57 protein-coding genes, 1 tRNA gene and 1 pseudogene (2 of these 59 cut by a window edge) are annotated in these 57,671 nt (G+C 51.8%); 48 read left to right on the top strand and 11 right to left on the bottom strand.

All coding sequences use genetic code 11. The features are described 5' to 3' along the window. The 6 genes from gyrB to dnaA form a co-directional block, all read right to left on the bottom strand. Positions 1 to 1,480 carry the 5' portion of a DNA topoisomerase (ATP-hydrolyzing) subunit B gene (gene gyrB, locus ACFO9Q_RS16270; protein ID WP_379183927.1) on the bottom strand. 431 nt of this gene lie to the left of the window's left edge, so only the first 1,480 of its 1,911 coding nucleotides appear in the window; its start codon is at positions 1,478 to 1,480; the stop codon falls past the left edge of the window. 42 nt (positions 1,481 to 1,522) lie between these two features. Next, positions 1,523 to 1,774 (bottom strand): extracellular matrix regulator RemB, encoded by a 252-nt coding sequence (gene remB / locus ACFO9Q_RS16265; RefSeq protein WP_379183925.1) that lies wholly within the window; start codon positions 1,772 to 1,774, stop codon positions 1,523 to 1,525. A gap of 29 nt (positions 1,775 to 1,803) precedes the next feature. Further along, on the bottom strand, positions 1,804 to 2,913 hold the full coding sequence (gene recF, locus ACFO9Q_RS16260; protein WP_379183923.1) for a DNA replication/repair protein RecF: 1,110 nt from the start codon (positions 2,911 to 2,913) through the stop codon (positions 1,804 to 1,806). Between the two features lie 21 nt (positions 2,914 to 2,934). Further along, positions 2,935 to 3,150, bottom strand: coding sequence for a S4 domain-containing protein YaaA (gene yaaA / locus ACFO9Q_RS16255; protein ID WP_379183921.1), 216 nt, complete (start codon positions 3,148 to 3,150; stop codon positions 2,935 to 2,937). Positions 3,151 to 3,184: 34 nt separating this feature from the next. Next, positions 3,185 to 4,327 (bottom strand): DNA polymerase III subunit beta, encoded by a 1,143-nt coding sequence (dnaN, locus tag ACFO9Q_RS16250; RefSeq protein ID WP_379183919.1) that lies wholly within the window; start codon positions 4,325 to 4,327, stop codon positions 3,185 to 3,187. A 172-nt stretch (positions 4,328 to 4,499) separates the two neighbouring features. Then, positions 4,500 to 5,852, bottom strand: coding sequence for a chromosomal replication initiator protein DnaA (dnaA, locus tag ACFO9Q_RS16245; protein WP_379183916.1), 1,353 nt, complete (start codon positions 5,850 to 5,852; stop codon positions 4,500 to 4,502). 537 nt (positions 5,853 to 6,389) lie between these two features. On the opposite strand from dnaA, the gene rpmH reads away from it, so the two are divergent. The 12 genes from rpmH to ACFO9Q_RS16185 all read left to right on the top strand — a co-directional run bounded on the left by rpmH (position 6,390) and on the right by ACFO9Q_RS16185 (position 17,471). Beyond that, positions 6,390 to 6,524 (top strand): 50S ribosomal protein L34, encoded by a 135-nt coding sequence (gene rpmH, locus ACFO9Q_RS16240; protein WP_379183913.1) that lies wholly within the window; start codon positions 6,390 to 6,392, stop codon positions 6,522 to 6,524. A 159-nt stretch (positions 6,525 to 6,683) separates the two neighbouring features. Beyond that, on the top strand, positions 6,684 to 7,031 hold the full coding sequence (rnpA, locus tag ACFO9Q_RS16235; RefSeq protein WP_379183911.1) for a ribonuclease P protein component: 348 nt from the start codon (positions 6,684 to 6,686) through the stop codon (positions 7,029 to 7,031). Between the two features lie 81 nt (positions 7,032 to 7,112). After that, positions 7,113 to 7,892, top strand: a complete 780-nt coding sequence (locus ACFO9Q_RS16230) for a YidC/Oxa1 family membrane protein insertase (protein WP_379183908.1) — start codon at positions 7,113 to 7,115, stop codon at positions 7,890 to 7,892. Beyond that, complete coding sequence (gene jag / locus ACFO9Q_RS16225) at positions 7,889 to 8,521, top strand: RNA-binding cell elongation regulator Jag/EloR (protein ID WP_379183906.1); 633 nt, start codon at positions 7,889 to 7,891, stop codon at positions 8,519 to 8,521. Before ACFO9Q_RS16230 ends, jag begins: the two co-directional genes overlap by 4 nt. 154 nt (positions 8,522 to 8,675) lie before the next feature. After that, the gene (mnmE, locus tag ACFO9Q_RS16220; RefSeq protein WP_379183904.1) at positions 8,676 to 10,055 is read left to right on the top strand and encodes a tRNA uridine-5-carboxymethylaminomethyl(34) synthesis GTPase MnmE; all 1,380 of its coding nucleotides are present in this window, start codon (positions 8,676 to 8,678) and stop codon (positions 10,053 to 10,055) included. 39 nt (positions 10,056 to 10,094) lie between these two features. Beyond that, positions 10,095 to 11,984 (top strand): tRNA uridine-5-carboxymethylaminomethyl(34) synthesis enzyme MnmG, encoded by a 1,890-nt coding sequence (gene mnmG / locus ACFO9Q_RS16215; RefSeq protein ID WP_379183902.1) that lies wholly within the window; start codon positions 10,095 to 10,097, stop codon positions 11,982 to 11,984. 1 nt (position 11,985) lies between these two features. Then, the gene (gene rsmG, locus ACFO9Q_RS16210) at positions 11,986 to 12,708 is read left to right on the top strand and encodes a 16S rRNA (guanine(527)-N(7))-methyltransferase RsmG (RefSeq protein WP_379183900.1); all 723 of its coding nucleotides are present in this window, start codon (positions 11,986 to 11,988) and stop codon (positions 12,706 to 12,708) included. A 335-nt stretch (positions 12,709 to 13,043) separates the two neighbouring features. Beyond that, complete coding sequence (gene noc / locus ACFO9Q_RS16205) at positions 13,044 to 13,862, top strand: nucleoid occlusion protein (RefSeq protein WP_379183897.1); 819 nt, start codon at positions 13,044 to 13,046, stop codon at positions 13,860 to 13,862. A 179-nt stretch (positions 13,863 to 14,041) separates the two neighbouring features. Then, complete coding sequence (locus tag ACFO9Q_RS16200; protein ID WP_379183894.1) at positions 14,042 to 14,815, top strand: ParA family protein; 774 nt, start codon at positions 14,042 to 14,044, stop codon at positions 14,813 to 14,815. After that, positions 14,796 to 15,644: a ParB/RepB/Spo0J family partition protein gene (locus ACFO9Q_RS16195; protein WP_379183892.1), complete on the top strand. Its 849-nt coding sequence runs from the start codon at positions 14,796 to 14,798 to the stop codon at positions 15,642 to 15,644. The genes ACFO9Q_RS16200 and ACFO9Q_RS16195 overlap by 20 nt, the downstream gene beginning before the upstream one ends. A gap of 107 nt (positions 15,645 to 15,751) precedes the next feature. Further along, entirely contained in the window at positions 15,752 to 16,933 is a 1,182-nt protein-coding gene (locus ACFO9Q_RS16190; RefSeq protein ID WP_379183890.1) for an aminotransferase class V-fold PLP-dependent enzyme, read from the top strand. A gap of 55 nt (positions 16,934 to 16,988) precedes the next feature. Next, on the top strand, positions 16,989 to 17,471 hold the full coding sequence (locus ACFO9Q_RS16185) for a DUF4446 family protein (RefSeq protein ID WP_379183888.1): 483 nt from the start codon (positions 16,989 to 16,991) through the stop codon (positions 17,469 to 17,471). Between the two features lie 74 nt (positions 17,472 to 17,545). On the opposite strand, the gene yyaC is transcribed toward ACFO9Q_RS16185, so the two are convergent. Then, positions 17,546 to 18,157 (bottom strand): spore protease YyaC, encoded by a 612-nt coding sequence (yyaC, locus tag ACFO9Q_RS16180; protein WP_379183886.1) that lies wholly within the window; start codon positions 18,155 to 18,157, stop codon positions 17,546 to 17,548. 107 nt (positions 18,158 to 18,264) lie between these two features. Between yyaC and ACFO9Q_RS16175 the strand changes: the two genes are divergently transcribed. The 5 genes from ACFO9Q_RS16175 (at position 18,265) to ACFO9Q_RS16155 (ending at position 20,157) form a co-directional block, all read left to right on the top strand. Further along, positions 18,265 to 18,513, top strand: coding sequence for a DUF3343 domain-containing protein (locus ACFO9Q_RS16175; protein ID WP_379183884.1), 249 nt, complete (start codon positions 18,265 to 18,267; stop codon positions 18,511 to 18,513). Positions 18,514 to 18,515: 2 nt separating this feature from the next. Further along, positions 18,516 to 19,412 carry a mechanosensitive ion channel family protein gene (locus ACFO9Q_RS16170; RefSeq protein WP_379183882.1) on the top strand — a complete coding sequence of 299 codons (897 nt, stop codon included), beginning with the start codon at positions 18,516 to 18,518 and terminating at the stop codon, positions 19,410 to 19,412. Then, positions 19,402 to 19,623: a DUF951 domain-containing protein gene (locus ACFO9Q_RS16165; RefSeq protein WP_379183880.1), complete on the top strand. Its 222-nt coding sequence runs from the start codon at positions 19,402 to 19,404 to the stop codon at positions 19,621 to 19,623. Before ACFO9Q_RS16170 ends, ACFO9Q_RS16165 begins: the two co-directional genes overlap by 11 nt. A gap of 112 nt (positions 19,624 to 19,735) precedes the next feature. After that, positions 19,736 to 19,826: transfer RNA gene (locus tag ACFO9Q_RS16160), tRNA-Ser, on the top strand. A gap of 151 nt (positions 19,827 to 19,977) precedes the next feature. Further along, a complete protein-coding gene (locus ACFO9Q_RS16155) occupies positions 19,978 to 20,157 on the top strand; it encodes a hypothetical protein (RefSeq protein WP_379183878.1) in 180 nt (59 codons plus the stop codon). A gap of 455 nt (positions 20,158 to 20,612) precedes the next feature. Here the strand turns inward: ACFO9Q_RS16155 and ACFO9Q_RS16150 are convergent, their stop codons facing one another. Then, entirely contained in the window at positions 20,613 to 20,795 is a 183-nt protein-coding gene (locus ACFO9Q_RS16150) for a YjzC family protein (RefSeq protein WP_379183876.1), read from the bottom strand. A 209-nt stretch (positions 20,796 to 21,004) separates the two neighbouring features. On the opposite strand from ACFO9Q_RS16150, the gene ACFO9Q_RS16145 reads away from it, so the two are divergent. From ACFO9Q_RS16145 to ACFO9Q_RS16125, 5 genes are all read left to right on the top strand, one after another. After that, positions 21,005 to 24,058, top strand: coding sequence for an efflux RND transporter permease subunit (locus tag ACFO9Q_RS16145; RefSeq protein WP_379183874.1), 3,054 nt, complete (start codon positions 21,005 to 21,007; stop codon positions 24,056 to 24,058). Between the two features lie 322 nt (positions 24,059 to 24,380). Then, on the top strand, positions 24,381 to 24,665 hold the full coding sequence (gene rpsF, locus ACFO9Q_RS16140) for a 30S ribosomal protein S6 (protein WP_379183872.1): 285 nt from the start codon (positions 24,381 to 24,383) through the stop codon (positions 24,663 to 24,665). A gap of 46 nt (positions 24,666 to 24,711) precedes the next feature. Continuing rightward, entirely contained in the window at positions 24,712 to 25,278 is a 567-nt protein-coding gene (ssb, locus tag ACFO9Q_RS16135; RefSeq protein ID WP_379183870.1) for a single-stranded DNA-binding protein, read from the top strand. A 47-nt stretch (positions 25,279 to 25,325) separates the two neighbouring features. Beyond that, on the top strand, positions 25,326 to 25,610 hold the full coding sequence (gene rpsR / locus ACFO9Q_RS16130) for a 30S ribosomal protein S18 (protein WP_379183868.1): 285 nt from the start codon (positions 25,326 to 25,328) through the stop codon (positions 25,608 to 25,610). Between the two features lie 145 nt (positions 25,611 to 25,755). Beyond that, the gene (locus ACFO9Q_RS16125; protein ID WP_379183866.1) at positions 25,756 to 26,106 is read left to right on the top strand and encodes an MmcQ/YjbR family DNA-binding protein; all 351 of its coding nucleotides are present in this window, start codon (positions 25,756 to 25,758) and stop codon (positions 26,104 to 26,106) included. 1,108 nt (positions 26,107 to 27,214) lie between these two features. Here ACFO9Q_RS16125 and ACFO9Q_RS16120 read toward each other — a convergent pair. Both ACFO9Q_RS16120 and ACFO9Q_RS16115 read right to left on the bottom strand, forming a co-directional pair. Then, positions 27,215 to 28,201 (bottom strand): aldo/keto reductase, encoded by a 987-nt coding sequence (locus tag ACFO9Q_RS16120; protein WP_379183864.1) that lies wholly within the window; start codon positions 28,199 to 28,201, stop codon positions 27,215 to 27,217. 331 nt (positions 28,202 to 28,532) lie between these two features. Then, a complete protein-coding gene (locus ACFO9Q_RS16115; protein ID WP_379183862.1) occupies positions 28,533 to 28,883 on the bottom strand; it encodes a DUF4870 domain-containing protein in 351 nt (116 codons plus the stop codon). Between the two features lie 205 nt (positions 28,884 to 29,088). On the opposite strand from ACFO9Q_RS16115, the gene ACFO9Q_RS16110 reads away from it, so the two are divergent. The 14 genes from ACFO9Q_RS16110 to ACFO9Q_RS16045 all read left to right on the top strand — a co-directional run bounded on the left by ACFO9Q_RS16110 (position 29,089) and on the right by ACFO9Q_RS16045 (position 46,602). Next, positions 29,089 to 30,093 (top strand): LCP family protein, encoded by a 1,005-nt coding sequence (locus ACFO9Q_RS16110; protein WP_379183860.1) that lies wholly within the window; start codon positions 29,089 to 29,091, stop codon positions 30,091 to 30,093. A gap of 18 nt (positions 30,094 to 30,111) precedes the next feature. Beyond that, positions 30,112 to 30,549, top strand: a complete 438-nt coding sequence (locus ACFO9Q_RS16105; protein WP_379183858.1) for a CBS domain-containing protein — start codon at positions 30,112 to 30,114, stop codon at positions 30,547 to 30,549. Positions 30,550 to 30,669: 120 nt separating this feature from the next. Next, positions 30,670 to 31,569, top strand: coding sequence for a DUF2232 domain-containing protein (locus ACFO9Q_RS16100; RefSeq protein WP_379183855.1), 900 nt, complete (start codon positions 30,670 to 30,672; stop codon positions 31,567 to 31,569). An 18-nt stretch (positions 31,570 to 31,587) separates the two neighbouring features. Further along, the gene (locus tag ACFO9Q_RS16095; RefSeq protein ID WP_379183853.1) at positions 31,588 to 33,549 is read left to right on the top strand and encodes a DHH family phosphoesterase; all 1,962 of its coding nucleotides are present in this window, start codon (positions 31,588 to 31,590) and stop codon (positions 33,547 to 33,549) included. Continuing rightward, on the top strand, positions 33,546 to 33,989 hold the full coding sequence (gene rplI, locus ACFO9Q_RS16090) for a 50S ribosomal protein L9 (protein WP_379183851.1): 444 nt from the start codon (positions 33,546 to 33,548) through the stop codon (positions 33,987 to 33,989). Before ACFO9Q_RS16095 ends, rplI begins: the two co-directional genes overlap by 4 nt. A 94-nt stretch (positions 33,990 to 34,083) precedes the next feature. Next, complete coding sequence (gene dnaB, locus ACFO9Q_RS16085) at positions 34,084 to 35,445, top strand: replicative DNA helicase (protein WP_379183849.1); 1,362 nt, start codon at positions 34,084 to 34,086, stop codon at positions 35,443 to 35,445. A 189-nt stretch (positions 35,446 to 35,634) separates the two neighbouring features. Next, entirely contained in the window at positions 35,635 to 36,921 is a 1,287-nt protein-coding gene (locus tag ACFO9Q_RS16080; protein ID WP_379183847.1) for an adenylosuccinate synthase, read from the top strand. Between the two features lie 1,273 nt (positions 36,922 to 38,194). Beyond that, on the top strand, positions 38,195 to 39,088 hold the full coding sequence (locus tag ACFO9Q_RS16075) for a hypothetical protein (RefSeq protein ID WP_379183845.1): 894 nt from the start codon (positions 38,195 to 38,197) through the stop codon (positions 39,086 to 39,088). Between the two features lie 164 nt (positions 39,089 to 39,252). Beyond that, the gene (locus ACFO9Q_RS16070) at positions 39,253 to 40,833 is read left to right on the top strand and encodes a peptidoglycan DD-metalloendopeptidase family protein (RefSeq protein WP_379183843.1); all 1,581 of its coding nucleotides are present in this window, start codon (positions 39,253 to 39,255) and stop codon (positions 40,831 to 40,833) included. A gap of 169 nt (positions 40,834 to 41,002) precedes the next feature. After that, entirely contained in the window at positions 41,003 to 41,749 is a 747-nt protein-coding gene (gene yycF / locus ACFO9Q_RS16065; protein WP_379183841.1) for a response regulator YycF, read from the top strand. After that, on the top strand, positions 41,746 to 43,584 hold the full coding sequence (gene walK / locus ACFO9Q_RS16060) for a cell wall metabolism sensor histidine kinase WalK (protein ID WP_379183839.1): 1,839 nt from the start codon (positions 41,746 to 41,748) through the stop codon (positions 43,582 to 43,584). The genes yycF and walK overlap by 4 nt, the downstream gene beginning before the upstream one ends. Then, positions 43,584 to 45,002, top strand: a complete 1,419-nt coding sequence (locus ACFO9Q_RS16055; protein WP_379183837.1) for a YycH family regulatory protein — start codon at positions 43,584 to 43,586, stop codon at positions 45,000 to 45,002. Before walK ends, ACFO9Q_RS16055 begins: the two co-directional genes overlap by 1 nt. Beyond that, a complete protein-coding gene (gene yycI, locus ACFO9Q_RS16050) occupies positions 45,002 to 45,760 on the top strand; it encodes a two-component system regulatory protein YycI (protein ID WP_379183835.1) in 759 nt (252 codons plus the stop codon). The genes ACFO9Q_RS16055 and yycI overlap by 1 nt, the downstream gene beginning before the upstream one ends. Before the next feature lie 29 nt (positions 45,761 to 45,789). Beyond that, complete coding sequence (locus ACFO9Q_RS16045) at positions 45,790 to 46,602, top strand: MBL fold metallo-hydrolase (RefSeq protein ID WP_379183833.1); 813 nt, start codon at positions 45,790 to 45,792, stop codon at positions 46,600 to 46,602. Here ACFO9Q_RS16045 and ACFO9Q_RS16040 read toward each other — a convergent pair. Beyond that, a complete protein-coding gene (locus ACFO9Q_RS16040) occupies positions 46,599 to 46,841 on the bottom strand; it encodes a hypothetical protein (RefSeq protein WP_379183831.1) in 243 nt (80 codons plus the stop codon). The genes ACFO9Q_RS16045 and ACFO9Q_RS16040 overlap by 4 nt on opposite strands. Before the next feature lie 194 nt (positions 46,842 to 47,035). Here ACFO9Q_RS16040 and ACFO9Q_RS16035 point away from each other — a divergent pair, with 194 nt between their 5' ends. From ACFO9Q_RS16035 to ACFO9Q_RS15980, 12 genes and pseudogenes are all read left to right on the top strand, one after another. Further along, entirely contained in the window at positions 47,036 to 48,415 is a 1,380-nt protein-coding gene (locus tag ACFO9Q_RS16035) for a S1C family serine protease (RefSeq protein WP_379183829.1), read from the top strand. Between the two features lie 144 nt (positions 48,416 to 48,559). Further along, the gene (locus tag ACFO9Q_RS16030) at positions 48,560 to 48,727 is read left to right on the top strand and encodes a CxxH/CxxC protein (RefSeq protein WP_379183821.1); all 168 of its coding nucleotides are present in this window, start codon (positions 48,560 to 48,562) and stop codon (positions 48,725 to 48,727) included. A 1-nt stretch (position 48,728) separates the two neighbouring features. After that, on the top strand, positions 48,729 to 49,208 hold the full coding sequence (gene rlmH / locus ACFO9Q_RS16025) for a 23S rRNA (pseudouridine(1915)-N(3))-methyltransferase RlmH (protein ID WP_379183827.1): 480 nt from the start codon (positions 48,729 to 48,731) through the stop codon (positions 49,206 to 49,208). An 81-nt stretch (positions 49,209 to 49,289) separates the two neighbouring features. Continuing rightward, positions 49,290 to 49,787, top strand: a complete 498-nt coding sequence (locus ACFO9Q_RS16020; protein ID WP_379183825.1) for a hypothetical protein — start codon at positions 49,290 to 49,292, stop codon at positions 49,785 to 49,787. 205 nt (positions 49,788 to 49,992) lie between these two features. Next, positions 49,993 to 50,847, top strand: a complete 855-nt coding sequence (locus tag ACFO9Q_RS16015) for an AraC family transcriptional regulator (protein WP_379183823.1) — start codon at positions 49,993 to 49,995, stop codon at positions 50,845 to 50,847. A gap of 260 nt (positions 50,848 to 51,107) precedes the next feature. Continuing rightward, positions 51,108 to 51,275 carry a CxxH/CxxC protein gene (locus tag ACFO9Q_RS16010; protein ID WP_379183821.1) on the top strand — a complete coding sequence of 56 codons (168 nt, stop codon included), beginning with the start codon at positions 51,108 to 51,110 and terminating at the stop codon, positions 51,273 to 51,275. Position 51,276: 1 nt separating this feature from the next. Beyond that, a pseudogene (locus tag ACFO9Q_RS16005) lies at positions 51,277 to 51,408 on the top strand (23S rRNA (pseudouridine(1915)-N(3))-methyltransferase RlmH); the annotation flags it as partial. A gap of 102 nt (positions 51,409 to 51,510) precedes the next feature. Beyond that, positions 51,511 to 53,226 (top strand): hypothetical protein, encoded by a 1,716-nt coding sequence (locus ACFO9Q_RS16000; protein WP_379183819.1) that lies wholly within the window; start codon positions 51,511 to 51,513, stop codon positions 53,224 to 53,226. A gap of 400 nt (positions 53,227 to 53,626) precedes the next feature. Then, positions 53,627 to 54,703 carry a substrate-binding domain-containing protein gene (locus ACFO9Q_RS15995; RefSeq protein WP_379183817.1) on the top strand — a complete coding sequence of 359 codons (1,077 nt, stop codon included), beginning with the start codon at positions 53,627 to 53,629 and terminating at the stop codon, positions 54,701 to 54,703. 160 nt (positions 54,704 to 54,863) lie between these two features. Continuing rightward, positions 54,864 to 56,372, top strand: coding sequence for a sugar ABC transporter ATP-binding protein (locus ACFO9Q_RS15990; protein WP_379183815.1), 1,509 nt, complete (start codon positions 54,864 to 54,866; stop codon positions 56,370 to 56,372). Then, positions 56,362 to 57,333 (top strand): ABC transporter permease, encoded by a 972-nt coding sequence (locus ACFO9Q_RS15985; RefSeq protein WP_379183813.1) that lies wholly within the window; start codon positions 56,362 to 56,364, stop codon positions 57,331 to 57,333. The genes ACFO9Q_RS15990 and ACFO9Q_RS15985 overlap by 11 nt, the downstream gene beginning before the upstream one ends. Positions 57,334 to 57,550: 217 nt before the next feature. Beyond that, positions 57,551 to 57,671, top strand: the 5' end (the start) of a protein-coding gene (locus ACFO9Q_RS15980) for a hypothetical protein (RefSeq protein WP_379183811.1). It continues 1,994 nt past the right edge of the window; the window shows 121 of its 2,115 coding nt (coding positions 1-121); its start codon is at positions 57,551 to 57,553; its stop codon lies beyond the right edge, outside the window.

The raw sequence follows: 57,671 nt of genomic DNA, 5'->3' as shown, positions 1-57,671 counted from the left end.
TCTTGTGGTAACGAGCCTTGGCGATATCGAAGTCATCGCTGATGCCAGTTCCTAGAGCAGTAATGATGGCACGAATCTCGGCATTGCCCAGAATTCGGTCAAGCCTTGCTCTCTCGACATTGAGAATCTTACCGCGCAGAGGCAGGATCGCCTGAAAGTGACGATCACGGCCTTGCTTGGCTGAGCCGCCTGCAGAGTCACCCTCTACGATGTACAGCTCACTGATCGCTGCGTCCTTGGACGAGCAGTCAGCCAGCTTCCCTGGGAGGGAGCTTACTTCAAGAGCGCTCTTCCGGCGAGTCAGCTCACGAGCCTTACGTGCAGCTTCACGGGCTCTGGAAGCCTGCAGCCCCTTATCTACGACCTTCCGGGATACAGACGGATTCTCGTCAAGGAACTCAATCAGCTTCTCCGCGAAGAAGGATTCGACAATTCCGCGCACTTCACTGTTGCCAAGCTTCGTCTTCGTCTGACCTTCGAACTGAGGCTCAGGAATCTTAACCGAGATGATCGCCGTCAGACCTTCACGAACGTCATCGCCTGACAGGTTGGAGTCGTTATCCTTAATCGCCCCTGTCTTGCGTGCATATTCGTTAATGATCCGAGTGAGGGCGCTCTTGAATCCGGATTCATGGGTACCACCCTCGTGGGTGTTAATATTATTGGCGAACGAGAAGATATTCTCGGTATAGCTGTCGTTGTATTGCAGAGCTACTTCAACATGAATATTGTCCTTCATGCCTTCGACGTAGATCGGCTTCTCATGAAGCGCTTCACGATTACGATTCAGATACTGAACGAACTCTATAATCCCGCCGTCATACTTATACGTATCGGTCATGCCATTCCGCTCATCAAGCAGTACAATCTCTATGCCCTTGTTCAGGAAGGCCAGCTCGCGAATCCGCGACTGCAGCACTTCGTATTCGAACACCGTTGTCTCTGTGAAGATCTCAGCATCCGGCTTGAACCGTACCTGCGTTCCAGTATCAACCGTATCCCCGATAATCTTAATATCGTATTGAGGAGCGCCGCGGCGATATTCTTGCTGATGAATCTTGCCGTCACGCTTAACGGTTACGATGACCTGCTCGGACAGTGCATTTACGACGGATACCCCTACACCATGCAGACCGCCGGATACCTTATAGCCTTCGCCGCCGAACTTGCCGCCTGCATGCAGGACGGTCATTACGACTTCGAGCGTAGACTTCTTCAGCTTCACGTTCTCTCCGACCGGAATGCCGCGGCCGTTATCTATAACGGTGACGGAATTATCTTCATGGATAATCACGTTAATTCTTGTACAGTAACCAGCGAGAGCTTCGTCAATACTGTTATCGACGACCTCCCATACCAGGTGATGAAGACCTTTGCCGCTTGTGGAGCCAATATACATACCCGGACGCTTGCGAACTGCTTCCAGTCCTTCTAGTACTTGTATCTGACTCTCGTCGTACGTATGTTGATCCGTAGACATTGCCTTTCACTGCTCCTCTCGGAATGCTGCTAGCCTAACCTATCATCCGTTCGCGATGAATTGATGCGCTCGTTTCTTCAACGTGGAAGAAGAGATAGGCGAATAATAAATCTTATGCTTGGTGACCACGATCGACTTCGGCTCTTCCTCGCCGATTGACTCTACGTCCTTGCGCTTGCGTGCACCAGCTACGAATTGTTTGGATAACTTGGAGGACTGCTCGATCGAGATATCGAAGATGGCGACAAGCTCCGCAGCTCTAATAATCTTCTCGGCACCCAAATGAATATACATAAGATCCGCTCCCTAAGCATTCGAATCAATTACTGCGTCACCCGGCCATCCTGCACCTGATAGATTCCGACATCATACAGCTTGTCAAGATTGACGCTATCTATGCTTGTTGTCGTAATGAACGTCTGGACCTTGCTCTGGAAAGTCTCAATCAGCTGCGTCTGGCGATGCTGATCAAGCTCCGATAGAACATCATCAAGCAATAGAATGGGATATTCCCCAATCTCCTCATGAATAAGCTCGATCTCTGCGAGCTTAAGGGATAAGGCCGTTGTCCGCTGCTGGCCTTGGGAGCCGTATATGTGGGCTTCCTTGCCGTTGATATAGAAGGCAAGATCATCCCGATGGGGACCGACAAGCGTCATCCCTCTGCGAATCTCCTGATCTTTCATCTGCGTTAACTTTATCATAAAACGTTCAAATAAAACAGATTCATCTTCCCCTGCGTCTCCATCAAGCGACGGCCGGTAGTCGATTCGAAGCTGTTCATTTCCAGCGGTTATTCCCGCATGAATCCGCTCAGCCCAGCTTTGCAATTTATGAATAAAGTGTTTCCTTTTTTTCATGATTTTAACACCATGCTCTGCAAGCTGTGTATTCCACACGTCAAGCATCGGCTGGCTGATCGCAGACGGGCCTGTCGACTTCAAGTAATTATTGCGATGCTGAAGCACCTTGCCGTACTGCTGGAGGGTATGCAAATAACCGGGCTGCACTTGTCCGATCTCCATATCTAGAAACCGTCTTCGTACCCCCGGCGTTCCCTTCACAATCTCCAGATCCTCTGGTGCGAACATGACTACATTAAGCGAACCGATGAAGTCGCTCAGCTTCCGCTGCTCCAGCCCGTTAATCTTCGCCTTCTTCCCTTGGGGAGAGAACTGGAGGTCCATCGTAATCTTGCCGTACTTCTTGTCCACCTCGGCATCTATCCGCGCACTGGTGCCATTCCACCCGATTAATTCCTTGTCCTTGGATGTTCGATGGGACTTCGTTAAGGCAAGGGCGAAGATTGCTTCGAGCAGGTTCGTCTTGCCCTGGGCGTTCCGCCCAATGATGATATTCACTTGCTTATCGGTGCGCAGCTCCAGCTGCTCATAATTCCGATAGTTGTGTAATCGAATGTGATGTAGGTACAACTGATTGCCCTCCGGTCCTTCTTAAGCCCTTGTCACCGTGAAGGCGCCGCAGCCTTCCACTTCAACACGGTCGCCGCTGTAGAGCTTGCGTCCTCTTCGGTTATCCACAACCCCGTTAATGATAATCTCGTTCTCTTGGAGGAAAAACTTCGCTTGTCCACCTGTGGATATACAATCGGCCAGCTTCAAAAACTGTCCGAGTGCAATATATTCGGTCTGAATCGTAATCTCTCTCATAGGGCAGGGCACATTCCTCTCGTACTTGTATAAGTTAACCCGTCGTACGGTATGGCAGGATGACATACATACTATACGCATGATCGGTAGGCTTAATAATAATAGGGCTCATCGCTCCGGTGAATCCAATCATAATCTGCTCACTGTCAATGACCTTGAGCACATCCAGCATATACTTGGAATTGAAGGCGATGCGGAGCGGATCCCCTGTGAACTGCTTCGCTTCGAGGCCCTCTGTTACTCGCCCTAGCTCGGTAGAGCTCGATGAGATCTCAATCGTTCCATCGTCAAGGGTTACGAGACGAACAATATTCGTCTTCTCTTCTCTAGACATCAGGTAGGCCCGATCAATCGCATCCGTTAAGTTCTTCGTATCAAGGACGAGTTCTGTCTTGTACACCTGCGGAATAATCTTGGAAGTATCCGGATAGGTTCCATCTAGAATTCGACTGTAGAACAGGACGTTGCCGATCTTGAACAGCACTTGATTGTCTGCTACGACAATATCGACGAGGCCATTCTGATCAGGAACAAGCTTCGACAGCTCGACTAGTGTCTTGGCAGCAATGACGACATTGTTGAATCGGTAATCTTCCGCTGTCTCAACATGAGCTAGGCGGCTGGCCAGGCGATGCCGGTCTGTGGCAACGAACTTAAGCTGCCCTTCCTGCAAGTTCCACAATACACCCGTCAGGATGGGTGTCTGTTCACTGGTTGATGCTGCAAGGACGGTCTGTCGAATCATGGCCTTCAGGAGATCTCCAGGCATCTGCAGCAGTTCGCTCTGTTCAATAGACGGAAGGACTGGGAATTCCTCTGGATCTAATCCAACCATCTGAATATCGGTGGATCCGGAACGCAAGAGGGTCTGGTAATGCTGACTAACTTCAATCTCAATATTGTCGGAAGGCAGTTTCTTAACGATCTCTACGAAGAACTTAGCGGGAAGCACGACGCTGCCTGGCTTATCAACCGTAGCAATGACAAGATCTTCTCGTTCTACGGGAATGAAGCTCTGAATAGATATATCAGTATCGCTTGCGGTCAGGGTGACTCCTTGGTGAGTAACGTCAATTTTAATACCTCCAAGGATTGGTATTGCAGGCCGGGCTGATGCAGCTTTAGCTACTTGTTGTATGGCATCGTTCAGTTCATTTTTTAGGATCGTTAATTTCATGGTTTCACTCCTGCGGGCTGCGCTGTTTTGCACCCTTTGTATTGATGATGTTTATTATAAATTATTAGTAGTCGTAGTAGTAGGGGCCCTGAATATGTGGATAACCCATTCTAACACTGATAAAGCAAGCCTATCCACATGTGCATAGCTTGTGCATAGGCTTGCTTGTTGTTCACGTATGATTTTTGACCTTATCTGTCAGGTTCTGAACAATCTTGTAGAGATCCTGATCCACCTTAAGCTGCTGGTTAATCTTCTCATGCGCATGAATAACCGTCGTATGGTCCCGACCTCCGAACGCTTCGCCAATCTTGGGCAGAGAGTAGTCGGTCAGCTCCCTGGACATATACATGGCAATCTGTCTCGGGAAGGCAACGGCCTTCGTTCGCTTGCGAGCCTTGAACTCCTCTAACCGCAAGCCATAGAATTCTCCGACCTTCGTCTGAATGTCCTGTATCGTAATCATTCTCGGCCTGCTGGATGGAATAATATCCTTCAGCGCTTCAGCTGCGAGATGGGATGAGATGTCCTCGTTAATTAGGGACGAGTAGGCAACGACCCGAATCAAGGCGCCTTCCAGCTCACGAATGTTCGTATCAATCTGATTCGCGATGTACACCATCGCTTCATTCGGAATATCCAGGTTCTCCGCCTTGGCCTTCTTCCTTAGTATCGCTATCCGTGTCTCCAGGTCTGGAGGCTGAATATCGGTAATAAGTCCCCATTCGAAGCGGGATCTCAGCCGCTCCTCAAGCGTAGGAATCTCCTTGGGCGGGCGGTCGCTCGAGATGACAATCTGCTTGCGCTCCTCATGCAGCGCATTGAAGGTATGGAAGAACTCCTCCTGCGTCTGCTCCTTGCCTGCCAGGAACTGAATATCATCAATGAGCAGCACGTCGATATTCCTATACTTCGTACGGAAGCTCTCGCCTCTATTGTCTCGAATGGCATTAATGAATTCATTCGTGAACTTCTCGGAGGAGATATAGAGAACCTTCGTGTTCGGATTATGATCCATAATATAATGCCCAATCGCATGCATTAAGTGAGTCTTCCCGAGTCCCACGCCCCCATATAAGAACAGAGGATTATAGGCCTTAGCCGGCGCTTCAGCTACTGCGAGCGAAGCCGCATGTGCGAATCGGTTGTTAGCTCCGATGACGAACGTATCGAATACGTACTTCGGGTTAAGCATATGGGAGAATGTCTCTTCCTGAACGACAGGAGCAGGCATATTCATGGGCTGTGCATAAGCAGTCGGTTCAGTCGACTTCGATTCTTCAATCGTGAATCGAATATCAACCTGGCGTCCGAGGAATTCGTACAGCGTTGATCGTATTAACTTCGTATAGCGGCTCTCCAGCCATTCGACGGCAAATGTTGTCGGCGCAGTTACTTCGAGCATCGAATCATCGACAAAATTGGCCTTCGTCGCTTTGAACCAGGTGTCAAAGCTCGGTTTGCTCAATTTGGTCTGAATGATTGACAACACTTGCTGCCATAATTCATAGGTATGGCTGTCCACAGATTGTCACTCCTTATCCAGATCGCCTCACAAGGCGCGGCTGTGCGTAAAAATGTCGAACAAGAGGGTATTATAACGAAAACATCCACAATTTCCAAGCAGATGAGAAAGAGGCTTATACAGAGGGGATTATTTTGTTCACAATGTTATCCACAGTCTGTTGATAAATCTAGGGTGGGGATAAGTCCGTCCACAACAAAAACATAATCATCATAGCAAAAGAAGGCCTGTATTTCAACGGAATCAATGAATTTATCCACATTTTCAACTGGTTGTGTATAAAAGTTATCTACACCACTAGATATTGTTTATATCATGTTAAGATTTCGACAAAGTTCGTTCTTGCCGCTGAATTATTGTGCACATGTTATTAATTTCGCATTCGATGGCTGTGGATGAGCAATTGGCGGATGGTTATCCACAAGATTTGGAGTATGGGGTATTGCAGCCGTATAGGTTGACTTTCGAGGGGTGTCGTGGTTTAATTGAAAAAGGCGTTTTTTAAACGGATTATGTTGTACGGGAGGTGCAAATGTAATGAGACCTACTTTCAAACCGAATGTAAGCAAACGCAGCAAGGTTCACGGATTCCGCAAGCGGATGAGCACGAAGAACGGACGTAAAGTGTTAGCGGCGCGTCGCCAAAGAGGAAGAAAAGTTCTTAGCGCTTAAGATAAACTGAAAGACCACGTCAGGTGGTCTTTTTTTTTGGGCAAAATTAGAAGGCCTGCATTAGGGTCGATGGTTATAGCCGCTTGCCACCATAGGATGGCTATAGCCGTTGACGCTTGGCGATACTTAGAGTAGATCTACGAGTGCTGGAGGATGGCTGTGCATAGAAAATTACGTCTCCGCAGTCGCGGCGACTTTAGCAAAGTGTATAGAGGCGGAAGATCGTTCGCTAATGGACAGTTCGTTGTCTATTGGTCACGCCAACCGGTGGCCGAGCCGTTCCGTCTTGGCATATCGGCGAGCAAAAAAATTGGAAATGCCGTAGTTCGCAATCGTATGCGCAGGATGATTAAAGAGATCGTAAGGCTGAATGCAGATCGAATTGTGCCTCAGGTCGATATGATTCTTATTGTGCGCAAGCCTGCGGTTGTGATGAAGTCGAAGGAGATGGAGAAAAGCATCCTTCATGTCCTCCGAAAAGCGGGGCTGTTAAAGGTGCGAGCCTAATGGCTTCGTGTTTCTTTGTCCTATAAATTATGGTATAGTTACCTTTGAAAAATGAGAGGGCTCTTGCAGAGAGGAGTAATAATGTTGTTCCGGATTTCCAAACGTAAATGGTTCCTTGTAATTGGTTCAATTATGCTGCTCGCTGTGCTAGCTGGTTGTGCACCAACCACTACAACAACGGAGACAGCTGATCTGCTCAACGGAAACTTCTGGGAGAAAAATGTGGTCTATTACTTCGCGATAACGTTAGATACGTTCGCAAAGTGGTTCGGCGGACAATATGGTCTGTCTATTCTCCTGCTGACAATTATCGTGAGAACGCTTATTCTTCCATTAACACTGAAGCAATACCGCAGCTCCAAGGCGATGCAAGCCTTGCAGCCGCAGATGGCCGAGATTAAGAAGAAGTATAAGGACAACCCGCAGAAGCAGCAGGAAGAGACGATGAAGCTGTTCCAGACCCATCAGGTGAACCCGATGGCGGGATGCTTACCATTAATTGTTCAGATGCCGGTATTCATCGCCCTGTACAATTCCATCTATATGAATCCTGATATTCGGACGCATGACTTCCTATGGCTGCAGCTTGGCGAGAAGGATCCTTATTATATTCTTCCGATTATTGCAGCGGCAACGACGTATATTCAATCTAAGATGATGCAGAAGCAGCAGACGCAGACAATGCCGGGTATGGGCGCTATGCTCGCAATCTTCCCAGTACTGATCTTCGTCATGGCGATGAACTTCCCAGCAGCACTTCCGCTGTACTGGATCTATAGCAACATCTATACAATCGTTCAGAACTACTTCCTGTACGTTCGTTCATCTGACAAGGGTAAGGAGGCGGCCCCTGCAAAATGAAAAAACTCATCGCATCAGGAAAAACGATTGAAGAAGCTGTAAAGAATGGATTAACACACATGCAAGTCACCGAAGACCGGGTAACGGTCACAATCGTGGAGCAGCCTTCCAGAGGCTGGTTCGGACTCGGATTATTCGGTGTTAAGCAAGCAAAAGTTGAGCTTGAACAATTGCCTGACCCTGCGGGGGAGGCAGAGAAGTTCATTCGGGAAGTTGCAGCAACTATGGGACTCCAGACCGAGGTTGCTCGCAAGGAAACGAAGGATGGTTATGAGCTTAATCTGATCTGCAGCGGCGATCTTGGTGTACTCATCGGCCGCCGCGGGCAGACGCTGGATGCTATGCAATACTTGGTTAATATTGTGGCTAATCGTTATTCAGACAGTCATCTGAGAATCGTGCTTGATGCGGAGGAGTTCCGTGAGCGCAGGCGTCGTACACTCGAGGAATTATCAGACCGCTTGGCAGGCAGAGTCATTCGCACGAAGAAGGAAGTCGTGCTGGAGCCTATGTCCTCCCATGAACGTAAGGTTATTCATTCGCAATTGCAGAACCATCCCAAGGTGAAGACATACAGCAAGGGTGATGAGCCGAATCGGCGCGTCGTTATTGCTCTGAGACAGATATAAGAGTAGAATGTCAAGGACATGGTTACATCATTACAGCAATGGCTTCCATAAGTCATTGCTGTTTTTTCCATTCAGAATAGTGCGTGACGAGCTAATGCTGCCCAAGGATGGACGGCTTCGGCCGTCTACGCCCGAAGAGAGGTGCTGACACCTAATGAGCTACGACACGATTGCGGCCATCTCAACGGCGGTTGGAGAGGGCGGTATTGCGATTATCCGCGTCAGCGGTCCGCAAGCTATAGAAGGAACGGCTCGCATCTTCCGGTCGCGCCAGGAGTTGGGGAGTGCTGCTACGCATACGGTGCTGTACGGGCATATCGTTAATCCGAGGACGAATGAGCAGGTTGAAGAGGTGCTTGTGACCGTCATGCGCGGACCTCGCTCATTCACTGCCGAAGATGTGGTTGAGATTAACGCGCATGGAGGCGTAATCGCCATCAAGAAGGTTCTCGATCTAGTGCTCGAGCAGGAAGAGATAAGACTGGCTGAGCCAGGAGAATTCACGAAGCGAGCCTTCCTGAATGGTCGAATTGACCTCATGCAGGCAGAAGCGGTCATTGACCTCATTCGCTCGAAGTCGGAGCGGGCCTTCTCTGTCGCGAGGAAGCAGGCTGAGGGTACATTATCCAGAAGGATTAAGAGCCTTCGCCAGACCGTTATCGAGCTCCTCGCGCACATTGAAGTCAACATTGATTATCCAGAGCATGATGTCGCTGAGATGACAGGCTCTTATATAAGTACACAATGCGGTATTGCTCTTGAAGAGATTCAGAGGTTGTTAAAAACCGCAAACGAAGGCAAAATATTAAGAGAAGGCATTATGACAGCTATCGTTGGCCGTCCCAATGTAGGGAAGTCATCTCTGCTAAATGTGCTCGCACAAGAGAACAAAGCCATTGTGACAGATATTCCAGGCACTACCCGCGATGTCATCGAGGAGTTCATCACCCTTAACGGGATTCCTCTGCGACTGTTAGATACAGCAGGAATAAGGGAGACAAGTGATGTCGTCGAGCGAATAGGGGTAGAGCGATCACGATCTGCTCTCGAAGAAGCAAATCTCATCTTATTCGTGCTTAATTATAATGAACCGCTGCATGAAGATGACCGTAAGCTGATGGAAGCATTCCAGGGGCGTCAGGTTATCGTTATTATTAACAAAACCGATCTTCCGAAGCAGCTTGATATGGTTGAAATCGAGCAAAAATTCAGTTCCGATTCAATCGTCCGCATGTCCGTTCTGGAGGAAGAAGGAATGGAAGGTCTGGAGCGCGCAATCTCCGCGATGTTCTTCCAAGGCCAGCTGGATGCGAATGATCTAACCTATGTGAGCAATGTTCGGCATATATCGCTATTGAAGAAGGCTCAGCAATCGCTGCTTGATGCGGTTGAAGCTTCGGAAGCAGGCATTCCAATAGATGTCATGCAGATTGATGTGAGGTCGGCTTGGGAATACCTCGGGGAGATTATTGGGGATTCGGTTGGAGATTCGCTGATTGATCAGATCTTCTCACAATTCTGTCTAGGTAAGTGAGTTAGTGTGATATTATGCAAAAAGTAGGGAGTGAAAGCGATGAGTTATGATGGAGGACAATATGATGTTATCGTCATTGGAGCAGGACATGCGGGCTGTGAATCCGCGCTAGCGGCTGCACGTATGGGGTGTGAGACACTGCTGCTGACCATTAATCTGGATATGGTGGCATTCATGCCTTGCAATCCATCCATTGGAGGTCCGGCCAAGGGGCATGTCGTTCGTGAGATCGATGCGTTGGGCGGCGAGATGGGTCGGAACATTGATAAAACGTTCATACAAATGAGGATGCTTAACACGGGGAAGGGCCCGGCCGTCCATGCTCTCCGGGCACAGGCGGATAAGTTCTCCTATCAGCATACGATGAAGAAGACGATTGAGGAGACGGAGCACTTGACTCTCCGTCAGGGAATGGTGGAAGAACTCATTGTCGAGGAAGGGAAGATCGTCGGAGTTATTACGAAGACTGGTGCTGTCTATCACTCCAAGACGGTTGTGCTCACTACTGGCACTTACCTTAGAGGCCGCGTCATCATGGGTGAGCTCATGTATGAGAGTGGTCCGAACAATCAACAGCCATCCATTAAGCTCTCCGCTTCCTTGAAGGAGAACGGGCTGGAGCTGGTCAGGTTCAAGACGGGTACCCCTCCGCGTGTACACAGAGATACGATTGACTTCAGCAAGACGGAGATTCAGCCTGGGGATGAGCAGCCTAAGTTCTTCTCCTACGAGACGGAGTCTTCCGATAATGAGCAATTGCCATGCTGGCTTACCTATACGTCGGAGAAGACCCACCAGATTATTAATGACAACTTGTATCGAGCGCCCATGTTCTCTGGAGCGATAGAGGGAACAGGCCCGAGATATTGTCCTTCTATAGAAGATAAGGTCGTTCGCTTCGCCGATAAGCCGAAGCATCAGATCTTCTTGGAGCCGGAGGGTATGCACACATCAGAGTATTATGTTCAAGGCTTATCGACGAGTATGCCTGAAGATGTGCAGCTTAGCATTCTTCGTTCCATTCCTGGAATGGAGAAGGTTGAGATGATGAGAACAGGCTATGCGATCGAATATGATGCCGTTGTCCCTACTCAGCTGTGGCCTTCCTTAGAGACGAAGAAGATCGACGGACTTTTTACCGCGGGACAGATTAATGGAACCTCAGGCTATGAAGAAGCAGCTGGGCAAGGCATTATTGCTGGCATTAATGCTGCACGCAAGGTGCAGGGGAAGGAGCCGGTGATCGTTGGCCGTGCGCAAGGGTATATCGGTGTTATGATTGATGACCTGGTAACGAAGGGAACGAATGATCCTTATCGACTGCTAACGTCACGTGCAGAATATCGGTTGCTGCTTCGCCATGATAATGCTGATCTTAGGTTGACACCTGTAGGCTATGAGATTGGCTTAATCTCTGAAGCTAGATATCAACGCTTCCTAGAGAAGAAGTCACTCGTTGAGCAAGAGATTGAACGGCTTGGAATGACGAAGGTAAGTCCTGCGGATGCACAAGCGATGCTGGAGGCCGCGCAATCCACCCCTATGCAGAATGGATCAGATGCGCTCACGCTGCTGAGACGTCCCGAACTGAATTATGCTCATATTGAATCAATCTCCCCATCTCCGCTGGCGCTGAATGAAGAGATGAAGGAGCAGGTTGAGATACAGATTAAGTATGCGGGCTATATTGAGAAGCAGTTGATACAGGTAGAGCGTCTATCGAAGATGGAGAAGAAGCGGATTCCAGATACGATCGAATATGCTGAGGTTCATGGTCTGGCGTCCGAAGCGAAGCAGAAGCTTGCAGTTGTTAGGCCGTTGTCGATTGGCCAGGCATCTCGAATTGCTGGTGTGACGCCGGCTGATATCTCTATCCTGCTTGTGTACTTGGAGCACTTCAATCGGGTCACAGCTGCGAGAGGATCGTAATATGGATACTGCTCAGGATGACTTCGTACAGCTGCTGGCAGCCAAGGGCATCACACTCACGGCCCGGCAGCTGGAGCAATTCGAATCTTATTATGCGATCCTAGTCGACTGGAATGAACGTATGAACCTGACGGGAATCACAGAGCGACATGCGGTATATGAGAAGCACTTCTATGATTCTATATCACTGTCCTTCTTCGTGGACATGACTAATATCACCACGATGGCCGATATTGGGTCAGGTGCTGGATTCCCGAGTATACCGTTGAAGATATGCTACCCCCACCTGAAGGTGACCATTGTGGATTCACTTAACAAGCGAATTACGTTCTTGAACCATCTCGTACAAGAGCTCGGTCTTACCGATGTGGCATGCGTTCACGGCAGGGCAGAGGACTTAGGGCATGACCCTAAGCATCGGGATCATTACGACCTTGTTACAGCGAGAGCTGTGGCAAGACTTCATGTGCTGAACGAATTCTGCTTGCCCTTCACACGTCAAGACGGTCTCTTCGCTGCTATGAAGGGTGCTCAATCCCAAGAAGAGCTTCAAGAGGCTGCACGCAGTCTTCGAGAGTTGAAGGGGCGAGTGGTGAGCGAGCATTCATTCACTCTTCCGAATGAGCAATCGGAGCGTCATATCGTGCTAGTTGCCAAGACGGATCGAACTCCTCGCAAGTACCCTCGTAAGGCTGGAGTTCCTATCAAGCAGCCACTCTTGTAAGGTTTGTCGCACTAAATGTTTCACGTGAAACATTTAGTGCTTATTTTACGCGTTCATTGGCGTGTCAAGCAGGAAATTCATTCCTGATAGGCGAATTTTAATAGGGAAAGAACGAATAGGGGAAGCCTTCATATGACGTTACTGTCGCACATATGAAAGGCTGACTTCAGCCGTACACCATAACCTGTCGCATCTTACTTGAATGGCCTTGGTCTAGACAAGAGAGACAAGGCTATTGCTGTCTATACCATAATCTATCTAGTTGTCACATCCAGGAGGAAGAGCAGCATCGTAGTACCTTGTGGATTATCCTATGGTCGGGTGGTAGTGATTATATGAAAGAACAGATATCTCGCTTGTTCGGCCTCACTGAACAACGTGTTGGTCAAGAAGAAGTTCGCCAGATTCCTATCGGTGAGATTGATACTAGTCCATATCAGCCAAGAACGGTATTCGATGATGATCGTATTGAAGAACTCTGTCAGACGATTAAGACTCACGGAGTTATTCAGCCAATCGTCGTTCGTATGCGGAATGGACGGTATGAGATTATCGCAGGGGAACGTAGATGGCGTGCGGTCACCAAGCTTGGATTAGATACGATCCCTGCTATCATCCGTGAATTCAATGACTCTCAGGCTGCATCTATAGCGCTCATTGAGAACCTTCAGCGAGAGGGGCTGACAGCTGTTGAAGAGGCTGTCGCTTATCAGAAGCTAATTGATCTTCATCAATTAACGCAAGAGAGCTTGGCCCAGAGGCTAGGGAAGAGTCAATCGACCATTGCGAACAAGCTTCGCTTGCTCGGCCTCAGTGATCCAGTGAAGTTCGCCTTAATGGAGCGTAAGATTACGGAGCGGCATGCTAGAGCTCTGCTGGGATTGGACTCGGAAGAGCTGCAGCTCAAGGTGCTAGAGGATATTATAACGAAGGAATTGAATGTTAAGCAGACCGAGGCCCGTGTTGCCTTCCTGAAGGAATCGAATAAGATTAAGAAGGCGAAGAGAATATCATTCACTAAGGATGTTCGTCTAGCACTTAACACAATTCGGCAGTCTATAGATATGGTATCGGGTTCGGGTCTTCAGATTAAGACGAATGAGCAGGATCATGAGGATCACTACGAGATTATTATTCAGATTCCCAAGCGATAATTCGGTTGCCTGTCTAGTCTGTGATTCGGTATACTGATATAATAGAATGATAGATATGGTTACGTTCTCACATGCCGTCCTCTTCTGGGGACGGCGATATCCTTTTTATACAGCTAAAATCTAATTTCCTACACATCCAAGACGTTGCAAACTAAAGTTCTTACAAGAGGTGAATCGGTGTGTCCAAAATTATCGCAATCGCGAATCAGAAGGGCGGAGTCGGTAAGACGACAACGTCTGTAAATCTGGGTGCCTGTCTTGCCTCGCTGGGGAAGAGAGTGCTGCTAGTTGATATTGATCCTCAGGGGAATACGACGAGCGGCATTGGCATTAACAAAGCTGATGTAGAGAACTGCATCTATGATGTGCTTATTAACGACGTGCATCCTAAGGATGCGATGGCAGAAACGAAGATTCCTGGATTAACGATTATACCGGCTACCATTCAGCTCGCGGGTGCTGAGATTGAACTGGTGCCGACGATCTCCAGGGAGGTTCGCCTTAAGAAATCTCTACAGCTTGTGAAAAATCAATTCGATTACATCCTCATTGATTGCCCGCCTTCTCTCGGCATTCTCACCATTAATTCATTAACAGCCGCAGACTCGGTCATTATCCCCATTCAATGCGAATATTATGCGCTGGAGGGATTGAGCCAGTTGTTGAATACGGTACGCCTAGTGCAGAAGCATCTGAACACGACTCTGCAGATCGAAGGTGTCCTGCTGACTATGTTCGATGCCCGTACGAATCTCGGCATTCAAGTCATTGAAGAAGTGAAGAAGTACTTCCAGCAGAAGGTATATCAGACGATTATTCCGCGCAACGTACGGTTAAGTGAGGCTCCGTCGCATGGACAAGCTATCATATCCTATGATCCCCGTTCCAAGGGCGCGGAGGTCTATCTCGAACTCGCGAAGGAAGTGATTATGTATGAGCAAGCGGCTAGGTAGAGGACTTGATGCGCTTATTCCGTCACTCTCCGTTAATGAAGATGATAAGGTTGTAGAGATAGCATTAGCAGACTTGCGTCCTAACCCTTATCAACCAAGGAAGACCTTCGATGAGGATTCGATTAGAGAGTTAGCGGAGTCCATCAAGCAGCATGGCGTCATTCAACCGATTATTGTTAGAACCGTACTCAAGGGCTATGAGATTATTGCAGGGGAGAGACGCTTCAGAGCTTCTCAATACTGCGGTAACGCTACGGTACCAGCTGTAGTCCGCAACTTCTCCGACCAACAAGTTATGGAGATTGCCCTCATAGAGAATCTGCAACGGGAAGATCTGAATGCGATCGAGGTCGCAATTGCGTATCAAGCCTTAATGGAGAAGTTCGAGCTAACGCAAGAGGAACTGTCCATGAAGGTTGGTAAGTCGCGCTCGCATATCGCCAACTTCCTTCGTCTGCTAACATTGCCGGCTGAGATTAAGGAAAATGTTTCACGTGGAACATTATCGATGGGCCATGCTAGAGCATTAGTAGGTGTAAAAAATGCAGCACAGCAAAAAGAGCTGGCTCAAAAGGTAATAGCCTTAGAGTGGAGTGTTCGTGATCTCGAGGAAATGATTCAAAAGCTGGAACAAACGGAGCCGGAGAAGACGAAAGGGAAAGTGAAAAAACGTGATCCCTATCTAGAGAGTCTTGAAGAGTCATTAAGAGATCGATTCAAGACAACGGTGAAAATTAAACAGCAAAAGGATAAAGGTAAAATTGAGTTGTCATACTATAACAAGCAGGACCTGGAACGGCTGTTAGAATTGCTTCAACAAATGGCATAAAGGTCATCTAAATAGCATACCTAACGTTGTAATCTGGATGTCCAAGGATTAAACTTAGGTATGCTATTGTTATGCTCTATCCGAACAAAAGAGGGTGTGAATGATAGATGGACCAAGAGAATGTGGAAACCGTGGAAACCATATATATGGATCACGCAGCGACTTCATGGCCTAAGCCGGAGTCTGTCCTAGAAGCTGTAACTGAAGCGATGAAGCATGACTCCGCTAATCCTGGAAGAGGTAGCCATCGAATGGCTGTAAGAGCGAGCAGAGTGCTGTTCGATACTAGGAAAATGCTGGCTAAGCTGTTCCGAATTAAAAATCCGAACGATATTGCATTCACATCCAATACAACCGCAGCGCTAAACCTGGCGATTAAAGGGTTGTTGAAGCAAGGGGATCATGTGGTGGCTACAGCTGTAGAACACAATTCTGTACGCAGGCCTCTAGAGTATCTGAAGGAAGCTATAGGCATTACGGTTACATATGTGGAGACAGATGGGGAAGGCTATGTATCTCCCCTTCAGATACAAGAAGCTATTCAGCCTCATACAGCCTTGGTCATCGTGAATCACAGCTCTAACTTATTAGGGACCATTCTTCCTGTGCGGGAGATTGGTGCTATCACTAGATCGAATGGAATTAAGCTGCTAGTTGATGCCGCTCAGAGTGCGGGTATTGTGCCTATCGATGTAGAGGCTATGGGAATTGACATGCTGGCGTTCCCCGGGCATAAGGCACTGCTAGGTCCACAAGGCACTGGAGGGCTGTATATCCATCCAGATATCGATCTTGTACCTCAGCTGCATGGGGGGACAGGAAGCCAGTCTGAAGCGCCTGAGCAGCCTGCTATTCGACCGGATCGCTATGAGGCGGGCACACAGAATACTCCTGGGTTAGCTGGTCTTAGAGCGGGCGTAATGCACGTCTTGGAAGAAGGGGTAGAGCAGATCTACGCGAAGGAATGGGCGTTGACGCAGCAACTAATGGAAGGGTTATCCGCTATTGAAGGAATCAGGCTGCTTGGTCCTAAGCTGGGGAAGCCAAGGACAGGTATGGTCGCTTGGGTAGCGGAAGGGATTGACCCTTCAGAGATGGGCTTCATCCTGGATCAGCACTATCATATTGCGGTTCGGACAGGATTCCACTGTACACCGCTGGCTCATTCGATGGCTGGAACAACGAGCACCGGCGCGGTGAGAGCGAGTGTTGGTTACGGATCGAGTGAGAGGCATGTTGACGCCTTAATTCAGGCGGTCAGAGAGATACGCGGGCATTATAAGCTGTAAGTGACATGACATTAGCAGCATGAGATGGACTATGCATGGGAGCGGATAGAACATAATGAATGATATAATCACGAGTCCGATGGACCTAATCACGATAGCCTTAACTGCACTTCTCTTCATAGCCTTCCTCTGGCTCATTGTACTAGGCAGGAAGCTCAGCAGACTGCGCAAGCAGTATATGCAAGCGATGGATAGCACAGGAGTAACGAATCTGGAAGAGATCATCATTGGTCTAAGGACAAGCCTTAATGAGCAGGAGGAGCAGCTGCGTCGTCAGCAGGGCGAATTGACTGTGCTCGCAAGTGAACAGCGTCAAGCGAAGAGCAGGGTGGGTATCAATCGATATAATGCCTTCTCCGACCGTGGCAGCGACCTTAGCTTCTCTATTGCCATTATGAACGAAGCGAAGGACGGAGTCGTTCTGTCAGGCATTCACAATCGTGATAATACTTACGTCTACGCGAAGCCGGTTGAGAAGGGTACATCTAGCTATGCGTTAACGCCCGAAGAGCTGAAGGCGATTCAAGAAGCTAAGTAGTCTATATATGTCACACAGGTTAGCCGAGAGCTGTGGCCAAGGCAGTATATACCTAGAAGATGCAACGATGCGCTTCAGATCTGCTGCTCAGCTGCAGCCGTCTGGCTGAGGGTCGCGGAGGAGAGAGTAAGCGTCTGGGTAATGGCAGAGAATAAGCTGCAAGCAATAATGTCAGCCATACGCATTACAAGGTGAAGGCGGGTATTCTGAAGGACGAAGTATTCCATGAATCCACCCACATTCACGATGCCAGTCATATGGATATCGCCAACCGGAGGCAGATCCTTATTCACACCAGCGCCAGGACGTACAGGGCCGGAGCCTAACTGAATGCAGCCAACGCTTGCAACTTGACCGAGACAGGCATCAATGCCGATGACGAAGGGCTTGGAGTAGCGGCGGTTGACTTCCAGCAGCGTATCCTCTAGATTCATAGCATGAACAGGATCCTCGAGTGTGCCGTAGAGCGAGAAGTGAGAGCTGCGATACTTCTGCAAGGAAGTGCCAATTAAGGGGCCGAGGGAATCTCCGGTGGAACGATCCGTTCCGATACAGATGACAACAATAGGACGGTTATGAGAGCGAGCTTCGAGCAGGCTGGTCAAGCGGTGTACAAGCAATCCAACTACATTCGGATCCGTGTGGGGCACCTTGAGTGGTGAGTCTCCCCAGAATGATAGCTTCATAGAATCCCTCCGTTATATCAATTTGTTACTAGTATATGGATGGGACAACCAATTTATACACCATCAAGAGAGTGAAGTTGAAGGCAGACAGGGAGAGGAGTCTCGCTATGCTCATTGCATTCGACTCCACGCAGCAAGCGCTTCGTGCAGAGATGCTGCTGGAGTATGCGGAAGTAGATATCGACATCTGTCCTACCCCGAAGGAGATCACTGCAGGCTGCGCGTTGTCGATCCACTTCCCTGAGGAAGATATGGACACAGTCCAGCATGTCATCGTAGCAGAGAAGGTCGAGATCAGAGGCATCTACCGCCCGGTCCTGAGCGGCTATGAACAAGTTCAGATGGGGGAGGGATAACGATGAATGATACAAGCAGCTTAGAGGAAGAGATTAACGTTATTCAGAGAATTGCGGATGAGGCGACGAGCCAGGATAATTGGCAGATGATAGGGATCGGTGCGATTCGCGTGGTGCTGATCCTCGTCATCAGCCGATTGGTCGTCTGGATTATTCACAAGGCTATTGATCATATGATCATCGAGAGGGAAGTGAATCGTCTCCCGATTCAAGCCCGCAGGATGAAGACCGTAGGCAAGCTGCTCAAGAATGTATTGAATTATGTCATCTACTTCATTGCCGGCATGTTGGTGCTCGCAGAGTTCAACATTAACCTGATGCCGCTGCTTGCGGGTGCGGGGGTGCTCGGACTTGCCATCGGCTTCGGAGCGCAGAGCTTGGTGAAGGATGTGATTACAGGATTCTTCATCATACTGGAAGACCAATTCGCCGTTGGGGATGTTATTCAGACAGGCCAATTCAAGGGAACAGTAGAGGTCATTGGTCTAAGAGCGACCAGGCTGCAGAGCTGGACCGGTGAAGTGCATATTATTCCGAATGGTCTAATTAATGAAGTGACGAACTATTCCTTGCACAATACGTTAGCTGTCGTCGATATTGCCATTGCTTATGAAGAGGATATTGACAAGGCGACGGAAGTCATTCGCGGAGTCGTAGATGGACTAGAGGATGACAATCTCATGAAGCAGCCTGAGGTGCTGGGACTGCAGCTGCTGAACTCTTCGGAGGTAACGGTTCGAATCATTGCGGAATGCCGTCCGACGACGGATGCCATCATTGGCCGTAAGATTAGAACGCAAGTGAAGAAGGCGCTGGATGAGCATGGAATTGACATTCCATATCCGCGGACAGTGACCTATCACAGGGGTGAGAGGGGAGGACTTCAAGGTGGAGCGTAAGCAATTCGAGTTAGGTGACGTCGTCCAGATGAAGAAGCAGCATCCATGCGGTACGAATGAGATGGAGATTATTCGTATGGGGATGGATATACGCGTCAAGTGTGTCGGTTGCAAGCACAGCGTCCTGATCCCGCGTGCCAAGTTCGAGAAGAACATGAAGAAGGTTCTACGTTCGGCACCGAAGGAGTCTGACTCCTCTGAATTGGCCTAATGAAGCAATGCCGGTACAGCCGGGTGAGGAGAGGTGTCGCCTCTTATTCAGCCCATATAATTCATGCTTGCAAGTCCACATTCCCTATGTTACAATAATTTTTGCTTGACTCGGAAAGGTACCCAAGAGGCCCAAGGGGGCTGACTCGAAATCAGCTAGGCGTGTCAAAGCGTGCGTGGGTTCGAATCCCACCCTTTCCGCCATTATCACTCTCATGATGATGCGGCTTTCCGAAAATTACATAGTGCTCTGCACTTAACTAGAACTCCCTCCAGATGATGATACGATCTGGTGGGAGTTTTTTTTATCAATATCCCCCATGGATGCAAGGCAGCTGCAGGAGGAACAATAATCTTGCCTGTCATTATAACGCGTGAGGAGAGATGTGAAGTGGGCAAGAGCAAGCATCGAACGATGACGCAGCATAATCAGTCCATGAAGGATGAGTCGGAGCAAGCACAGCTGAGCTTAGCGAACACCATGCCAACCTTCCACAAGGATAAGCACGCTCCGAATCGGCCTTCTAACGGTTAGAGTCTAACATCCAAGAATCGCCGCATACCTCAAGCACGAAGATGAGGTTTTGCGGCTTTTTATATACTCCTATTACTGAGACATAAGGAAAGAAGGAGCTCTCGCGAGCCCCTTCTCCGACGGTGGTTGATGGTTGAGACTTGAATTCACACTACAACGACTAGAAACAAATCACTCTAACACCCGAACAACGATGCTCTCGCACAGCTGTCCTTGCGTAGACTCACAGCAGAATCGTACTGTAGACGATATCCGAGTGCAGTCTAAGAATGCGCGTATACTGCCAGATCATACTCTTTGGCACAACCCTCCGCTTCTAAGCTGAGTGGACCAATTCCTCTTGCAGCCCTTGCACCATTCGGTTCAATGGAACCACACCTCTCTTACACCGTCGTTTAGTATGATGACCAGTTCAGCCGGGTTCTATTCACCTAACCTTACAATTCCTCAATGTGTTAGTGACGAGCCTTCTTCCACTTACGATCCTTCTTGGATGTTGGTGGGAACTTCTCGCCCTTCCTCAAGTGAACATGCTTCGGATTCGAGATACCGGTGTGAAAATCAGCATCACCAACCTCCATGTACGTACCGTCATTCGGAGCACTCATACCTGGTTCAAATTCCGTCCATTCGCCCATCGGATTAACACCTCCAGCATGAATCTGTACAGGGAGCAGCTCGCTGTCCCTGACCTCTAGTTTGCACGTAGAGCTCTTCAGATATGAGAAGGGGAGTGCTTCCACCTTATTATAAAAAACATTTTACAAAGATTATACAAAGTGAGTATACTAAGAACAGGAAAAAGATGTGAAAACATAAAATAAAAAATAGGGAGTGAAGAGATTCCATGGCATTCTTAACGAGATTCAGTCTGAAAAATGCAGCCGCTGTCCTAATCATTGCAGTGCTGCTCATCGGAGGAGGCGTATACAGCTTCCTGACGCTCAAGTCTGACTTGCTGCCCGACATCGAGTTCCCGCAATTATCGATTACCGCTGTCTATCCGGGGGCATCTGCCGAGGATGTGAATGCTCAGGTCACTCAGAAGCTCGAGGCTGAGCTGAAGGGAGTCGAAGGGATTGACAGCATGACCAGCCAATCGCTGGAGAGTGTGTCGCGGATTCAACTATCCTTCCCAATAGGAACGGATATGGATAAGACGATTCAGAGCGTGAATGACAACATTCGTGAAGCTCAGCTGCCAGAGGAAGTAACGGCGCCCGCTGTAAGCCGGTTCTCCTTCAGCTCAGTGCCGATCGTCAATCTGGCGATGTCTGCGGGCGATAAGGCCGGAGAGGACTTCGAGGGCTGGGTCAATCAGACGCTCAAGCCAGAGCTGCAGAAGGTACAGGGAATCAACTCCGTTGCGCTGTCAGCAGTCGCAGACAGCTACCTCAAGATTGTCGTGAACAAGGATAAGGCGGCTCAGAGTGGAATTAATCTGAACAGCATCAAGGAGAGCATCGCAGGCTCCTTCTTCTCCTTCCCGGCAGGATCAGTCGAGGACAACTCCGTCGTCGTGCCTGTACATATCGACCAGAAGCTGGAGAAGCTGAGTGAGCTGTCGGAGCTTACCGTCGTCTCGCCTGTGACGAAGCAGGCGGTTAAGCTGTCGGAGCTGGCCGCAATTGAGCCGACAACCGAATATAAGGAAGCCGCGCGCTTCAATATGGAACGCAGCATCGCACTTCTCATTAATAAGAAGCAGAACGCCAATACGGTGGAAGTGGCCGATGGTGTTGTAGAAGTGCTGGATAAGTATGAAGAAGAAGGCTTGATTAAGTACACGATGATTTTCGACCAGGCTGAAGGGATTAAGACATCCATCAAGGAACTGGTGGAGAAGGGGCTGTTCGGAGCGCTCTTCGCGGCACTGACGGTACTCATCTTCCTGCGCAACTTCCGTGCCACGTTCATCGCTGTCTTGTCGATTCCGCTGTCGCTGCTCATCGCTGCAATCTTCATCAAATGGTGGGGCTTCACGCTGAACGTCATGTCGCTGGCCGGGATGGCCGTTGCCGTAGGGCGTGTCGTGGATGACAGCATTATCGTAATCGAGAATATCTATCGCAAAATGAAGCTGAACCCCGGCGCTGACCGGACAGCTATGACAAGTGAAGGAACAAAAGAGATGATGAGTGCTATACTCTCATCCACGATAACAACCGTCGTCGTCTTCCTGCCGCTTGGACTTGTTGGAGGCATTACAGGGGCATTCTTCCTGCCATTCGCACTAACCGTCGTCGTAGCGCTGCTGGCCTCCCTCGTGGTGTCCATCACAGTCGTGCCGGTACTGGCACGCGTGTCGTTCGTTAAGCTCCATGAAGAGACGAAGGAGCCGTTCTACGTTCGCTGGTATGAGAAGGTAATCAGGTACAGCTTGAGGCGTAAGGCTGTTATTCTCATAGGTGCACTGCTGCTCTTGGTCGGGTCAGGCGCCTTGTATGGACTAAGCAATGTAGGCTTCGTCTTCCTGCCGAATGAGAAGCAGAAGATTATATCCGCTACGGTGGAGCTGCCGCCGTCGACGACGCTTGAGCGCACCAGTGAAGTATCCGAGCTGATTGAGAAGAAGCTGGTTGCGGAGAAGGAGAAGTATCCGAAGGTATTCTCCTCCATCGGCGGCTTCGACTTCGCGACGGGGTCTACTCTTCCTAATCGAGCGGTCTATTATATCGAGCTGTCAGAGGATGGCGATATTGACAAGGAGCTTCCGCGAGTTGAAGAAGTGATTAAGAAGGTTGTCGATGCGGAGGCACCTGGCAGCAAGTCGAATGTCCAAGAGCAAGCCGGCGGCGGACCGCCAAGCAACAATAATGTAGATATCGATCTGTACTCCGATGATCTGGTGAAGCTCGAAGCGGCTGCTAAGCAGGTAGAAGAGCTGATGAAGGAACGCTCGGATCTGAAGAACATCACCAACAACATGCAGGAGAAGCAGCAGCAATGGTCCGTTAAGCTGGACGGGAATAAGCTGAAGGCTGCAGGTATTCAGCAATTCCTCGTGCTGGGTGCGATTACGGACCGGACCAAGCCGGTTGAAGCGGGTACGTACCGGTTCGACGGAATGGAGCAGGAGATTCAGCTCGGCTATGACAAGCCGCTAGATGGCAAGGCAGAGCTTGAGAATCTCATGCTATTCTCACCGACCGGTCCGGTAATGCTGAAGGATGTCGCGTCGGTTGAACAAGTGGAAGTGTTCACCTCCATACAGAAGCTTAACGAGCGAATCTACGCCCGCATCAGCGGTCAAGTAGATGGCAACAACGTAGCGACAGCTACTTCAGAGGTGACGGCCAAGGTGAAGGAGCTTCAGCTTCCAGATGGCGTCACGCTTGAATCTGGCGGAGGCAGCGATGAGACGATTCAGACGTTCGTAGACCTTGGGATTGCGATGATCATTGCGATCGGTCTCGTGTATCTGACGATGCTGATCTTCTTCGGCAAGGCGCGGGTGCCATTCATCATCATGACGAGCCTCCTGTTCGTGCCGATTGGAGCCTTACTCGGTCTCGTCATCGCGAAGGAACCGCTCTCGATGAGCGCCATGATTGGCCTGCTCATGCTAATCGGGGTTGTCGTGACGAACGCGATCGTGCTCGTGGACCGGATTAACCAGAATCGCGAGGCGGGTATGACGATTCGCGATGCGTTAGTGGAATCAGGCAAGACGCGTCTGCGTCCGATCCTGATGACGGCACTTGCTACGATTGCGGCGCTGCTGCCGCTCGTGTTCTCCACACCGGAGGGAGGCCTTATCTCACGCGGCCTGGCTGTTGTCGTAGTAGGCGGATTGACCACTTCGACTCTGCTGACCGTCGTATTCCTGCCGGTTATCTACGAGCTTGCCTTCTACCGTACGCATCGCCGTGAGCAGAAGGAGCTGGGCGCGAAGGGGTAAGGAAGACTAGCGCGTGTTAGCGTGTTAATAGAAGGAGAGGGAGGGAGCCGCCTGCTAGCGGTAAGGCCGACATGGCCTGCAGCAGGCGGCTCTCTCTGTCCATCACCTAGGAGAGCTGTGAGGGGCAGGGTTGGCAAGGACTGGACCAGACAGGTTCGGACGGAGCAGGGTAGGGATTGGAAGGACAGGACCGGCAGCTGAGAAGTGTTGGCACTTGTCATGAGTCCGCCGGTTTGATATAGTATATGGGTATGCGAGTTAGAAGCTCGCTCCTTGCTCCATTTTCACATGGGGCCGTTAGTCCAAGAGGAGGTGTAAAGGTATGCGCAAATACGAAGTGATGTATATCATTCGTCCGGATGTTGAACAAGAAAATGTTCAAGCTATTGTTGATAAATTCAACGGTATCATCTCCAACGGCGGAGAAGTCACAAAGACAGATGTGATCGGTAAACGCCGTCTTGCGTATGAGATCAATAAGATTCGTGATGGTTACTACGTTCTAGTTCATTTCAACGCAACGACTGAAGTTGTGAATGAGCTTGACCGCATCATGAAGATTACGGATGAAGTTATCCGTACGTTGATCGTCAGAGACGTAGCTTAATTGCCGTTAAGACGCAAGGATTGTTCGATTGGGAGGTGCGAGAGCAATGTTGAACCGTGTAATTCTGATTGGCAGATTAACCAGAGATCCTGAGCTTCGTTATACGCCTGCAGGAGTTGCGGTCACGCAATTCACGCTGGCTATCGACCGGCCCTTCACTAGTGGAGGACAGGGAGAGCGCGAAGCCGACTTTATACCCGTTGTAACATGGCGACAGCTTGCTGAGACCTGCGCCAACTATCTTCGCAAAGGCCGGCTAACTGCGGTGGAAGGACGCATTCAGGTGCGTAACTACGAGAACAACGAAGGCAAGCGTGTCTATGTGACAGAAGTAATTGCTGATAACGTTCGGTTCTTGGAATCCAACCGTGATGGCGGAGGACGTGAAGAAGGCGGCAGTACTTACAGCGGTGGTAATAGCGGCGGCGGCAACAGTGGTGGAAGCAGCTACGGCGGCGGCAACACTGGCGGCAGCGGCGGCGGATCATATGGCGGCGGCAATGCACCAACAGGTGGCAGCCGGTCTGGCAATACAACGCGTAACGACAACCGTGATCCGTTCTCGGATGATGGACGCCCGATTGATATATCTGAGGATGATTTGCCGTTCTAGGCCGGTCCAAGCCTAGAGAGAATTTGATACGATAGGAGGAACCGAACATGGCTTTCAAGCAGAGAGATAATGGTGGCGACGAGCGTCCAGAACGCAAGTTCTCCGGCCGTAAGGGCGGACGTAACAAGCGTCGTAAAGTTTGCTTCTTCACAGTGAACAAAATTACTCACATTGACTATAAAGATACCGACCTGCTGAAGAAATTCATCAGCGAGCGCGGCAAAATCTTGCCACGTCGTGTAACAGGAACTAGCGCGAAGTACCAGCGCCTGCTGACTGTAGCGATCAAGCGTTCACGTACGGTAGCATTGCTTCCTTACACTACTGAATAGTAGGAACCGGATGAGAGAAAACCCTTTGATTACGAGACTCGTTCTTGTGGTTGAAGGGTTTTTTTTGGTGTACTCTGTGTGCGATGCGCGGGGAAGGAAAGAAGTAAAGTGAATTAATGACTGGATAGTTAAAAGAGGGGGAGGTATGGTGGGGATGGTTGTCACGTATTGCGAGGGAAAGAAGGGTGCGGTTAAGGACTACCCATTCGGGCCGGAGCCGCTGGTTATGAAGGTGGGCGGCAAGATGTTCGCGCTCATTAGCGACTCATCGGTGTCGTTGAAATGCGACCCAGCTATAGCTGAGAATATGCGGGAGCAGCATGCTGCTGTGAAGCCAGGCTATCATCTGAACAAGAAGCACTGGAACACGGTGGAGCTGGATGGCTCGTTGTCCGACGACGAAGTGAAGTCGATGATCGACCACTCGTATGAGTTGGTGCTTGCCAGCCTGACGAAGGCCGCTCGGGCAGAGGTGCTGGAGGGGCGAGACAGGTAGGTAGGTGGGTCTACTCGTGAGGGTGGAGGGGATTAAGTTAGAGAAACCAGGTGCAAGTGGGCGATATGGAATAAGTCGCTCCTCGTTCCAGCTGGCGGTCGTGTCCGGCGGAGTTGCGCGAGTGGGAATCGGGAATGAAATGCTATTTGTCGCCCCAACGGGTGTGTGCGAGGGTAAATAGGGCATAAAATGCACCTATCGGTAGTCCGGCGAGGTGGTGCGAGTGTCGATAGGGTATAAATGGACCTATTGGTCGCCCGGCGAGGGTGTGTGGGCATCGATAGGGTATAAAATGCACCTATTGGTCGTCCGGGGAGGTTGTGTGGGGGTCAATAGGGTATAAAATGCACTTATAGGTCGTCCGGCGAGGGTGTGCGAGTGTTGATAGGGTATAAAATGCACTTATAGGTCGTCCGAACGGGCGTGTGTGAGGCTAAATAGGGCATAAAATGCACCAGAATGGCTAAGACGCCCCAACGCTGTGGAGCAATAAGGTGCAGAAATGCAACATATCGGGTAAGACGCCTCGCGCTGGGGGGGGAATATGGTGCAGAAATGCAACATATTGGGTAAGACGCCTCGCATTGGGGAGCAATATGGTGCAGAAGTGCACCATAATGGGAAAGGCGCCCCGCGCTGGGGGGCAGTATGGTGCAGAAATGCACCATAATGGGTAAGACGCCCCGCGCTGGGGAGCAATATGGTGCAGAAGTGCACCATATTGGGTAAGGAGCCCCGCGCTGGGGAGCAATATGGTGCAGAAGTGCACCATAATGGGAAAGGCGCCCCGCGCTGGGGGGCAGTATGGTGCAGAAATGCACCATAATGGGAAAGGTACCCCGCGCTGGGGAGCAATATGGTGCAGAAATGCACCATATTGGGAAAGTCGCCCCAGCGCGGAGCACCGCCTGGGGGCGGGAATGAGCAACAGGGTAAGTTAGGTGAAGTGGCGAGACCATTCGAGGCCAATGCGAGAGTGTGCGAGGGGACATGCGAGCGCGAATAGGTTGCGATGAGCGTGAATAGGTGCAAGAGAGCGCACCTATAGGGCAGAGTCGCAGCACCTAGCGCCGCAGCGCCAGCGGAGCAAAAAAGAAAGCAGAGGCGACTACCTCTGCTTGGATACTGTTGCAGCGAGCTGACCTAGCTCGCTGAGCTCGTCTGCGGTGAGGGCAAAGGTCATCGCCCTCACATTCTCTTGCGCGTGATGCGGCTTGGTTGCGCCTGGGATGGCGAACACCGTGTCGCCGTGGGCATGGATAAGCCAATTCAGCGCGATCTGGGTAGGCGAAGCCTCGTAGGCGGCAGCGAGCTGCTCCAGTCGTTCGATCAAGGGAAGCGTCCGCTTCAGGCCATCGGCCTTGAAGCCGCCCATCCAGCGGCGCGGACCCTTGATGGCCTGTACAAGAGAGGGATTGCGATGGAACTTGCCGCTCAGTATCCCTTGCTCCAGCGGTGAATACGCAATGATGGCAACGCCCAGCTCCTTCGCTGTCCCCAGTATGCCATTGTTCTCTATGCGGCGGTCGAGCAAGTTGTACTTGACCTGGTTCGAAGCGAGCCGCAGCCCATGCTCCCGGAGGACGCGGTCGGCCTCGCGCATTTTCCCCGCAGAGAAGTTGCTAACACCCACATGCCCAATCTTCCCTTGCTCCACGAGCTTCGCCATGGCGTGCATCTCACTTGCCACCGAAGAGAAGGAGAACGGCTGATGCACCTGATGAAGATCAATACGTCGCCCGCCGAGACAGCTAATCCGTTCATTAATCGTGCCGCCAATACTGCCAGCCGTCCGAAGCAGCGGCCACCACTTGGTTGCTATGTAGGCGTCATCCGCTAGTGTGCCTGCTTGTCCGAGCGCGGCGTCCAGAGCCTTCTCCGACTCCCCGCCGCCATATACCTCCGCCGTATCGAACCAGTTGATGCCGCCCTCCAGACTAATCTTCACAATCTCCCCGACTGTCTCCTTATCCAGCACCGACCAGAACTTGCCCACCGCACCGCTGCCATTGCTGAACTGCCAGCAGCCCAGCCCGAGTGGAGACAGCAGCAGATCCGAGTTCCCCAGCTTCCTTAACTCCACCTTATCTTCCATAGTACCCCGCCTCTCTATCAAGCCTTTTACTATCTTCATTGTACCGGTTCTTCCATTAAATATATAGTTTCAACTCCAAGCCCCAAGGGTAGATAAAATACGGACCTCTGTAGAGGGTGGGGCCCCAAGGACGTTGCCTAAGTGTGTTCCCTAAGTGTGTCCCCAAGGACTGCTCCTCCCAAGGATCCCACCACCACGAATAAGAGGGGCGAGTCGTCTGACCAATTGCAAATCCCGGACGGCTATACGAGAAAAAAAGTCTGCCGCCCCCTCAAGGGAAGCGACAGACTTCATGCTGTATACAAGGTCTAGTCTGCAAGGTCGCATGAATCTAGAACTTAGAAGCCTGCTGGTGGGCCCACTCTCCGAGAATCGGGAGCTTGAACCACTTGCCTTGGAGGGCGGTCAGCATGAGATAGATCCAGAGGACGAAGGCGACTGGCGAGAGGATGAACGCAATGACGGGCCCGATGACGGGAATGAAGCCGAGGAGCAGATTAATCACAATGAGTGCAACAGAGGCCGCTATGGATTGCATGGCATGGAACTTGACGAAGGAGCTGTTCTTCTCCAGTGCGAGGAAGATAATGCCTGTAATGAAGCTGCCAAGATAGCAGAGCAGACCGGCAATCTTCGGATCGAGTCCGGTAGAGGATCGGTCGGGGACGAGGGATGGCTGCATACGATTCACCCTTTGCACGTGTAATGGACTAACCTGACAGATTGTATTCGAACTCCACATCGAATATGTCTGCTTGTTCCATTCCCTCGAGCAACCCAGCCGCTTCCTGCATTCCCAGCCATCGATTGTCACCTGATTGTAACCCTACGGACAGCTCTCTCGTCTACAATAAGGTGACTAATGACAACAAGGAGACTTGCCTACTATGCCTAAAAAAATAAAATGGTTAACCATCTTATCCGCCATTATCCTCCTTACGGGATTCCTCGGCTACTTCAACCGCGAAGCGCTCGCCATGCGCGGCTTCGATTGGCTGCTCTCCGGACATGTGGAGAAGGAGCTCGAGAAGAGCTTCAAGCCGCTGGAAGGCCGTGAGCCTCTGCAGCTGGGTGACCAGTATAAGAATGCCGATCCATTCTCTCTGCTGCTGCTCGGCGTCGATCAGCGGGATCAGGAGCGGGGACGCTCCGACACGATGATCTATACCGTCGTCCGCCCGAAGGATGGCGCGATCCTCATGGTCTCCATTCCGAGAGATACGTACGTGGACATCGCAGGCCGTGACCGTTCCGACAAAATCACCCACGCCTACGCGTTCGGGGGAGCTAAAATGGCGCTTGAGACGGTGGAAGGGCTGTTCGATCGGCCGATCCAGCACTACGCCTCAATCAACTTCCAAGGCTTCCGCGATGTAATCGACGCTATGGGCGGAATCTCCCTTCCGATCGAGGAAGATCTGGTCAATGACGATACGGATCACGAGAAGTTCGTTGTGCCGGCCGGTCAGGACTTATATAATGGAACAGACGCGCTGAATTATGTCCGGTATCGGGAAGATGCCGGCGGAGACATGAATCGGACCGGGAGGCATCAAGTGTTCCTGAATGCGATGCTGGACCGCGCGTCCAGCGTAGGTCAGTGGGCGAAGATTCCGGGACTGATGGAGACAATGGGCAATAACTTTACAACCGATATGCCTCCGAGCATGATCGTAGGGCTCGCGCAGAGCTTCCTGCAACAGAATACGCGCATCATCCACAGCCATACGCTGCAGGGAGAAGGGCGGAGGAAGCATAGCGGCGGGGCTTGGTATTATTTTGCGAAGGAAGAGGATCTGGAGAAGACGAAGGCGCTGATAGACAGCTGGATGGATGGAGAGATTCAGCAAGAGGCGCTTCCGCTGCCAGATGAGGATAGCGCAGCAGAATAGAGGGAGTTGAGAATAACGATGAATATCGCGTTCTTCCTATTGCCGAAGGGGGAGGTCGTATGCTTGCCGCATGACGCCACCCTGAGACAGGCACTAGAGCGGATGGAGTATCATCGCTATACGGCTGTTCCACTCATTGATGAGAACGGCGGCTATGCGGGAACGGTGACGGAGGGCGACCTGCTATGGTATATGAAGAACAGGCCAGACCTCACATTCGAGCAGACGAATCGCATTAAGCTGACGGATGTGCCGCAGCGGATTAAGAATGATACGGTTAGAATTGATGCCAATATGGAGGACCTGATCTCCCTAGCCAAGGCGCAGAACTATGTGCCGGTGGTTGATGATATGAACCGGTTCATTGGAATTGTAAGGCGCAGTGAGATTATCGATTATTGTGAGAAGATCATTCTGCAGAACGATTCTTCGAGGCCAGAAGTTAACTTAGCCTAGCCTGTCTGAAGCCCTAAGCTTGTTATGAGCTTGGGGCTTTTTTCATGATAGCTGCACAGTTGTGATATAATGGAGTGTACATCGTACATGGAAGATATTCGTCGTAAGAGGTGAAAAGGATTGAAGATCGGCCCTAAATCAATACTCTGGAGCGGGCTCCTGCTCCTAGCTATGTTATCCATCGTCGTACCGCTCCTTAACTTCATCACAGTTACCTTGATGATGGTTCCCTACGTCATCCTGTACACGACACTATCTCGGCGGGCCTTCGCGCTGCATGTGCTTCCGGTATGGCTCATTGCCTACCTGATACTCGGAGAAGCACCGCTCATCATCGGATTATTCTTCCTCATCCCCTCTCTTGTGATGGGGCATCTGTATCGCAAGCAAGCGCCGGCCTTGAAGATCTTAGCATCCTCTATGATTGCCTTCCTAGCCCAGCTGCTTGCTATCCTCTTCACCCTGGAGGTTGTACTGAAGCTGTCCCTAATAAGGGGGATGAGGGATCTCGTGCGCGAGACTTCAGCAGATATGCAGGCGAAGGGGCTCCTTCCGGCCGGCTGGAACTCGGACTACACGGAAGAGATGATTCGTCTCATGACGCAATCGATCCCGCTGACGCTGATCGCAATGTCCTTCTTCTACATCGTCATTGCTCACTATGTATCCAGACGGATGCTCCGCAGGCAAGGGGTAGCTGTGCCGGGTCTTCCTGAGGCGAAGGATTGGCGAGTACCGCGCATTATGGTGCTGTACTACCTCATCATTATGGTACTGGACTTCATCGCGGCGAATGATCAATCGTTCATGACGACAGCAGTAGTTAACCTGCTGCCGCTCATTCGATTCGTCTTCCAGGTTCAGGCAGTCGGATTCATGTTCTTCCTCGCGCATGAGCGGGGCTGGAACAAGTCGATTGCTGTCCTCATGTCTATTCCTGTTCTCTTGTTCCCGCCGCTCAGCCTGCTTGGGCTGTTCGACGCGATCTTCCCGATACGCAGAGCATTGAAGAAATCCTAGCACAGGGGCGAAGCGGATATGCCTAAGTTCTTAATTACACGTTGGCACGGCATGCATCAGGTGTGGGCATTCGTGCTGCTCATCGCGATGACCGTAGCACTGGCTTGGTATGAATGGCTGCTCGGACTGCTTGCGCTGCTGTTCACCGGTGCCCTTGGCGTCTATACCGTGCTGGCGGAGCGGGCCTTCCGGAAGGACCTGAAGTCTTACCTGGGGACGTTATCCTATCGGGTGAAGAAGGCAGGCAACGACGTCATCTCAGAGCTGCCGTTCGGCATTATTATCTATAACGAAGAGAGCCATGTGGAGTGGCACAATCCTTATATTGCAGCGATGCTGGAGCAGGAGTCTGCCGTAGGGCAGCCGCTTGCGGACTTATTCCCGGTCCTGCAGAGCATGAAGGAGCAGGACGGTCCGATCCAGACGAATCTGGGTGAAGAGGTCTATGAGCTCATCAATAAGCCCAAGGAGCGCATTCTATACGTAAGGAATATTACGGAGCTCTGGGAGCTAGGGAAGCGGTACGAGGATGAGAAGCTGGCACTGGGCATTGTCATGATAGACAATCTGGATGAAGCGACCCAAGGGATGGATGATCATGCCCGCAGCGCACTTCTCTCCAAGGTCACCGCAGAGATTACGGAATGGGCACAGCGGTTCCAGCTGTATCTGAAGCGGCTGAACTCGGACCGATTCCTGCTAATTACGGATCAATACATGCTTGGACAACTGGAGCAGTCCCGATTCCTCATCCTGGATGAGGTAAGGGAGCTGGCCTGTGACTCGAAGATTCCAGTGACACTGAGCATCGGCTTCTCTGCAGGCGCAGAGAGCATCATCGAGCTTGGTCAATGGACCCAGACCAGTCTAGATATGGCGCTTGGACGCGGCGGCGATCAGGCTGCGATTAAGGTGGGCAGCCGCCAGTCCTTCTACGGCGGCAAGTCCGGCGCAGTAGAGAAGCGTACGCGGGTGAGAGCCCGCGTGGTTGCCCATGCGCTGCGTGACCTCATTAAGGAGAGCAGCAATGTCGTCATCATGGGGCACAAGATGCCCGACATGGATGCCATCGGGGCTGCCATCGGGGTGATGAAGGCGGCTCAAGTATTCGGCAAGGAAGCCTTCGTCGTACTGGAGGGAGTGAATCCTGCCATCCAGAGAATGATGGATATGCTGAAGGAAGACGAGAAGCTGATGAAGCGGTTCGTCTCCCCTGAGCAAGCGGGAACGCTCATCCATGATGATACGCTAGTCGTTGTCGTGGATACACACAAGGCCTCGATGGTGAAGGAGCCGCGGCTGCTGGCACAGGCAAGGCGTATCGTGGTCATAGACCATCACCGGCGCAGCGAGGAGTTCCTCGCGAATGCGCTGCTCGTCTACTTGGAGCCGTACGCATCCTCCACTTGTGAGCTGGTAACGGAGCTGCTGCAATATATTGCAGACCGTATCGTGCTCGAGGTGAATGAGTCCACCTCGCTGCTCGCCGGCATTACCGTAGATACGAAGAGCTTCTCCCTTCGTACCGGGGCTCGCACATTCGAGGCGGCCTCCTTCCTCCGAAGGAATGGCGCCGACTCGACGAAGATTCAGCGGATGCTGAAGGAGGATATCTCGGAGTACGTACGCAAGGCGGATATTATTAAGCATGCAGAAGTGGTCTACGAGCATGTTGCGATTGCGGTAACGGAGCCGGGGAAGAAGTATTCCCAGCTGATGATTGCCCAGACTGCCGATACGCTGCTCAACATGACGGGAATTATGGCATCGTTCGTCATCGGCGAGAGGCAGGATGGCTTAATTGGTATTAGCGCTCGTTCCCTGGGTCACATGAATGTACAGGTGGTCATGGAACGAATGGGCGGTGGCGGTCATCTGACGAATGCAGCAGCGCAGCTGGAAGGAACGACAGCCTCTGCTGCAGAGAAGCTTCGCAAGGTGCTCGATCATATTCATAAGGAAGAGGGGTTATTCGAATGAAGGTAATATTGCTTAAGGATGTTAAGGGACAAGGTAAGAAGGGCGACGTGAAGGATCTATCGGAAGGGTATGTGCGCAACTTCCTGCTGCCGCAAGGACTGGCTAAGCCGGCCTCAGACGGCAACCTGAAGACGCTGGAGGTGCAGAATGCCTCCGAGCAGAAGCGCAAGGAGAAGGAGAAGGAAGATGCTCAGGCGCTAGGCAAGCGTCTCGAGGAGATGACGGTTGTCATCACGACGAAGGCCGGGGAAGGCGGACGGTTGTTCGGCGCCGTCACCAGCAAGCAGATCGCAGAGGCGCTCGCGGCGAAGGGCATCAAGATCGACAAGCGCAAGATTGAGCTGGAGGATCCAATTCGTACACTCGGCGTGACGCAGGTGCCAGTGAAGCTGCATCCGGAAGTGAAGGCGAAGCTGAACGTGCAGACAGCCGAAGGATAAGATTGGCGGAAGCTTTTGCAACGGTGATGTGGTTAAATGGATAGATGCACTTGTACGGATATAATCAAGTTCAACTTAAGAAGGAGGGACCCCCATGAGTACAGAGCTGATGTTCGATCGTGTCCCGCCGCAGAATATGGAGGCCGAGCAAGCGGTTATCGGTGCCGTCCTGCTTCAAGCAGAAGCGCTCATTACGGCGATGGAACGGCTGCGCAGCGAAGACTTCTACGGCGTCTCCCATCAGAGAATATATGAAGCTATGATTCATCTGGCAGAGAATAATCTGCCTATCGACCTGGTTACACTAACCTCATATCTCAATGATCAGCAGCTGCTTGAAGAGATTGGAGGCGTCAGCTACCTAGCGAAGCTGGCCAACTCCGTCCCGACAGCGGCCAATGTGGATTATTACGCGCAGATTGTCGAAGAGAAGTCGCTCATGCGGCGGCTCATTCGAACGGCAACCGAGATTGTCACGAACGGCTATGCCGGCTCCGAGGATGTCAGCATCCTGCTCGGCGACGCGGAAGCGCGCATCATGGAGATCTCCAACCGGCGCTCCTCCAGCGGCTTCATCTCCATCCGAGATGTGCTGATGGAAGTGTTCGAGAAGGTGGAGATGCTCTATACGAACAAGGGCGGCTCGACGGGCATCCCTTCCGGCTTCACCGATCTGGACAAGATGACCTCGGGGTTCCAGCGCAATGACCTGATCATCGTAGCCGCACGACCTTCCGTTGGGAAAACAGCCTTCGCCCTCAACATCGCGCAAAATGTCGGCGTTCGAGCAGGCGAGACCGTCGCGATCTTCTCCCTCGAGATGTCCGCGGCCCAGCTCGTTCAGCGGATGATCTGTGCGGAGTCGAATGTCGACGCTGGCCGGATGCGGACAGGTTATCTCGAAGGCGATGACTGGGAGAAGCTGACGATGGCGATTGGCTCATTGTCGGAAGCGCAGATCTATATTGATGATACGCCGGGCATTACGGTAGCGGAGATTCGCGCGAAGTGCCGCCGGCTGAAGAAGGAACGCGGACTTGGCATGATTCTCATCGACTACCTGCAGCTCATCCAAGGGCGCGGCAAGGCTGGCGAGAACCGCCAACAGGAAGTATCCGAGATCTCGCGTACGCTGAAGCAGATTGCCCGTGAGCTGGAAGTTCCGGTCATTGCCCTGTCACAGCTGAGCCGGGGTGTCGAGCAGCGTCAGGACAAGCGTCCGATGATGTCAGACCTTCGGGAATCGGGATCGATCGAGCAAGATGCTGACATCGTAGCCTTCCTCTATCGGGATGATTACTACGACAAGGAATCCGAGAAGAAGAATATCATCGAGATTATTATCGCTAAGCAGCGTAATGGTCCGGTTGGAACGGTAGAGCTCGTCTTCTTGAAAAACTACAATAAATTCGTAAGCCTAGACAGATCACACGAAGAACCGTCTCAGGCCTCATAAATTCCGAACAATTGCATGGGCAGCCATGCAATTGTTCGCTTTTAGAATTGACTTCTCGCAAGAGGACTGCTACACTAATAATGCTGCTTTTTGACTTTAGTGCTGTGCCCTAGCAATGGGCGGTGAACAGACTAGGGCTTGTAAGCGGTAATTTTCGGTGTCTTCTATACACCGGACGGGGGTATGATTATGTCTACGGTTGTTGTTGTCGGTACACAGTGGGGAGACGAAGGAAAAGGCAAGATTACGGACTACCTGGCAGAGGGTGCCGACGTCGTCGCTCGTTACCAAGGAGGTAACAATGCCGGACACACCATTCTCATCGGCAATAAGAAGTATAAGCTGACTATGATTCCATCGGGTATCTTCAATAATGATAAATCCTGCATCATCGGCAACGGGATGGTTATTAACCCGCAAGCGCTGATTGAGGAAATTAACTATATTCATGACAATGGCTTCTCAACCGCCAACCTGAAGATCAGTGACCGCGCGCATGTCATCATGCCGTATCACCTGGTGCTGGACGGTCTGGAGGAAGAGCGTAAGGGCGACAACAAGATCGGTACAACTCGTAAGGGTATCGGTCCTTGCTACATGGACAAGGCGGCTCGTAACGGCGTTCGGATCGCAGATCTGATGGATGCTGAGGAGTTCGAGCTTCGCGTTCGCGCTCTCGTAGCCGACAAGAACCAAGTGATTCAGCAGGTGTACAGCGGCGAGACGCTTGATGCGGACACGATTATCCGTGAGTACTTAGAGTATGCTGAGGTGCTTCGTCCATACGTGACGGACACGTCCGTTATTCTGAATGATGCGATTGACTCTGGCAAAAAAGTGCTGTTCGAAGGCGCGCAAGGCGTCATGCTCGATATTGACCAAGGTACTTACCCGTACGTCACATCGTCCAATCCGTCCGCGGGCGGCGTATGCATCGGCTCGGGCGTAGGCCCTTCGAAGATTCAACAGGTAATCGGAGTAGCGAAGGCTTACACGACCCGCGTAGGCGATGGTCCATTCCCTACGGAGCAGATCAATGCCATCGGCGATCTGATTCGTGACAAGGGCCACGAGTACGGCACGGTAACCGGTCGTCCGCGCCGCGTAGGCTGGTTCGACAGCGTGGTCGTCCGCCACGCCCGCCGCGTGAGCGGCATCACGGGCTTGTCCCTGAACTCGCTCGATGTAATGAGCGGGCTTGAGACCGTGAAGATCTGCACCGCCTACAAGTATCGCGGTGAGCTGATTGAGCATTACCCGGCATCGCTGAAGATACTGTCCGAGTGCGAAGCGGTGTACGAGGAGCTTCCTGGCTGGGATGAGGACATCACAAGCGCGAAGACGCTGGACGATCTGCCAGTGAACACTCGCAAGTACTTGGAGCGTGTATCCGAGCTGACAGGCATTCCGATCGCGATCTTCTCCGTCGGCCGCAACCGTGAGCAGACGAACCCGGTTCGTCCGATTTACGAATAGAACGGAACAAGAGCAGAATAGTGGTTTTAGGGCAGCGCCGGTGGCGCTGCTCTTTTTTCCGTGCGTAGAAGTCGGGGATAGGTGGAACTGGTGCGCTGTAGAGTATCTTAAGTAACCTGGATTGGTAGCTGTAAGGGTCCTGACGACCCTTTGAGCATGAGAAGTAACCCAGATTGGCAGCTGTAAGGGTCCAGACGACCCTTGGAGCAAGCGAAGTAACCCAGATTGATAGCTGTAAGGGTCCAGACGACCCTTGGAGCACGTGAAGTAACCTAGATTGGCAGCTGTAAGGGTCCTGATGACCCTTGGAGCATGGGAGTTAACCTGGATTGGCAGCTGTAAGGGTCCTGACGACCCTTGGAGCACGTGAAGTAACCTAGATTGGCAGCTGTAAGGGTCCTGACGACCCTTGGAGCATGGGAAGTAACCTAGATTGGCAGCTGTAAGGGAGGGTCCTGACGACCCTTGGAGCACGGGAGTTAACCCAGATTGATAGCTGTAAGGGTCCTGACGACCCTTGGAGCACGGGAGTTAACCTGGATTGGCAGCTGTAAGGGTCCTGACGACCCTAGGAGCACGAGAAGTAACCCAGATTGGCAGCTGTAAGGGTCCAGACGACCCTTGGAGCAAGCGAAGTAACCCAGATTGGCAGCTGTAAGGATCCTGACGACCCTTGGAGCATGCGAAGTAACCTAGATTGGCAGCTGTAAGGGTCCTGATGACCCTTGGAGCAAGCGAAGTAACCCAGATTGGTAGCTGTAAGGGTCCTGACGCCCCTTGGAGCACGCGAAGTAACCCAGATTGGCAGCTGTAAGGGTCCTGACACCAGTTGCAGCAGGTAAGTTCGAGCAAGTTGTAAGGGCAGAGCAGGGCTGGTTAGCAACTTAAGACTGCTGGGCAGTCTTAAGTAGGATAATTGCGAGTATGAAGGTAGAGTTAAGACCGATGAGCGGTCTTAAGTGTCCAGTAGCTACCCTGATGTGAGGTCTCTAAGCAACTTAAGACCTGTAATTGGTCTTAACTGGGCAGATGATGAGCATGAAGAGGTGGTTAAGACCGCTGAGCAGTCTTAAGTGACCGCAAGAGTTCAGCAACCGCAAGTGTCCAACAATGGCAAGTGCTCATCAGTGCTGGCAAGTGCCGGCTAGCAATTCTTAACCTATGCTAGGGAATGGTTCATCCTACAGTTGACCATAATGGTAGTAGCAGATTATGGTAAGTGCTTCCTGCAACCTTGCAGGTGAGCGCAGCGCTGGAAGGAGTGAACGATATCATGTGGAAAATGGCCGGATGGCTCGCCAAAATTGTGGCAGCCGGGTTAATGATAAGCTTCCTGTCGATCTGGACGACAGGGTATATTGTGAACAGCTACGTTGAGACGCTGCTGAAGCAGTTCAACGTGCCGCTGGAAACGAAGCCATTCGCCCTGTCAGGCGTATGGGGAAATCTATGGGGCGCAGGTGGGAATGAACATGCCAGCGGTGCAGATGATAAGGTCGGCGGCGATGAGGGTGCAGTAGGTGGAACGGCGGGCAATGGAGGTGGAGAGTCCGCAGTTGGCGGGACGGCGAACGATGGCAGTAGTGGGTCGACAGATGGTGGAACGGCGGGCAACGACGGTGAAGATTCCGCAGATGACGGAACAGCAAGCGGAGCAGCGGGCGACGGAGACGCATCAACAGATGACGGAGATGCATCAGCTAACGGAACGGGAGACGGCGCAGATACCGACGATCACGGCACAGCGTCCGGAGACGGAGATACGCCACCGGTTGCGATTGACGCCTTCCAGGATGAGGAGCAGGATCCGCTGACCGGCATCGGCGGAGGCTCGGGGCCGAAGGCGAACAGCGGCGCGACTCCGAGCTCGTCACCGACTCCGAATGGAGAGAGCGCCGGGACTTCCGGCACGGATCCGAAGGACACGGAGACCGCGGTGTCGGCCGAGGACCTGAATGATGTGAAGAACGAGATGTCCAGCGAGGACAAGGACCGGCTGTTCGCCTTGCTCATGACGAAGCTGCCGCAGGAAGCGTGGCAGAGCATCTCCACCTATGCCGAGAATGGGCTGACGAAGGACGAATTGACGAACGTTCAGCAGATCATGGCACAGCACTTGAACAAGGAAGAATACGAGCAGATGATGGACATTCTGAAGAAATATTAATCGTTTGCAAAGGCCGATAAGGTTGCCCCTCTCAGAAAGGCTGTGTTACAGTAGTAGACGAGTAATCCCCCTAACCGGGATTATTCGTCTTTTTTCTGCTTCCACAGGAGCAGCAACTCTAGCACTATATCTACTAGAAGTTCATAGTTGAGAAGGAGACGATCATGACCGTTTTCAGGAGTAATGGTCGGATTCGGAAGGCATGGGACGGTACCGTCCAATACTTCCGTGGTAACCGATCGCAAGACTTGAAGGGCACGACCCAGCAGCACTCAGAGCCAGCCGCTGCCACGCCAATCTGGCGGAGCAAGAAGGCTGTCATCGCAGGAGGAGCGCTGGTGATCCTAGCAGCAACGGGAATTGGCGGATTCCAATACGTACAAGCGAACACAGTTGATTATTACCAGGTATATAGGAATGGATCTGCCATAGGTACCGTAAGCAAGCCGGAAGATGTGGAGCAGATGCTCGCACAGAAGACCGATCAGGTGAAGGAAGCGAACGCTGGATTGCAGATGGTCGTCGAACCAGGCGACATCACCTTCGAGCCGAAGAGTGGGTACAAAGCCGTACCAGCTACAGAAGCGACGCTCACCCAGCTGTCGGAATTAGTCGAATCGCATGCGATCGGCGTAGAAGTGAAGGTGAACGGCAAGGTCGTCGGCGTCGTGAAGGACCAAGCGACCGCAGATGCGGTGTTGGCACGCGTACAGACGAAGTTCGCGCCATCGCTGGCGAAGACGAAGCAGCTGGCTCAGCAGGTGCGGACGATGTCCTACAGCACTGGCGCAAGCAAGGTCAAGCCAGAGCAGAAGAAGGCAGCCCCGCCCGAGGCAACGAAGCCCGGTCGTCAGATGACGGAGGTCGCGTTCGTCGAGAAGGTGCAGATGGGGGAAGCTGAGATTGATCCGGCGAAGATCAAGGATGCCGAAGAAGTGTACAAGCTCCTCATTCAAGGCAGCGTGAAGCCAACGAAGTACACGATACAGGAAGGCGATTGCATCGGATGCATCGCACAGAAGTTCAATATCTCTCCTCAAGTGATCTACGAGAACAACCCTTGGATTGTGGACGACCAGATTAAGGCCGGCGATGTGCTGGACCTGACGGTGCTGCAGCCTGAGGTGACGGTGAAGACGGTAGAGAATGTGACGGAGAGCGTGACGATTGAAGCTCCGCAGGAGATTCGCAAGAATGCCGCGATGAAGCTTGGTGAGTCCAAGACGATTCAGGAAGGCGTAGACGGCGAGAAGCATCTTACATACCGCGTGGTGAAGCAGAACGGTTATGAGATGAGCGAAGACTTAGTATCTACGAAGGTCGTCAAGGAAGCGATCCCTACCATCATCCTGAAGGGAACGAAGGTGATTCTAGGCGAGGGCAGCGGTCGATTCGCGATGCCGGTAGCCGGCGGAAGAATCTCCTCCAAGTTCGGCCAGCGGTGGGGCAAGCTGCACAAGGGGATTGACCTGACAGGCAGCCGCAGCATTCTAGCCGCGGACAACGGAGTAGTCGAGTTCGCAGGCAAGAAGAATGGGTACGGCATGACTGTTATTATTAATCACAAGAACGGCTTCAAGACCTTGTACGGACATATGAGCTCGATTAATGTGAAGCGCGGAGCAACGGTCGGCAAGGGTGCGAAGATTGGCGTGATGGGCAGCACAGGGCACTCGACTGGCGTTCATCTGCACTTCGAGATCTACAAGAATGGTGTACTGAAGAACCCATTGTCTTATCTATAGATTCCTATACGAGGGGGCATCGCCACACAGCCAAGGCTGGAGCGATGCCCCCTCTTACATTCCTGCTCAGACGGCCTCAAGGTTGGTGGAACTTTCATTGTGAACTATACGACAGCCTATGGTAAAATAATAGCAACGAAAATAGGACAAGCGAACAGGCGGTGTTACGATGCACGGTAAAATTCTAGTGGTCGACGACGAACAGCCGATTGCCGATATACTGAAGTTCAACCTGGAGAAGGAAGGGTACCAGGTTATCTGCGCCTTTGACGGCGGCGAGGCCGTACGCCTCGCCTTCGAGGAGCAGCCGGATCTGATGCTGCTCGATCTCATGCTGCCGGTCAAGGACGGCATGGATGTATGCCGCGAGGTACGAGCGAAGCTGCACATGCCGATCATTATGCTGACGGCGAAGGACACCGAGATCGACAAGGTGCTTGGCCTGGAGCTGGGCGCAGACGACTATGTGACGAAGCCCTTCTCGACGCGCGAGCTGCTGGCGCGGGTGAAGGCGCATCTGCGCCGCCAGCAGAAGGCGGATTCCGCAGCCGGAAGCGCAGATCATGCAGGCGATGCGGGGGATGAGAAGCAGGGCTTGCAGATCTTTAACCTTTTTATCGATACGGATATGTACGTGGTCAATAAGGATGGCGTGCCGCTCGATCTGACGCACCGGGAGTATGAGCTCGTTCACTATATGGCGCGCAACAGCGGTAAGGTGATGACTCGGGAGCATCTGCTGCAGGCAGTGTGGGGCTTCGAATACTTCGGCGACGTGCGGACGGTCGATGTGACGATTCGCAGGCTGCGGGAGAAGATTGAGGATGACCCGAGCCGTCCGGAATATATACTGACGAGGCGCGGCCTCGGCTACATGATGCGCAATCCGAAGTCGGGAGGCTTCGGGTACGGATGATCGGCAGACGGTTCTTCCGCACCATCCAGGTGAAGCTCGTCATCATCTATCTGCTGCTCATCCTCGTGGCGATGCAGCTCATCGGCGTCTACTTCATCTCCACGGTGAAGGCGTCGCTGACGGACAACTTCACGCAGAATCTACGAGATCAGACGGGGATCCTATCGAAGTTCGCTGCGCAGAAGCTGTCTGACAGCAGCCAGGGGACGGAGAACGGGGACAAGATGCGAGAGGAGCTCGGGCTGTTCGTGCAGAACCTGTTCTCCATCAGCGGCGCGGAGGTGCAGGTGCTCGATCTGAACGGCAAGCTGCTGGCCACGTCCCTGCAAGCGCATCAGTCCTACATCGGGCAGAAGAATACGTCTCTAGCGGTCACCCGCGCGCTTCATAATATACGGAACAATGAGGAAGAGATTATAGACGAGGATGGCCTTCGCAAAAAAGTGATAGCCGAACCAGCCCTCACCTCCGGCGGCAAGGTCGTCGGGGCGGTGTACGTCGTCGCGTCGATGAAGGACCTCTATCAGACGGTGGATCAGGTGAACCGGATCTTCATCTCCGGTACGCTCATTGCCCTGGGGCTGACGGGTGCGCTCGGCATTATACTCGCCCATACCATTACAAGCCCAATTAAGGGACTGACCAGACATGCTGCTGCCATGGCAGATGGGAGATTCGATCTGAAGGTGCCGGTGCTGGGCGATGATGAGATCGGCAGGCTCAGCTATGCCTTCAACGACATGACGATTCGGCTGAAGGAAGCCTTGTCGGTCAACGAAGAGGAGAATGAGAAGCTGCTCTCCGTCCTCTCGAATATGAGCGATGGTGTGGTGGCGGCGGATGAGAATGGCCGCGTCATCGTCTGGAACCGCCGCGCGCTGGAGCTGTTGAACCGGAAGAGCTGCGAAGGCTGCGACATCGGCGAGCTGCTGGGCCTGCCCAAGGCTGAGACCGAGGAGCTGCTGCAGGGAGGGGAACAGACGCTCATCGTAGCTAGAGACAACGAAGAGGACTTAGAGGATGAAGAGACGATTATGCGGGTGAACTTCCGCTCGATTCGCCGCCGGGACAAGGGGCTGACCGGTACGATTGCCGTCCTGCAGGACATTACCGAGCAGGAGAAGCTCGAGCAGTCCCGCCGCCAATTCGTGGCGAACGTCTCCCATGAGCTGCGCACTCCTCTGACGACGATCAAGAGCTATGCAGAGGCGCTCGATGACGGCGCGCTGGAGGAGAAGGAGCTGTCCGAGCGATTCGTTGGGGTCATTCGGAATGAGACGGAGCGGATGATTCGTCTCGTCACCGATCTGCTCCATCTGTCGAGGCTGGACTCCAATCAAGCGCCGCTCAGACGCAGAGAGACGAATATTCATGAGATGCTCGATGAGGTCGCAGACCGGTTCTCCTTCCAGCTCAGGCAGAAGGCGATACGCGCCCATGTGCGTGTCGAGCGAGGACTAACGACAGCTTGGCTCGATCGCGATCAGATTGACCAGGTGCTGGACAATCTGTTCTCCAATGCGATCAAGTACACGCTCGATGGAGGACAGATTGAAGTGTCGGCGCGCAAGCAGAATGACGAAGTGATGGCGATCAGTGTGAAGGATACGGGCATAGGCATTCCGAACAAGGATCTGGGGCGAATCTTCGACCGATTCTATCGGGTGGACAAGGCCAGATCACGGAATATGGGAGGTACGGGACTAGGCCTCTCTATTGCCCGGGAAATCGTCAAGGCACACGGAGGAACGATCGCTCTGGAGTCCGAGTACAACGAAGGAACGACGGTCACCTTCACCTTGCCGCTGCTCCATGAAGAGGCGGTGCTTGCCTAATGGAGAGATTGAAGACGATTGCGCTCATTCTGCTCGTCGCGTTAAGCCTCGTACAGAGCTACCTGCTCGCATACAGCATGCCAGGGCTAGGCGCAACGGTGCGAGTGGAGCAGGATTATGTCAACACCGAGCCGCTAGGGCCGGCGGAGGATGTGGATAGCGTTGTTTTCCCCGAGGAGCTGATTCTGCACTTCGGCAACAAGCGACATTCGGTGCTTCGCCCGGAATCGACGTTCTACAACCAGATCTACCGTATGATTCAGGGGCGGGAGTTCAAGGGATTCCAGCGCCGGCCGTCCAATGTGCTGAATTGGCAGTTGGTGCGGGATGAGCATGTTGGCATCGAGCTGCGCTTCGGAAGCGGGGTTCCGGTCGATCTGCTCCGCAAGACGCAGGCGATGAAGCTCGACGGCGATCTGCTGTTCCTGAATGAAGTGATTGACCGCATCTGGATCTACAAGGAGAAGGGAAGCGAGGAGGTACGGACGTACTTCTTCAGCGCGGATGGACAGATGGTGTTCGAGTCGGTCCGGGCGGATCTCACCGTTCGAGATGTGGAGAATTATGTCGGCTTCGGCGAATACCAGACGCTGTATGATGCGACAGCAGACGGCATCTATGTCCCGGTTAAGCCGGTCCAGGCGGTGCAGATTACGGTCCCCTATGAGACCTACTCGCCGGAGCTGATGCAGCGGAACCTATTCTTCGACCCGAGCACGACGAGAGCGATTGAGGATCGGAACGGGTCGCGAATCTATACGGACGGCAAGCGCGGCTTGCAGGTGGAGCAGGACGGCAAGTGGATCTCGTACACCGACCCCGCTGCTCCGCAGAATAGTGATAATCAGATGACGGACAACGTCTATGCGTCGGTGGACTTCATTAACGACCATGGCGGCTGGGACGGCAAGCATCGGTTCATCTATCCCGGTGCGGACGCGAAGGGACAGACCGTCATCTTCCAGCAGTATTATGATCAATATCCAGTCCTGCAGCAATCGACATTCAACTACGGCTATATGAAGCTGGTGCTGCAGCAGGGTGCTGTGACGGAATATGGCCGATCCCTAATCACGATCGGTCAAGCCGAGGACAAGCGCGAGCTTCGCTGGCTGCATGGCGGCGACTTGCTGAGGCAGGCACTGGCGAATTACAGCCGCCGGGCGGATGTCGAATCGCTGTATCCTGCGCTGCAAGCCCGGTTCACCGGTACGGAGGAGAAGAAGATGGTGTTCGTGCCGGTATGGGCTGTACGGCTGGAGGACGGCACGCAGGATATGCTGCTGGAAGCCTACCCGACAGGGTTCGATGCAGGAGCACTGGCAGCCTCCGAGGAGGAAGCAGAGGAAGCGGAAGTGCCGGCAGAGAGCGGCTCTGTAGATGGCATAGCAGGCGGATTAGCGGGAGGTGAGGGCTGATGGATTGGAGACGAGCGAAGAGTATTCTGATCTTCTCCTTCCTGCTGCTGAACCTGCTGCTGGGCTATCAGCTATGGCTCGACATTCGTGAGCAATTCGATGCGAGCGTGACGACGGCGGAGCTGCCGCCGGAGACGCAGAGCATTATGAAGGAGAAGCGGATTCAGCTGAAGGCGAGTCTGCCGGTGGAGACGCCTGCGCTGCAGGATGTGACGTACCGGTACAAGGCGGACGGACCGCCGGAGGCGAGAGTGAAGCATGAGCTGGCGGAGCCGGTGGATAGTAAGGTGATCTTTTCACCCGTGAAGGATATGCTGAAGGCGTTAAGCGGACAGATCCCGGATCTGGCCAAGTATGAATATGACCCCAATGTAAGAAGCGACAAGGTATTCGTCCTCTACCGGATGAACGAGGGGCTGCCAATGTTCAAGGTGAAGCTGGAGCTGTACTACAGCAATCAGAAGATTACCTCGTACAGTCAAGACACGGCAGAGCTGACGGGGACGGTGAAGGGGAAGCAAGAGCAGGTGCTGCCGGCCTCCAAGGTAGCGGCTAACCTGATCGAGAATCATCTGGCGGACGGTGCGATCATTACGAATATCCGGCTGGGCTATCATGGGCAGATCTTCGATTCGGAGACACAGCTTGCGGCGCCCTCCTGGCGGGTACTATTAGATAGCGGGGATATCTACTATGTGCACGCGATCAGCGGGAAGGTCGTGAAGGATAATGATGCACCGGAGGCAGAGCGGCCATAACGGGGAGCAGGAAGGACAGGACGATAGACATGGGATTATCATTCACTGTACTGGCCAGCGGCTCGACCGGCAACGCGACGATTGTCCGTAATGGAGAACGTACGGTGCTGGTGGACGCGGGGCATAGTGCTAAGAAGTTAGAGGAGCTGATGCGGGAGCGGGGAGTAGCAGGCCATCATCTGGATGCGCTCTTCGTCACGCATGAGCATTCCGATCATATTAAGGGACTTGGCGCCTTCGCGCGCAAGTACGAGCTGCCGGTGTACGCCAATGCGGCCACATGGGAAGCGATGGAGCGGCATGTGGGCAAGCTGGATCCGGACAAGTGCATACGAATGGAGACTGGGGAATGTATCGACTTCGGGACGATGCAGGTGCAGTCCTACGCGATCTCGCATGATGCGGCAGAGCCTGTCGGCTACACGTTCACGGATCAAGGCGTTAAGCTGAGTCTGGCAACGGACCTTGGATATGTGAGCGACAAGGTGAAGCGGCAGATCATCGATTCCGATGTGCTCGTGCTGGAGTCGAACCATGATACGGAGATGCTGCGCATGGGCCGTTATCCTTGGAATATTAAGCGGCGGATCCTGAGCGACATCGGGCACTTATCCAATGTAGCGGCGGGCGAAGCGCTCTGCGAGCTGATGACGGATCGGACCAAGAGAGTATATCTGGCTCATCTGAGCCTGGATCACAATCAGATGGACCTGGCCAAGCTGACGGTTCGTTCTGTTTTGGAGAACAACGGAATATTTTACAAGCAAGAGGACTTCCCGCTTAGGGAGACGTATCACGACCGGCCTACCGAATGGGATGAGGTACACAAGAAGAGCTCTTAGAGGGGGCGATGTTCAGAGGCAGCGGGCTTGCGCCAGGCAGCGATCGTAGATTCCAGCTCGGAGTCCAGCGCTTCGGCCTTCAGAGCCAGCTCTTCCTTCGAGAGAATTCCCTTCTCTACCAGCAACTCTAGCATCGCGCCGAGCGTTAGTATAGTATGATAGTGGTCATCCTTCAGGTCAGCGAGCTTCGCTGCCAGCTGTACGTGCTCCCAGGATGAGGGGGACTTGGACTTGATCATAGGAAATAATTCGCTCCTTCCACTAGTAACTCTATTATTATTCTAGTCTAATCTTCCGAAAACATTCCTAGAACCGCAGAAAATTATTCCAATCTACAACTAGCGTTAACGGCTGTCGCTGACCTCTGGCGGCATGCGCGGCGCAGTTACCAATAAATTCTTGATGTCCGGGGCATCGAGAGGAGCGAATGGCAATGAGCTTGTTCAGAGACGACTTCTATTCCACCAAAGTATCCAGACGCACACGCACGATGGGGAAAACCGGCCTAACCTACAGTTCCAAGAGGAACAGGGGCGGCTGGTCAACGGTGCGCATCGCCTTCCTGTCATCGTTCACGAGCGCAATCGCGGCGATGCTGTTATTCGGCGTATTCTTCGGAACGGGCAGCGGCGGGATCGGCAGCAGCGGGGGCGTGAGGACGACGGCAGCCTCTCTGCAGGCGGGAGATCCGCTGGAGCGGACGATTCAAGCGGCAGCGAAGGTGCGGCCAGCGGTGGTGAGCGTCATTAATGAACAAGCGATGGCGCTTGGCATGGATGAAGCAGCGGAGGGTGCTGAAGAGGGAACCCTGGAGGAAGCGGGCGTCGGTTCAGGCGTCATCTACAAGAAGAGCGGCGGCAAGGCACTCATCATTACGAACTATCATGTCGTTGCGAATGCGGCAGCTGTGAAGGCGGTGCTGATGAACGGTGAGAAGCGGGAAGCTAAGGTCGTCGGCAAGGACCAGATCACCGATCTGGCCGTGCTGGAGATTGATGCGGCTGGCATCGATGTCGTAGCCGAGATCGGCGACTCCCAGAAGCTTCGCGCCGGCGAGTTCGTCATGGCGATCGGCAATCCGCTCGGGCTGGGCGACTCGCTCACGATGGGCATCGTCAGCAAGACGCGCCAGATCGTCCCGGTGTCGCTGAACCAGGACGGCGTCTACGACTGGGAGCAGGAGGTCATCCAGATTGATGCCTCGATTAACAACGGCAATAGCGGTGGACCGCTCATCGATATGAACGGCCGAGTAGTCGGCATCAACTCGATGAAGGTCGCCGACCTCGGCGTAGAGGGCATCGGCTTCGCCATCCCGATGGCGAATGCTCAGCCGATCGTTAATAGCTTAGTTGAGCATGGCAAGGTGCCTCGTCCTTACATCGGCGTGTACACATTGGATCTGGAGCAGTACTGGGCTCAGCAGGGGATGCTGGAGGGGTCTGAGGGTGCTGAAGCGGGATCGGACGTCGAGGGAGATGGCGGAGAGCAGGATAAGGATGGGGACGGCAAGGATGATGGCGCTGAGGGCGATGAGGGGTCGAATAGGGATGCATCCGAGCTGAAGCTGCCGGATGAGGTGTTCGACGGAGTAATCGTGCTGGAAGCGTCCGGACCGGCGAAGAAGGCGGGCCTCGAGTTCAACGATGTGATCGTGAAGCTCGATGGCAAGAGCATCGGCAGTACCCTGGAGCTGCGCCAGTACATCTACGCCAACAAGAAGATTGGCGACGAGCTGGAAGTGACCTACTTCCGCGGCGGCAAGGAGCAGACGGTGACTCTGAAGCTGGCGGAGAAGGAAGAGGAGAAGTAGAGTTATGGGCCGGGGCTAGTAATAGACCGCGTTCCGCTGTAGAATAAGTGTGCTTTTCGCAGGGCTTTGATGTATGGGCGGTCAGCTGGTGCGGAAGGATAGGAATAACTATATTAAGACACAGAAGAGGGTTAGGGCAGATCTATGTATTGTGTATGCAAGGAACATGTGGAATTGGCAATTGATAAGTTCGTGGACGACTTCGAGGATGCGCCGGATATTGTGGACCTGAAGGAGACCAAGTTCGCGGACTGGGATCCTCCGGTGAAGTGTGAGCTGTGCGACGACCACGCGACGTTCTTGGTGGTGTAGGATGCACATTCAGATCGCCGCGGTCGGGAAGCTGAAGGAGAAGTACTTAACGCTTGGCATCGCAGAGTATGCCAAGCGGCTCGGGCCCTACGTGAAGCTGACGCTCACGGAGGTGCCCGATGAACGAGCGCCGGAGACGATGAGTCCGGCGGAGGAAGTGCAAGTGCGCGAGCGAGAGGGCGAGCGGCTTCTAGCGCAGCTGAAGCCGGACGCGCACGTGGTCGCGCTTGCCCTTGATGGTGAGCTGTGGTCGAGCGAGGATCTCGCTGCACAGCTTGATAAGTTAGCCACGTATGGGCGGAGCCACGTGGCTTTTGTCATTGGCGGGAGCACGGGCCTCGCTCCCGCTGTGTTGGCGCGCGCCCAGCAGAAGCTCAGCTTCGGGCGCATGACGCTCCCGCACCAGCTGATGCGCCTGGTGCTGCTCGAGCAGGTGTACCGCGCGGTGAAGATTAATAGGGGAGAACCGTACCACAAGTAGAGTGGAGCGAATTTTTGGATCTCCCTTGGGGGTAAAGTATGTATTATATATGTGTGTATGCTTCGGGGGGAGGGGTAGACTATGGGCGATATATGTACCATTTTGTTTCAAGTTAATATTAATCTCGATTTAGACTCATTTAGGGACAAGCTTGTCAATAAAGACTTTTTTCCTGGGGCCGTAACAATTAACACATTGGAGAATCAGATAAGTCAAATAACAACCAGTTTTGAAGACACTATTGAAATAAGATATGGTTCACTGGTTTATAAGTTTAATCAAAATAACATGGGGTTTATTAGAATTAATCGGGGGTGGATTGATTTTTTAACTTTTCCGCCAACGACAGAAATCACGAGGGAAATATGCCTTGAAGCAATGGAGTATTTCAAAAGCAAGGAAGCTATATATTTGTCTGATATGTATAGTTTTGATTACTTTTATAGTAAATTAAGTTGGTCCGATCTGAAAAAGTCACTTGCGAGAAGATTAGGCCCACCTCCTCAAAGCATAGGGGAGATATACAAGGAATATGAGGAGCATATTGAAGCTGCAGGATATTTTATAGAGATAAGGTAAGTCAATATGTAACTCGTTGAACAAAGCGAGAAAAGATTAGGCCATCCGTATAGGGTGGCCTTAAAACTAGACGTTACAGACAGTGCGGAGAGCTTTATCATAGGTAACGGCAAGTTTTAAGAACAAACTGACTTTTCCGTGCAGGAAATGCACGGCAGTCTTATCTAATCGGCGTTAAGATTGATCTCGAAGGGAGGGATTTTCGATGGATTGGTTGGGCAGGATGAACAACGCCATGGATTATATTGAATCTAATCTAGCTGATGATATCTCCTATGATCGAATAGCGCAGTTCGCCTGTTGTTCTACTTATCATTTTCAACGGATGTTTCCGTTCATTACTGGAGTAACGTTATCGGAGTACATCCGCCGTCGCCGGTTGACATTAGCAGCCTTCGAGCTGCAGACAACCGATGCGAAGGTCATTGATGTGGCTATGAGATATGGATACGAATCGCCGGAGGCGTTTGCACGGGCGTTCAAGAATCTCCATGGGATTGTTCCGATAGCCGCACGTGATACAGGAGTTGCGCTCAAGGCCTATCCTCGGATGTCCTTCCATATCTCAATAAGAGGAGATGTCGAGATGAATTACAGAATTGAAGAGCGAGGTTCTTTTGAAATGTTCGGAGTCTATGGCCTAATCCATTCGGAACAGCAAACAGCATTCGCCGAGGTTCCTCCATTCCGCAAAAAATGTGATGATGATGGCAGCGTTGATCTTATGAACGGCGTACTAGGACGTTTTGGAGACAACAATTTACACGCCGCTCTGTATGACCATACTAAAGAATCCTTCAAGTACATGGTTTGTTATTATTTACCGAAGGGACTTGAAGTACCGGATAGATTTACGACCCTCTCTATCCCGGCCTCAACGTGGGCGGTATTCCCTGAGCCGAAGTGTGATATGCAGAAGATATGGGAACGTATCTATTCCGAGTGGTTTCCAACATCCGAATACGAACAAGTTGAGGGACCAAGCTTCGAAATGTATTATGGCATGGCGCGGCACGGAAATGAAACCGGGGAAATATGGATACCTGTGAAGAAAAAATAATCCGTAGAAAAATCGAAAGTGGGGCCATCCGGCGAAGGATGGCTTTAAAACTTGCGTTATAGAGCACTTATAGGGATACAACAGAAGAGTAAGCAGATTGTTTCGTTATTAATGTTCAGGATGTAAACGAGTCGATTGAATCGACATCCCCAGCCCCGGCAGCTGCTGGAGGTTAAACATTCATACTTTTGACCAGGCCATTCTATGCGGAATGGTCTAATTGCTTTGCTTTTGACACAGACGAGGGTTAGGGCAGATTTATGTATTGTGTATGCAAAGAACATGTGGAATTGGCAATTGATAAGTTCGTGGACGACTTCGAGGATGCGCCGGATATTGTGGACCTGAAGGAGACCAAGTTCGCGGACTGGGATCCTCCGGTGAAGTGCGAGCTGTGCGACGACCACGCGACGTTCTTGGTGGTGTAGGATGCATATTCAGATAGCCGCGGTCGGGAAGCTGAAGGAGAAGTACTTAACGCTTGGCATCGCAGAGTATGCCAAGCGGCTCTGGCCCTACGTGAAGCTGACGCTCACGGAGGTGCCCGATGAACGAGCGCCGGTATCGGGGGGGGGGACCTTATCATTAGTTTCGGGAAATTTTAACATTAGTAGTTGATGTCTATATCCCAAGGGAGTATTATTTCCATTAGGAGGGGATTATGTGAGTATTTTAAAAAACCCATTTTTGATAGCAGCTGTTGAGAAAATTGCACTCCGAGCTGAGTACAGAGATACAAGTCCTAATATATATATTGATAATGGGCAAATATCCAAATTGAATAGCGATGATAATCAAATTATTTATGGTCGCCGTGGTACGGGAAAAACACATCTCCTGCAGGCATATCAATCAAACCCAAAACGAAAAACACTCCCTGTTTACATGGATTTACGTAAAACCTTGGATGCTCCAGTTAAGCAAGAATCCCAGCCTGAAGTAGCAAGTATTGTCTCGTTAAAGTGCTTTCAACAGATAGTCACTATTCTAGCTGAGACATATCAACTTTATCTTGATAAGCTAATTAGGTCTGACGAGTACAGTATTGAAGGGACACCAGATGTAATTATTGATTTAATCGCTCGCTTAGTTGATTTAGCAAAAGGTGAATGGCAAATGGCAGAGTTAATAGAGCACTCTGATTCATTTGCTATGGAAAGAAGTAATACAGACGTAGAAGGGTATAACGGTAAAGTGATTGCATCTAAATCACCAACTCTAGAACTTGGAATTAGTAATACATCGACAAGCCAACAAAAAGAAAATTTGAATACGGCATCCAAGTTAAAGGGAGAACTTCGCTTGCCGTTTTCAAAAATAATATCTACATTGGAAGAGATTAATAGAAACTTATCTCTCACACGAACAGTACTCCTATTAGATGAATGGTCTACGTTACCACTTGATATACAGCCTTATCTTGCAGAGTGGCTTAAAAGATCATTTATGGCTTCACCCAAATTCACTTTAAAACTTGCTTGTATTAGATACCAATCAAACTTCAGTTTTAATAGTCAATCATCCAAAGTTGGTTTTGAAGTTGGCGGGGATATATTTGTTGGTGTTGACCTTGATGACATTCTTGTTTTTGATAAAAACAAAAGTGCTGTTACCTATTTTTTCGCTAGGTTATTATATAACCACTTAACCGATGCACATAGTATATTGGCCGATCCAGAAGGAAATCAATCGAGATTTACAAATGATATTTTCTCAGAAAGAAGAGCATTTGAAGAACTGATAAAGGCAAGTGAGGGGATTCCACGTGATTTTCTCTATATATTCACAAGCTCATTTAGAAAATCTCAGGAACACCCAACTTGGAAGTCCATTGGTGTTCCTGCCATTGTTGACTCCGCAAAAGATTTTTTTCACCGTGATAAATTAAGGGATGCAAAACCAGAATTACAAGAAATCATGGAAACGCTAGTTCGTGAGGTGATCAAACATAGAAAAGTTAAGGCGTTTTTGGTTCCACAAAGGTTATCGTCAAGTATAACTTTGCAAGAATTAATGACTGCTCGTTTACTACATAGATGGCATGTGGGTTATGCTGCAAAAAGTGGAGAAGTAGGTGAAAGATATGACATATATGCAATAGATTACGGTGCGTATGTAGACCTTAGGGAGACAAGCATTGGTAGAGAGTTAGAGGAGTCTATGTTTGAGGATCAGTACGATGTTGGGGATGTTCCTCCAACAATAGATAAGCGAGCGGTTAGGCACATAGTTTTGGATGAACAATTATTGGAAAAGTTTGATCAAATTCTCGAGGGTTCGATTGAATGTCCAAAATGTAGTACAAGATTTAGCGCCAAACAAAGAAGTTTCATTATAAAAAGGCTTTGTCCTAATTGTTTTGAACATGTATCTATATAAGATATAGGGGCTGACTCAAGAGTAGTGTGTTCATTTGAGGAGACAGATCGCTAGATGAAATAGTAATAAAAACAAAAATGGCAATATAGCAGGATATCTCTTAATTGCATTTTTTGTTTTCTGTCTATTGCGGCCTTCTTAAGCAAATTGTGGGCAAGCAAAGCCACCCGACCTCGCTTTGGAGCTTCTCTCATACCTGCCTGTCAAATGATTATGATGTTAGATAGGAATTGACCTGCCAAGAAGAAACTGGCTTCGGATGCGCGAAGCCTGTTTCTTTTTTTATAGGGGTAACCCAACCAACTCGAACTACAATCCCCCAAACCAGACATGAACAACCCACCACACGAATACAGTGATAACAGTGAGAGATAGATTCTATATCTTATGGAGGGTTGATATGAGAAGAAAACATCGAATCTCTACCTTGCTTGTGGTCGTCATGCTCGTCGTGTCTGGATTGGGACTAGCCGGGTGTTCAAATGGCGGCTCAGGGAAGGAAATTGCGGTGATGGTGCCGAGCGCGGATCATGGGTGGACGGGGGCTGTGCTGACCTATGCGCAGGAGAAAGCCAAGCAGTTGAACGAGGACAGCAAGGTGAAGGAGAAATACAACGTAAAGGTGTACGCGGCGAAGGATGTAGAGGATCAGATCAAGCAAGTGGATGACCTGCTGACGAAGTCGGACAGCATCGGAGGCATTGTTATTCTGCCCTACGACAACGGTCTGCAATCGACGCTTGAGAAGATTGCCGCGGCGGACATTCCCTTCGTGCAATTCGATCGCGTCATCGCAAGCGGGATCATCGATGAGAAGGTGGTCTCGAACGTGAAGGGGGACAATGAGGGCGTCGGCTATGAGACGGCAAAGCGGTTCATCGAGAAGGGGCTGACCAAGGACGATTATGTGTATGAGATGATTGGCGACAATTCGTCGGTGCCGGAGCTTCGCTCGAACGGATTCCGGAAGTACCTGACGGAGCAGGGCTGGACGAAGGAAGAGATCGACAAGACGGTCGTGAAGTCCGCCGCAACCGGCTGGAGCCGGGATACAGGGAAGGAGCTGTTCGAGACATGGTTCAACAGCTCGCAGCTCGACACCTCCAAGGAGAACTGGATCTACACCCATGATGATGAGATTGGCGTCGGTGTGCTGGAATCGTTGAACGGATCCGCCCTGGATGCTGGTAAGAAGGAGGCCTTCTTGAAAAGCCTAAAAGCACTCAGCGCCTCCTCCGGTCTTGCCGAGATGTATGCGATTTTGAAGGATAAGCATCAGACGATTCAGCGTCCGTCCTCGTTCGACATCTTCTCCGTGACGTACGATCCGGCGATGATTCAAGAGGCTATGCAGGTACTCGCGGACTCCTTGACGGGCAACGGGGATATTGAGAAGGACCACGTCATTCCGGTCAAGGTCGTCGATGCGAGCAATGTCGCGGACTTCAAGGCGTTCGGCACCTACGACGAGAAGTAAAGGAAGATGACGCACCGCTCGCAGGCTTTAAGGAGCTTGTGAGCGGTCGTTCCAATAGAGGATTAGGCCTTTATATATTCACCGCGAGACGAGCTTGGCCGACCAGCGGATGGCGGCAAGCCGTTTACGCTCCCACCCGAACAGGAATAACGGAGGGCTTATGGAGCTGCTGAAGATGGATGGTATCAGCAAGGTTTTCTACGGGGTAACCGTACTCGACGGGGTTGGTCTGACTGTGGGCGAGGGGGAAGTGCACGCCTTGCTAGGGGAGAATGGAGCGGGCAAGTCCACCTTAATGAACATTCTGGCTGGGGTACATAGCAAGGATAGCGGAACGATTCACTACAACGGGAAGGAAATTGCCGAGCATAGCATTCGGTCGGCCGAGCAGCTTGGGATTGCGTTCGTGCATCAGGAGCTGAACATTATCAACGATCTGCGCGTGTACGAGAATGTGTATCTGGGCAAGGAGCTGACGGGGCGCTTCGGCCGATTGCGCAAGGCAGCCATGATCGAGGAGACCAGGGCGCTGATGGGCAAGCTGGGTGTGGACATCGATCCGACGGGCTATGCCGGCAGCCTGGATACGGGGAAGAAGCAGCTGCTCGAGATTGCGAAGGTACTGCATGGGGAAGCGAAGCTGATTATACTGGATGAACCAACTACAGCCCTTAACAACGAGGAGATCCAGCGGCTGTTCGCTATTATCCGTCGATTGAAGGAAGCCGGCAAGAGCTTCATCTTCATCTCGCACAAGCTGCCTGAGGTGTTCCGGATCGCGGACCGCTTCACGGTGCTTCGCAACGGGAGGTTCGTCGTGTCGGATGACATACGGAATGCCGCGCCGGAGGATATTGCTAGACATATGGTGGGGGAGCGCTATTCTTCTGAAAAGCTCTACGAAGAGCGCACGCCCGGCGCTCCCATCCTAGAGCTGAAGGGGCTCACGGGCGAGCGGTTCCACGATGTGAACTTGACGGTGAGGCAAGGTGAGATTGTCGCCTTCACGGGCCTACAGGGCTCGGGCTGCTCGGAGGTGTTGCAGACGGTGTTCGGCGTCCTGAAGCCTCGGAGCGGCAGCGTTCTCTTCCATGGCCGCCCCCCTAAGCGCCACACCCTGCGCAGTGTAATGAGGTGCCGCGTGGCGATGGTGCCTGCGAACCGGAAGGAGAACTCCGTCATTCCGGACCTTAATCTGCTTGAGAATACGTATCTGTCCGAGCACGCCATTCGCTCGCGGCAGCAGCATATTCACAAGAAGCGGGAGCTGCAGCACTATGAGGCCTTAAGGGAGAAGCTTGCGATTAAGGCGAGCGGATATGGAGATAAGATCACCAGCCTGTCGGGCGGGAACCAGCAGAAGATTATCCTCGCGCGGTCTCTCCGTACGGACGCCGACCTCATTCTGTTCGACAACCCTACCCAAGGCATCGACGTCGGGGCGAAGCGCGAGATCTACAAGCTGATTCTTGAGCTGGCGAAGCAGGGGAAGACGATCATCGTGAACACGCTGGAGATTCCGGAGATTATGAGAATTGCGGACCGCTGCGCGGTGTTCTATCAGGGGACGATTGCGGCGATTCTAAGCCGGGATGACATCAATGAGGAACGCGTCATGCTGCATGCGACCAGTGCGATACGAACGGAGGAGGCCGAGGATGGGAGTTAAGGTGAAGCAGCTATGGACTCATTATAACTACGTTATTATTTTCATAGGGATATTAGTTGCCTTCCTCATCACGAACGGCAGCGACACCTCCTGGACGAGTATGACGAACATCCTGCTCCATAGTGCCATCCTGGGAACGATCGCGCTTGGCGTAGGCTTCATCATCCTGACCGGGGATATCGATCTGTCGGTCGGCTCTTCCTTCGTGCTGGTCGGCGGGCTGACGATTATCGCTTACAATCAGCTCGATAGTATCGTTGCCGCGCTGGTCATTGCCGTTGTGCTCGGGATGGTGCTGGGCTTCGTTAACGGGCTGTTGGTCGGCAAGCTGCTGATGCCTTCGTTCATCGTCACGCTGGCTACTATGCTGATCTATCGGTCTATCTCGCAATATATGATGAACGAGCGGGGCGAGACGAGGTACAGTGTGGACGGTTCGCTACCCAGCTATAGGACGCTGTTCGACATCGGGAACGGGGATGTGCTGACGATTCCGGTGCTCGGGATTGTGTTCATCGGGATTGCGGCTGCGCTTGCGTATGTGGCCTCCTCGACGAAGTTCGGCAAGCGCGTCTATGCGCTTGGGAGCAATCCGCGTGCGGCGAAGCTGGCCGGTGTCGATATTGATTGGACGAGAGTTAAGGTGTTCGTGTTGTGCGGTGCGTTGGTGGGATTAGCGGCATTCCTCAAGATTGCGAAGGACACGTCCTTCGACCCGGCCACGTCCGGCAAGAACTTCGAGCTCTACGCTATCGCAGCGGTCGTCATCGGCGGAATCAGCATGGCCGGCGGCAGAGGGAAGATCGCGAGCATCGTCTTCGGCGCGATGTCGTTCACGATGATCGATAAGATCATTACGGCAGTCGGGATGAATGCGCTCTTGAACGACACGGTCAAGGGATTGATTCTCCTAGCGGCAGTCGGGCTGCAGATGGTGAAGCGGCCTTCGCGGCCGGGGTGAGTCGATCACGCCGTAGGTTCGCTTGTGCGAGGTTGAGCAGATCGTTACTGCTCGACCTCTTTTTTATGCGGCAATCCGGCTAACACCACTCAACACTGCGTATCATTTCAGATTTTTCGAACAAGATTTCGTTGGCAGATGACCTATTTCGTGCAGAAGGCGACAGATATAATGAGGGAGCAATGCAATGGAAAGAAGAGACAGGAGTGCGAGGAGCTTGAATATGAATCAAACCATAATGAGTGATAATTATAATTGGAATAGCCTTAGAATTGGTGGGGGTGGTTATGCTACAGGTATCATTATTCATCCCAAGGAAGAAGATCTCATCTATGTTA

Source organism: Paenibacillus sp. GCM10023252, assembly GCF_042653305.1.
GTDB lineage: Bacteria > Bacillota > Bacilli > Paenibacillales > Paenibacillaceae > Pristimantibacillus.
This window is presented reverse-complemented; position numbering and strand designations above follow the sequence as displayed.

Coding starts and splice junctions, on each gene's coding strand:
- yyaC (WP_379183886.1), bottom strand. CDS start 18,157: ATGAAGCTATCATTCTGGGGAGACTCACCACTCAAGGTGCCCCACACG.
- ACFO9Q_RS16145 (WP_379183874.1), top strand. CDS start 21,005: ATGGCATTCTTAACGAGATTCAGTCTGAAAAATGCAGCCGCTGTCCTA.
- rsmG (WP_379183900.1), top strand. CDS start 11,986: ATGGATACTGCTCAGGATGACTTCGTACAGCTGCTGGCAGCCAAGGGC.
- ACFO9Q_RS16070 (WP_379183843.1), top strand. CDS start 39,253: ATGACCGTTTTCAGGAGTAATGGTCGGATTCGGAAGGCATGGGACGGT.
- ACFO9Q_RS16105 (WP_379183858.1), top strand. CDS start 30,112: ATGAATATCGCGTTCTTCCTATTGCCGAAGGGGGAGGTCGTATGCTTG.
- ACFO9Q_RS16110 (WP_379183860.1), top strand. CDS start 29,089: ATGCCTAAAAAAATAAAATGGTTAACCATCTTATCCGCCATTATCCTC.
- ACFO9Q_RS16185 (WP_379183888.1), top strand. CDS start 16,989: ATGAATGATATAATCACGAGTCCGATGGACCTAATCACGATAGCCTTA.
- rpmH (WP_379183913.1), top strand. CDS start 6,390: ATGAGACCTACTTTCAAACCGAATGTAAGCAAACGCAGCAAGGTTCAC.
- ACFO9Q_RS16030 (WP_379183821.1), top strand. CDS start 48,560: ATGTATTGTGTATGCAAGGAACATGTGGAATTGGCAATTGATAAGTTC.
- ACFO9Q_RS16190 (WP_379183890.1), top strand. CDS start 15,752: ATGGACCAAGAGAATGTGGAAACCGTGGAAACCATATATATGGATCAC.
- ACFO9Q_RS16040 (WP_379183831.1), bottom strand. CDS start 46,841: ATGATCAAGTCCAAGTCCCCCTCATCCTGGGAGCACGTACAGCTGGCA.
- ACFO9Q_RS16170 (WP_379183882.1), top strand. CDS start 18,516: ATGAATGATACAAGCAGCTTAGAGGAAGAGATTAACGTTATTCAGAGA.
- remB (WP_379183925.1), bottom strand. CDS start 1,774: ATGTATATTCATTTGGGTGCCGAGAAGATTATTAGAGCTGCGGAGCTT.
- walK (WP_379183839.1), top strand. CDS start 41,746: ATGATCGGCAGACGGTTCTTCCGCACCATCCAGGTGAAGCTCGTCATC.
- jag (WP_379183906.1), top strand. CDS start 7,889: ATGAAAAAACTCATCGCATCAGGAAAAACGATTGAAGAAGCTGTAAAG.
- noc (WP_379183897.1), top strand. CDS start 13,044: ATGAAAGAACAGATATCTCGCTTGTTCGGCCTCACTGAACAACGTGTT.
- ACFO9Q_RS15990 (WP_379183815.1), top strand. CDS start 54,864: ATGGAGCTGCTGAAGATGGATGGTATCAGCAAGGTTTTCTACGGGGTA.
- ACFO9Q_RS16230 (WP_379183908.1), top strand. CDS start 7,113: ATGTTGTTCCGGATTTCCAAACGTAAATGGTTCCTTGTAATTGGTTCA.
- ACFO9Q_RS15985 (WP_379183813.1), top strand. CDS start 56,362: ATGGGAGTTAAGGTGAAGCAGCTATGGACTCATTATAACTACGTTATT.
- rlmH (WP_379183827.1), top strand. CDS start 48,729: ATGCACATTCAGATCGCCGCGGTCGGGAAGCTGAAGGAGAAGTACTTA.
- dnaB (WP_379183849.1), top strand. CDS start 34,084: ATGAGTACAGAGCTGATGTTCGATCGTGTCCCGCCGCAGAATATGGAG.
- ACFO9Q_RS16175 (WP_379183884.1), top strand. CDS start 18,265: ATGCTCATTGCATTCGACTCCACGCAGCAAGCGCTTCGTGCAGAGATG.
- yycF (WP_379183841.1), top strand. CDS start 41,003: ATGCACGGTAAAATTCTAGTGGTCGACGACGAACAGCCGATTGCCGAT.
- yycI (WP_379183835.1), top strand. CDS start 45,002: ATGGATTGGAGACGAGCGAAGAGTATTCTGATCTTCTCCTTCCTGCTG.
- ACFO9Q_RS16035 (WP_379183829.1), top strand. CDS start 47,036: ATGAGCTTGTTCAGAGACGACTTCTATTCCACCAAAGTATCCAGACGC.
- ACFO9Q_RS16010 (WP_379183821.1), top strand. CDS start 51,108: ATGTATTGTGTATGCAAAGAACATGTGGAATTGGCAATTGATAAGTTC.
- ACFO9Q_RS16045 (WP_379183833.1), top strand. CDS start 45,790: ATGGGATTATCATTCACTGTACTGGCCAGCGGCTCGACCGGCAACGCG.
- ACFO9Q_RS16055 (WP_379183837.1), top strand. CDS start 43,584: ATGGAGAGATTGAAGACGATTGCGCTCATTCTGCTCGTCGCGTTAAGC.
- ACFO9Q_RS16075 (WP_379183845.1), top strand. CDS start 38,195: ATGTGGAAAATGGCCGGATGGCTCGCCAAAATTGTGGCAGCCGGGTTA.
- ACFO9Q_RS16120 (WP_379183864.1), bottom strand. CDS start 28,201: ATGGAAGATAAGGTGGAGTTAAGGAAGCTGGGGAACTCGGATCTGCTG.
- yaaA (WP_379183921.1), bottom strand. CDS start 3,150: ATGAGAGAGATTACGATTCAGACCGAATATATTGCACTCGGACAGTTT.
- ACFO9Q_RS15995 (WP_379183817.1), top strand. CDS start 53,627: ATGAGAAGAAAACATCGAATCTCTACCTTGCTTGTGGTCGTCATGCTC.
- dnaN (WP_379183919.1), bottom strand. CDS start 4,327: ATGAAATTAACGATCCTAAAAAATGAACTGAACGATGCCATACAACAA.
- rplI (WP_379183851.1), top strand. CDS start 33,546: ATGAAGGTAATATTGCTTAAGGATGTTAAGGGACAAGGTAAGAAGGGC.
- mnmE (WP_379183904.1), top strand. CDS start 8,676: ATGAGCTACGACACGATTGCGGCCATCTCAACGGCGGTTGGAGAGGGC.
- ACFO9Q_RS16095 (WP_379183853.1), top strand. CDS start 31,588: ATGCCTAAGTTCTTAATTACACGTTGGCACGGCATGCATCAGGTGTGG.
- ACFO9Q_RS16150 (WP_379183876.1), bottom strand. CDS start 20,795: ATGGGCGAATGGACGGAATTTGAACCAGGTATGAGTGCTCCGAATGAC.
- ACFO9Q_RS16020 (WP_379183825.1), top strand. CDS start 49,290: ATGGGCGATATATGTACCATTTTGTTTCAAGTTAATATTAATCTCGAT.
- ACFO9Q_RS16195 (WP_379183892.1), top strand. CDS start 14,796: ATGAGCAAGCGGCTAGGTAGAGGACTTGATGCGCTTATTCCGTCACTC.
- rpsR (WP_379183868.1), top strand. CDS start 25,326: ATGGCTTTCAAGCAGAGAGATAATGGTGGCGACGAGCGTCCAGAACGC.
- ACFO9Q_RS16015 (WP_379183823.1), top strand. CDS start 49,993: ATGGATTGGTTGGGCAGGATGAACAACGCCATGGATTATATTGAATCT.
- rpsF (WP_379183872.1), top strand. CDS start 24,381: ATGCGCAAATACGAAGTGATGTATATCATTCGTCCGGATGTTGAACAA.
- mnmG (WP_379183902.1), top strand. CDS start 10,095: ATGAGTTATGATGGAGGACAATATGATGTTATCGTCATTGGAGCAGGA.
- ACFO9Q_RS16115 (WP_379183862.1), bottom strand. CDS start 28,883: ATGCAGCCATCCCTCGTCCCCGACCGATCCTCTACCGGACTCGATCCG.
- ssb (WP_379183870.1), top strand. CDS start 24,712: ATGTTGAACCGTGTAATTCTGATTGGCAGATTAACCAGAGATCCTGAG.
- ACFO9Q_RS16080 (WP_379183847.1), top strand. CDS start 35,635: ATGTCTACGGTTGTTGTTGTCGGTACACAGTGGGGAGACGAAGGAAAA.
- ACFO9Q_RS16125 (WP_379183866.1), top strand. CDS start 25,756: ATGGTGGGGATGGTTGTCACGTATTGCGAGGGAAAGAAGGGTGCGGTT.